55 protein-coding genes and 7 tRNA genes (1 of these 62 running past the window's edge) are annotated in these 56,909 nt (G+C 47.1%); 40 read left to right on the top strand and 22 right to left on the bottom strand.

The window, feature by feature from the left end; all coding sequences use genetic code 11:
- The 3 genes from ACTTK7_RS11265 to ACTTK7_RS11255 form a co-directional block, all read right to left on the bottom strand.
- Positions 1-84, bottom strand: partial view of an NAD(P)-dependent oxidoreductase gene (locus tag ACTTK7_RS11265; RefSeq protein ID WP_462868211.1) — the beginning only. Its footprint begins 558 nt before the window's first position; 84 of the gene's 642 nt are visible here — the first part of the coding sequence; its start codon is at positions 82-84; its stop codon lies off the left edge, out of view.
- A gap of 57 nt (positions 85-141) precedes the next feature.
- Positions 142-552: an Rrf2 family transcriptional regulator gene (locus tag ACTTK7_RS11260; protein WP_462868210.1), complete on the bottom strand. Its 411-nt coding sequence runs from the start codon at positions 550-552 to the stop codon at positions 142-144.
- 201 nt (positions 553-753) lie between these two features.
- Complete coding sequence (locus tag ACTTK7_RS11255) at positions 754-1,635, bottom strand: cation diffusion facilitator family transporter (RefSeq protein WP_462868209.1); 882 nt, start codon at positions 1,633-1,635, stop codon at positions 754-756.
- Between the two features lie 302 nt (positions 1,636-1,937).
- On the opposite strand from ACTTK7_RS11255, the gene ACTTK7_RS11250 reads away from it, so the two are divergent.
- Positions 1,938-2,192, top strand: coding sequence for a hypothetical protein (locus ACTTK7_RS11250; protein WP_022794243.1), 255 nt, complete (start codon positions 1,938-1,940; stop codon positions 2,190-2,192).
- Positions 2,193-2,388: 196 nt separating this feature from the next.
- Entirely contained in the window at positions 2,389-2,961 is a 573-nt protein-coding gene (locus ACTTK7_RS11245; protein WP_462868208.1) for a YdcF family protein, read from the top strand.
- A gap of 38 nt (positions 2,962-2,999) precedes the next feature.
- On the opposite strand, the gene fdhA is transcribed toward ACTTK7_RS11245, so the two are convergent.
- Positions 3,000-4,214, bottom strand: coding sequence for a formaldehyde dehydrogenase, glutathione-independent (fdhA, locus tag ACTTK7_RS11240; RefSeq protein WP_462868207.1), 1,215 nt, complete (start codon positions 4,212-4,214; stop codon positions 3,000-3,002).
- Positions 4,215-4,360: 146 nt separating this feature from the next.
- On the opposite strand from fdhA, the gene ACTTK7_RS11235 reads away from it, so the two are divergent.
- The 4 genes from ACTTK7_RS11235 to ACTTK7_RS11220 all read left to right on the top strand — a co-directional run bounded on the left by ACTTK7_RS11235 (position 4,361) and on the right by ACTTK7_RS11220 (position 7,721).
- Entirely contained in the window at positions 4,361-4,687 is a 327-nt protein-coding gene (locus tag ACTTK7_RS11235) for a winged helix-turn-helix transcriptional regulator (protein WP_462868206.1), read from the top strand.
- An 87-nt stretch (positions 4,688-4,774) separates the two neighbouring features.
- A complete protein-coding gene (locus ACTTK7_RS11230; RefSeq protein ID WP_462868205.1) occupies positions 4,775-5,701 on the top strand; it encodes a peptidoglycan recognition protein family protein in 927 nt (308 codons plus the stop codon).
- A gap of 181 nt (positions 5,702-5,882) precedes the next feature.
- On the top strand, positions 5,883-7,310 hold the full coding sequence (locus ACTTK7_RS11225; protein ID WP_462868204.1) for an SLC13 family permease: 1,428 nt from the start codon (positions 5,883-5,885) through the stop codon (positions 7,308-7,310).
- 123 nt (positions 7,311-7,433) lie between these two features.
- On the top strand, positions 7,434-7,721 hold the full coding sequence (locus ACTTK7_RS11220; RefSeq protein WP_462868203.1) for a hypothetical protein: 288 nt from the start codon (positions 7,434-7,436) through the stop codon (positions 7,719-7,721).
- An 84-nt stretch (positions 7,722-7,805) separates the two neighbouring features.
- On the opposite strand, the gene ACTTK7_RS11215 is transcribed toward ACTTK7_RS11220, so the two are convergent.
- Positions 7,806-8,696, bottom strand: a complete 891-nt coding sequence (locus ACTTK7_RS11215; RefSeq protein ID WP_462868202.1) for a C40 family peptidase — start codon at positions 8,694-8,696, stop codon at positions 7,806-7,808.
- Positions 8,697-8,957: 261 nt separating this feature from the next.
- Here ACTTK7_RS11215 and ACTTK7_RS11210 point away from each other — a divergent pair, with 261 nt between their 5' ends.
- The 7 genes from ACTTK7_RS11210 to ACTTK7_RS11180 all read left to right on the top strand — a co-directional run bounded on the left by ACTTK7_RS11210 (position 8,958) and on the right by ACTTK7_RS11180 (position 18,708).
- On the top strand, positions 8,958-10,190 hold the full coding sequence (locus ACTTK7_RS11210) for an Nramp family divalent metal transporter (protein ID WP_462868201.1): 1,233 nt from the start codon (positions 8,958-8,960) through the stop codon (positions 10,188-10,190).
- 154 nt (positions 10,191-10,344) lie between these two features.
- A complete protein-coding gene (locus ACTTK7_RS11205) occupies positions 10,345-12,768 on the top strand; it encodes a Lon protease family protein (RefSeq protein WP_462868200.1) in 2,424 nt (807 codons plus the stop codon).
- 136 nt (positions 12,769-12,904) lie between these two features.
- Positions 12,905-13,918 (top strand): LacI family DNA-binding transcriptional regulator, encoded by a 1,014-nt coding sequence (locus ACTTK7_RS11200; RefSeq protein WP_462868199.1) that lies wholly within the window; start codon positions 12,905-12,907, stop codon positions 13,916-13,918.
- Positions 13,919-13,981: 63 nt separating this feature from the next.
- Positions 13,982-15,409: an aldehyde dehydrogenase family protein gene (locus ACTTK7_RS11195; RefSeq protein ID WP_462868198.1), complete on the top strand. Its 1,428-nt coding sequence runs from the start codon at positions 13,982-13,984 to the stop codon at positions 15,407-15,409.
- 12 nt (positions 15,410-15,421) lie between these two features.
- The gene (locus ACTTK7_RS11190; protein WP_462868197.1) at positions 15,422-15,904 is read left to right on the top strand and encodes a hypothetical protein; all 483 of its coding nucleotides are present in this window, start codon (positions 15,422-15,424) and stop codon (positions 15,902-15,904) included.
- A gap of 109 nt (positions 15,905-16,013) precedes the next feature.
- A complete protein-coding gene (locus tag ACTTK7_RS11185) occupies positions 16,014-17,537 on the top strand; it encodes a sodium:solute symporter family protein (protein ID WP_462868196.1) in 1,524 nt (507 codons plus the stop codon).
- Positions 17,530-18,708, top strand: coding sequence for an iron-containing alcohol dehydrogenase (locus ACTTK7_RS11180; RefSeq protein WP_462868195.1), 1,179 nt, complete (start codon positions 17,530-17,532; stop codon positions 18,706-18,708). The genes ACTTK7_RS11185 and ACTTK7_RS11180 overlap by 8 nt, the downstream gene beginning before the upstream one ends.
- Positions 18,709-18,750: 42 nt before the next feature.
- Here ACTTK7_RS11180 and ACTTK7_RS11175 read toward each other — a convergent pair whose 3' ends face one another.
- Complete coding sequence (locus ACTTK7_RS11175; RefSeq protein ID WP_462868194.1) at positions 18,751-19,689, bottom strand: ABC transporter substrate-binding protein; 939 nt, start codon at positions 19,687-19,689, stop codon at positions 18,751-18,753.
- A gap of 205 nt (positions 19,690-19,894) precedes the next feature.
- Between ACTTK7_RS11175 and ACTTK7_RS11170 the strand changes: the two genes are divergently transcribed.
- Positions 19,895-21,070 (top strand): aminotransferase class I/II-fold pyridoxal phosphate-dependent enzyme, encoded by a 1,176-nt coding sequence (locus tag ACTTK7_RS11170; RefSeq protein ID WP_462868193.1) that lies wholly within the window; start codon positions 19,895-19,897, stop codon positions 21,068-21,070.
- Between the two features lie 22 nt (positions 21,071-21,092).
- Here the strand turns inward: ACTTK7_RS11170 and ACTTK7_RS11165 are convergent, their stop codons facing one another.
- Positions 21,093-21,539 (bottom strand): DUF4385 domain-containing protein, encoded by a 447-nt coding sequence (locus tag ACTTK7_RS11165; protein ID WP_462868192.1) that lies wholly within the window; start codon positions 21,537-21,539, stop codon positions 21,093-21,095.
- A 179-nt stretch (positions 21,540-21,718) separates the two neighbouring features.
- Here ACTTK7_RS11165 and ACTTK7_RS11160 point away from each other — a divergent pair, with 179 nt between their 5' ends.
- From ACTTK7_RS11160 to dhaM, 4 genes are read left to right on the top strand one after another with little or no spacing between them, the layout of a single operon-like run.
- Positions 21,719-22,201, top strand: a complete 483-nt coding sequence (locus ACTTK7_RS11160) for a DinB family protein (protein WP_462868191.1) — start codon at positions 21,719-21,721, stop codon at positions 22,199-22,201.
- 18 nt (positions 22,202-22,219) lie between these two features.
- Complete coding sequence (gene dhaK, locus ACTTK7_RS11155) at positions 22,220-23,188, top strand: dihydroxyacetone kinase subunit DhaK (protein ID WP_462868190.1); 969 nt, start codon at positions 22,220-22,222, stop codon at positions 23,186-23,188.
- 7 nt (positions 23,189-23,195) lie between these two features.
- A complete protein-coding gene (gene dhaL, locus ACTTK7_RS11150; protein ID WP_462868189.1) occupies positions 23,196-23,816 on the top strand; it encodes a dihydroxyacetone kinase subunit DhaL in 621 nt (206 codons plus the stop codon).
- The gene (gene dhaM, locus ACTTK7_RS11145; protein WP_091614182.1) at positions 23,816-24,217 is read left to right on the top strand and encodes a dihydroxyacetone kinase phosphoryl donor subunit DhaM; all 402 of its coding nucleotides are present in this window, start codon (positions 23,816-23,818) and stop codon (positions 24,215-24,217) included. Before dhaL ends, dhaM begins: the two co-directional genes overlap by 1 nt.
- A gap of 107 nt (positions 24,218-24,324) precedes the next feature.
- Here dhaM and ACTTK7_RS11140 read toward each other — a convergent pair whose 3' ends face one another.
- The 7 genes from ACTTK7_RS11140 to ACTTK7_RS11110 form a co-directional block, all read right to left on the bottom strand.
- Positions 24,325-25,596, bottom strand: a complete 1,272-nt coding sequence (locus ACTTK7_RS11140; RefSeq protein ID WP_462868188.1) for a multidrug effflux MFS transporter — start codon at positions 25,594-25,596, stop codon at positions 24,325-24,327.
- 108 nt (positions 25,597-25,704) lie between these two features.
- Complete coding sequence (locus ACTTK7_RS11135) at positions 25,705-26,010, bottom strand: hypothetical protein (protein WP_462868187.1); 306 nt, start codon at positions 26,008-26,010, stop codon at positions 25,705-25,707.
- 9 nt (positions 26,011-26,019) lie between these two features.
- Positions 26,020-26,997 (bottom strand): Gfo/Idh/MocA family protein, encoded by a 978-nt coding sequence (locus ACTTK7_RS11130; protein WP_462868186.1) that lies wholly within the window; start codon positions 26,995-26,997, stop codon positions 26,020-26,022.
- Positions 26,998-27,028: 31 nt separating this feature from the next.
- A complete protein-coding gene (locus tag ACTTK7_RS11125) occupies positions 27,029-27,391 on the bottom strand; it encodes a hypothetical protein (protein WP_462868185.1) in 363 nt (120 codons plus the stop codon).
- A gap of 160 nt (positions 27,392-27,551) precedes the next feature.
- Complete coding sequence (locus ACTTK7_RS11120) at positions 27,552-28,610, bottom strand: M20/M25/M40 family metallo-hydrolase (protein WP_462868184.1); 1,059 nt, start codon at positions 28,608-28,610, stop codon at positions 27,552-27,554.
- A gap of 86 nt (positions 28,611-28,696) precedes the next feature.
- The gene (locus ACTTK7_RS11115) at positions 28,697-29,929 is read right to left on the bottom strand and encodes a DNA polymerase IV (RefSeq protein WP_462868183.1); all 1,233 of its coding nucleotides are present in this window, start codon (positions 29,927-29,929) and stop codon (positions 28,697-28,699) included.
- A 131-nt stretch (positions 29,930-30,060) separates the two neighbouring features.
- A complete protein-coding gene (locus ACTTK7_RS11110) occupies positions 30,061-30,519 on the bottom strand; it encodes a MarR family winged helix-turn-helix transcriptional regulator (protein ID WP_322526611.1) in 459 nt (152 codons plus the stop codon).
- A 495-nt stretch (positions 30,520-31,014) separates the two neighbouring features.
- On the opposite strand from ACTTK7_RS11110, the gene ACTTK7_RS11105 reads away from it, so the two are divergent.
- Positions 31,015-31,830, top strand: coding sequence for an MBL fold metallo-hydrolase (locus ACTTK7_RS11105; RefSeq protein ID WP_462868182.1), 816 nt, complete (start codon positions 31,015-31,017; stop codon positions 31,828-31,830).
- A 48-nt stretch (positions 31,831-31,878) separates the two neighbouring features.
- On the opposite strand, the gene motB is transcribed toward ACTTK7_RS11105, so the two are convergent.
- Complete coding sequence (gene motB, locus ACTTK7_RS11100; protein WP_462868181.1) at positions 31,879-32,643, bottom strand: flagellar motor protein MotB; 765 nt, start codon at positions 32,641-32,643, stop codon at positions 31,879-31,881.
- On the bottom strand, positions 32,636-33,448 hold the full coding sequence (gene motA / locus ACTTK7_RS11095; RefSeq protein ID WP_462868180.1) for a flagellar motor stator protein MotA: 813 nt from the start codon (positions 33,446-33,448) through the stop codon (positions 32,636-32,638). Before motA ends, motB begins: the two co-directional genes overlap by 8 nt.
- A gap of 173 nt (positions 33,449-33,621) precedes the next feature.
- On the opposite strand from motA, the gene ACTTK7_RS11090 reads away from it, so the two are divergent.
- On the top strand, positions 33,622-34,479 hold the full coding sequence (locus tag ACTTK7_RS11090; RefSeq protein WP_462868179.1) for a M15 family metallopeptidase: 858 nt from the start codon (positions 33,622-33,624) through the stop codon (positions 34,477-34,479).
- A 31-nt stretch (positions 34,480-34,510) separates the two neighbouring features.
- Here the strand turns inward: ACTTK7_RS11090 and prpB are convergent, their stop codons facing one another.
- From prpB to ACTTK7_RS11065, 5 genes are all read right to left on the bottom strand, one after another.
- Entirely contained in the window at positions 34,511-35,428 is a 918-nt protein-coding gene (gene prpB / locus ACTTK7_RS11085; protein ID WP_462868178.1) for a methylisocitrate lyase, read from the bottom strand.
- Positions 35,429-35,442: 14 nt separating this feature from the next.
- Complete coding sequence (locus tag ACTTK7_RS11080) at positions 35,443-36,870, bottom strand: bifunctional 2-methylcitrate dehydratase/aconitate hydratase (protein ID WP_462868177.1); 1,428 nt, start codon at positions 36,868-36,870, stop codon at positions 35,443-35,445.
- A gap of 13 nt (positions 36,871-36,883) precedes the next feature.
- The gene (gene mmgD / locus ACTTK7_RS11075; RefSeq protein ID WP_462868176.1) at positions 36,884-38,002 is read right to left on the bottom strand and encodes a citrate synthase; all 1,119 of its coding nucleotides are present in this window, start codon (positions 38,000-38,002) and stop codon (positions 36,884-36,886) included.
- A gap of 114 nt (positions 38,003-38,116) precedes the next feature.
- On the bottom strand, positions 38,117-38,773 hold the full coding sequence (locus ACTTK7_RS11070) for a GntR family transcriptional regulator (protein ID WP_462868175.1): 657 nt from the start codon (positions 38,771-38,773) through the stop codon (positions 38,117-38,119).
- A gap of 70 nt (positions 38,774-38,843) precedes the next feature.
- Positions 38,844-40,235: an MFS transporter gene (locus ACTTK7_RS11065; RefSeq protein ID WP_462868174.1), complete on the bottom strand. Its 1,392-nt coding sequence runs from the start codon at positions 40,233-40,235 to the stop codon at positions 38,844-38,846.
- Positions 40,236-40,556: 321 nt separating this feature from the next.
- On the opposite strand from ACTTK7_RS11065, the gene ACTTK7_RS11060 reads away from it, so the two are divergent.
- The 10 genes from ACTTK7_RS11060 (at position 40,557) to ACTTK7_RS11015 (ending at position 45,026) form a co-directional block, all read left to right on the top strand.
- Positions 40,557-41,339, top strand: a complete 783-nt coding sequence (locus ACTTK7_RS11060) for an alpha/beta fold hydrolase (protein ID WP_462868173.1) — start codon at positions 40,557-40,559, stop codon at positions 41,337-41,339.
- The gene (locus tag ACTTK7_RS11055; RefSeq protein ID WP_462868172.1) at positions 41,332-42,924 is read left to right on the top strand and encodes a Mur ligase family protein; all 1,593 of its coding nucleotides are present in this window, start codon (positions 41,332-41,334) and stop codon (positions 42,922-42,924) included. Before ACTTK7_RS11060 ends, ACTTK7_RS11055 begins: the two co-directional genes overlap by 8 nt.
- Positions 42,925-42,945: 21 nt before the next feature.
- Positions 42,946-44,157 carry a D-alanine--D-alanine ligase family protein gene (locus tag ACTTK7_RS11050; RefSeq protein ID WP_462868171.1) on the top strand — a complete coding sequence of 404 codons (1,212 nt, stop codon included), beginning with the start codon at positions 42,946-42,948 and terminating at the stop codon, positions 44,155-44,157.
- Between the two features lie 163 nt (positions 44,158-44,320).
- A tRNA-Glu gene (locus tag ACTTK7_RS11045) sits at positions 44,321-44,395 on the top strand.
- A gap of 47 nt (positions 44,396-44,442) precedes the next feature.
- A tRNA-Thr gene (locus ACTTK7_RS11040) sits at positions 44,443-44,518 on the top strand.
- Between the two features lie 5 nt (positions 44,519-44,523).
- Positions 44,524-44,608 (top strand) — tRNA-Tyr (locus ACTTK7_RS11035).
- A gap of 7 nt (positions 44,609-44,615) precedes the next feature.
- A tRNA-Lys gene (locus tag ACTTK7_RS11030) sits at positions 44,616-44,691 on the top strand.
- 24 nt (positions 44,692-44,715) lie between these two features.
- Positions 44,716-44,790: transfer RNA gene (locus ACTTK7_RS11025), tRNA-Gly, on the top strand.
- A 61-nt stretch (positions 44,791-44,851) separates the two neighbouring features.
- Positions 44,852-44,925 (top strand) — tRNA-Gly (locus tag ACTTK7_RS11020).
- A gap of 25 nt (positions 44,926-44,950) precedes the next feature.
- Positions 44,951-45,026 (top strand) — tRNA-Ala (locus ACTTK7_RS11015).
- A gap of 129 nt (positions 45,027-45,155) precedes the next feature.
- Here the strand turns inward: ACTTK7_RS11015 and ACTTK7_RS11010 are convergent.
- Positions 45,156-45,362 (bottom strand): aspartyl-phosphate phosphatase Spo0E family protein, encoded by a 207-nt coding sequence (locus tag ACTTK7_RS11010; protein ID WP_462868217.1) that lies wholly within the window; start codon positions 45,360-45,362, stop codon positions 45,156-45,158.
- 250 nt (positions 45,363-45,612) lie between these two features.
- Here ACTTK7_RS11010 and sigW point away from each other — a divergent pair, with 250 nt between their 5' ends.
- From sigW to ACTTK7_RS10960, 10 genes are all read left to right on the top strand, one after another.
- Positions 45,613-46,179, top strand: coding sequence for an RNA polymerase sigma factor SigW (gene sigW / locus ACTTK7_RS11005; RefSeq protein WP_462868170.1), 567 nt, complete (start codon positions 45,613-45,615; stop codon positions 46,177-46,179).
- Between the two features lie 16 nt (positions 46,180-46,195).
- A complete protein-coding gene (locus tag ACTTK7_RS11000; protein ID WP_462868169.1) occupies positions 46,196-46,834 on the top strand; it encodes an anti-sigma factor in 639 nt (212 codons plus the stop codon).
- A gap of 185 nt (positions 46,835-47,019) precedes the next feature.
- Positions 47,020-47,838 (top strand): diadenylate cyclase CdaA, encoded by an 819-nt coding sequence (gene cdaA / locus ACTTK7_RS10995; protein ID WP_022794289.1) that lies wholly within the window; start codon positions 47,020-47,022, stop codon positions 47,836-47,838.
- On the top strand, positions 47,831-49,384 hold the full coding sequence (locus tag ACTTK7_RS10990; RefSeq protein WP_462868168.1) for a CdaR family protein: 1,554 nt from the start codon (positions 47,831-47,833) through the stop codon (positions 49,382-49,384). The genes cdaA and ACTTK7_RS10990 overlap by 8 nt, the downstream gene beginning before the upstream one ends.
- A gap of 43 nt (positions 49,385-49,427) precedes the next feature.
- A complete protein-coding gene (gene glmM, locus ACTTK7_RS10985) occupies positions 49,428-50,774 on the top strand; it encodes a phosphoglucosamine mutase (RefSeq protein ID WP_462868167.1) in 1,347 nt (448 codons plus the stop codon).
- A gap of 542 nt (positions 50,775-51,316) precedes the next feature.
- The gene (glmS, locus tag ACTTK7_RS10980; RefSeq protein ID WP_462868166.1) at positions 51,317-53,119 is read left to right on the top strand and encodes a glutamine--fructose-6-phosphate transaminase (isomerizing); all 1,803 of its coding nucleotides are present in this window, start codon (positions 51,317-51,319) and stop codon (positions 53,117-53,119) included.
- Positions 53,120-53,395: 276 nt separating this feature from the next.
- Entirely contained in the window at positions 53,396-54,151 is a 756-nt protein-coding gene (locus ACTTK7_RS10975) for a hypothetical protein (RefSeq protein ID WP_462868165.1), read from the top strand.
- A gap of 78 nt (positions 54,152-54,229) precedes the next feature.
- Positions 54,230-55,183 (top strand): calcium/sodium antiporter, encoded by a 954-nt coding sequence (locus ACTTK7_RS10970; RefSeq protein WP_462868164.1) that lies wholly within the window; start codon positions 54,230-54,232, stop codon positions 55,181-55,183.
- Positions 55,184-55,327: 144 nt separating this feature from the next.
- Positions 55,328-56,197 (top strand): SDR family oxidoreductase, encoded by an 870-nt coding sequence (locus ACTTK7_RS10965; protein ID WP_462868163.1) that lies wholly within the window; start codon positions 55,328-55,330, stop codon positions 56,195-56,197.
- A 19-nt stretch (positions 56,198-56,216) separates the two neighbouring features.
- Entirely contained in the window at positions 56,217-56,744 is a 528-nt protein-coding gene (locus ACTTK7_RS10960) for a D-lyxose/D-mannose family sugar isomerase (RefSeq protein ID WP_462868162.1), read from the top strand.
- Positions 56,745-56,909 lie beyond the last annotated feature (165 nt).

Below are 56,909 nucleotides of genomic sequence, written 5' to 3'. Positions count from 1 at the left end.
TGTCGCCTCTATGCCCCGGGCTTCTGCTTCTTTTAAAATGCGGCTGCCCGCTTTTCCGGAAGCGCCGATAATGCCTGCTTTCATACCTTAATCACACCTTTGTTTATAATTTTTACAGCTGCATAGATGAGTAGAAAAGCTTTATACAAAGAGATGGGCCGTTACGTCTGCCAGGCTCTGCTTCTCCAGCTCGGCTTCCATGGCATTCTGTGCCCGCTTAAAGGATTCGTCGAGGGTGCTTTGAATATTTCGGCCGACAGGACAGTCAGGGTTTGGGCTGCTGTGGGTGGAAAACAGCAGGTCATCCTGCTGAACCGCCCGGTAAATATCAAGGAGCGTAATATCCTCCGGCGCTTTGGTGATTAAAGCACCTGAGATGCCGGCCTTCGTCTGCAGCAGGCCTGCCTGCTTTAGCATACCTGAAATCCTGCGGATAACGACGGGGTTTGTATTGACACTCGCTGCCATGTAACTGGAGCTGAGTCTTCGCTCCGGCTCACTTGCAAGCAGCGAAAGAATATGAACAGCGACAGAGAATCGTGTATTTATCATTGTTGTTGATCACCACCTGTTACTTAATGGTTTCAAAACGATCATAGAATATCAGCTTATAAAAGTTCAGAACCATTTCTTATTTCGGCTCCTTGGCTTTGAAATTGAACGATGTCAGCCAAGTGCTTTTAACTATACCCATTTTCATCAATAATAGAACCAGAAATTGAGATGGGCCGGATCTCTTGAAAGGAGCAGGGTTCAGTGCTCGGCGTTTTCCGGTTCTACGTGCACGTGGACGTCATGTACACCGTGCTGCTCGATTAGAGCGTATTCGACTTTTGTAGCTGTATTGTGTGCTTCCTGGATATCAAGTGAAGGATCCACAAGAATGGTAATGTCCACCACGGTGTTGTTCCCGTAATTTCTTGCTTTAATATTCCGGACTTTCTGCACGTCGTACAGTTTGGAAATTGTTTCCCGGTAATCTTCAATTTTATTTTCATCGAATCCGTCGGTGAGCTGAAGGGCTGCGCCACGGAAAACATCCCAGCCTGTTTTAATAATTAATAAGCCCACAAGAGCAGCTGTCAGTGGATCGAGCCAGTACAGCTGAAACTGAGCACCAATAATGCCAATAACTGTGCCGATACTCACCATGGCATCGCTCCAATTATCCTTAGCTGCTGCCATAATAGAGGGACTGTTGATTTTCCTGGATAAATTTTTGTTATAGGTGTACACACCGAACATACAGACGGCGGCAAAAGCGCCGACAAATGCAGAAATTAAGCCGGGCGGCTCGGACGGTCCGGCCAGAATAGACTGTACCGCGCTCACAAATACCTGAAGACCGACAGCAAGCATAATAAAAGAGGTAAACAAAGAAGCCACCATTTCTGCCTTCCAGTGGCCGTAAGGATGGTCGGCGTCCGGCGGCTTCTGGGAATAGCGGAGGCCGAACAAAACAGCGATCGAAGCGATTGTGTCTGTTAAATTATTTAAACCATCGGCACGTAGAGCCGCAGAATTAGCCAGCTGGCCGACAGTGAGCTTTAAAGCAGAGAGAAATAAATAAGCGAAGATGCTGATGATAGCTCCCCGCTCTCCTCGTTTTAAGTTACGAATACGTTCATCATTCATATGGCCGGTCTCCTTGCGCAATTGATCGATCTATAGAGTAGCAGGAAAGCTGCCATTGAGTCTACAGCAACGTTTTTCTACAAAGGTATAAAAATAACTAAAGGGAAAAAAAGTTGCTCGGTGGCAAAATACGTAATAATGTATAAAGTATAAGCTTTTTGTTCCCAATAGTCTGTAATATTTGTTATACTAAACCCATCAACCAGTTATATAACAATGAACCATTCGTTATGCTTGGGTGAACCAGGTGAAGAACCTATTAGCAGTAACGGGTGGCATCAGCTATCAAGGAGGCCAATAGAATGGTTGAAAGAAATGCAGACGTAGAAGAATTTTTAAATTCGCTCCCGGAACAGCAGAGTTCGATATTCCGCTACATGCGAGATGAGTATGAAGCATTGGCAGAGCGGGGTGAGCGGTTCGATGAAGCTAAGAATGACGAACATGTAGAAATTCTGGCCAGTAAAAAATTCGATGTCTCTCCTTTAGAAGCTGGAAATATTTACGCGACGGTAGAATCGCGTATTAATGCTTTTGAAGCCCTGCGTTCTTCGTAAAAAACTCTAAAAGACCAACGACGAAAAAAACCTGCTGCGCCAGCAGGTTTTTTGTGTAGAGAAACTGGAAAAAGAGTGGTTTTGCTTAACTAATTCTTTGAACTGATAGGTCCACCGTCCAGAAATAGCTGTTAAGAAGAGTGATCTTTCTGATACAATATATCCGTAGCTTTCATTAGAGGCGGAGGAACAAGGCATGAAAACGATCTTTTACAGTCTGCTTTTTGTTATAGGGGCAGCTTTGCTAATCAATGCATCATTTTTTGCACTTCCGCAAAAAACCGTAGCATCCCTATTGACTCACCAGGATGAACCGAAAAACGCAGACGTTATCATTGCTCTCAGCGGTGATTTTGAACGTTTATATACAGTAGCCGATTTAATAGAAAAAGGCTATGCGGATAAAGTGATCTTAACCAATGGAGAAGATGGCAGCTTTAATGAAAACCTGGCTGTGCGGGCAGGAATACCTGAAGAAGCGATTATTATGGAAAATCAGGCAGTCAGCACTCACGAAAATGCTGTTTATTCGAAAGAGCTTATGCAGAATCGGAATTTTGATTCTGCCCTGGTAGTAACGAGTGATTACCATATGAAACGGACCAAAATTCAATTTGATGATGTGATGGCAAATACAGGTATTACTCTGGATTACGTGCCTCATGTGCATGCGGAGGAAGCCTGGGGGCCAAAGCACGTCCAGCTTTGGAAAGAATTTTATAAACTGACCGGTACTATAGGGATTGAATCGTGGGACCGTATGTCATAAAAAAAACGAGCAGAAAGTATCTGCTCGTTTTTATTTGCTTAAGAGCGGACAGAGCCGTGAGGATCAATAACGAATTTCTTCGCCGCCCCTTTGTCAAAGTCCTGATAGCCTTTAGGTGCGTCATCCAGCGAGATCAGCGTGGCATTTACTGCTTTTGCAATCTGCGCTTTATCGCTTAGAATCAATTTTAACAGATTACGGTGATATTTCATGACCGGTGTCTGGCCGGTAACGAACGTGTGGGCCTTTGCCCAGCCTAAGCCGATACGGATTTTCAGGGACCCCTGCTGGGCGTCGCTGTCAGAAGCACCCGGATCCTCTGTAACATACAGGCCCGGGATACCAAGCTGTCCGCCGGCTTCTGTGACTGTCATGATCGAGTTCAGTACGGTAGCAGGCGCTTCCTTCGCGTCGGGCCCGTGACCGGAGGCTTCAAAACCGACGGCGTCAACGGCGCAGTCTACTTCTGGTATACCGAGAATCTGCTCAATCTGTTCACCTAGACTATCGTGCTTTGTTAAGTTTACAGTTTCGCAGCCGAAGCTTTCTGCCTGCTTCAGGCGTTGTTCATTAAGGTCACCCACAATAACAACGGAGGCGCCGAGAAGCTGTGCGGAGTGAGCGGCTGCAAGACCTACAGGGCCTGCACCGGCTACGTATACAGTAGAGCCGGGACGTACAGCTGCAGAAGCGGCCCCGTGGAAACCGGTTGGGAAAATGTCCGAGAGCATGGTCAGGTCCATGATTTTTTCCATCGCCTGCTCTTTATCCGGGAAGGCAAGCAGCTGAAAGTCTGCATAAGGGACCATAACATATTCAGACTGACCGCCTACCCAGCCGCCCATGTCTACATAACCATAAGCGCCGCCCGGTCGCTCAGGGTTTACGTTCAAGCATATATGAGTTTTCTGTTCCTTACACAATTTACATCTGCCGCACGCTACGTTAAATGGTACAGAGACAAGATCGCCTTTTTTAATAAATTCTACGTCGCGTCCTACTTCCACTACTTCCCCTGTAATCTCATGTCCAAGAGCCAGTCCTTTAGGTGCAGTTGTACGGCCGCGCACCATATGCTGGTCGCTTCCGCAAATATTTGTCGTCACAATCTTAAGAATAACACCGTGTTCACATTTCCGTCCTGCGTTGGACGGCGGGACTCCGGGGCCTTCGTGAAGTACTAAATCAGGATAGCCAATGTCTTGAATTTCAACGTTACCAGCACCTTGATAAACCACTGCTTTGTTGCTCATCCTTTGATTCCTCCTCATAGTAGTGAAGTAGGAGCGCTTACGCCCTTTCCCCAGTGTGTTTGATAAAACGTTTTCAAAAAAGTAGGCACTTTCTTGTTTGTTGCTTTCCACTATGATAGTATGTATAAAAAAGGGAGCGCTTTCATATGATGGATCCATTCCAGGCACATTGCGAGATGGAAGTGACGCTGGCTGTAATAAGTGGTAAATGGAAAGCAGATATTGTCCGGATACTCTCCGACGGTACTCCCCGAAGATACGGTTTTTTTCAGAAAAACCTCCCTGAAGTTACCCCGAAAATATTGACGAATCAGCTGCGTGAGCTTGAAAATGCGGGTATTTTGACACGTGCCATTTATCCAGAGGTGCCGGTGCGGGTAGAGTACCAGCTTACGGAAGCCGGGACGGGTCTTCTCCCGATTTTAGAAGCGATGGAAAAATGGGCTCAAAGCTATACAAAAAAATTTCAGTAAAGTGGTTGTAAAATACAGCCTGGCATCCCCTTTTATGTATAGAAGCCGCAATATACCGGCTGACTATATGAAAAAGGGGATGTTTTAATGTTTCAACAACTGCCTCAGCTCGTCGACGTCAGGGGAAGCGTGAAAAGAAATGGTTCCTACCAGAAGCGGTCGCTATCAAAGATTACAGGAATCGCAAGACACCATTCGGCAACAACGAGTGGAGATGCTTTTTCCTTTGCCAATTATCATGTGGATTCCCTCGGCTGGCCAAGCGTTGGTTACCATTTTATAATTACCAGAGACGGGACAATTCAATGGGCCAATGGAATCGATCGGATCTCATATCATGTGGGTAACAACAATACGCCGTTAATAGGTATCTGCCTGGTGGGAAGCGGTTCGTTTACCGAAGCACAGGAACGTTCGTTTTTTGATCTTCAGGCAGCACTTCGGGGGACAGAAGGAGTCGGTGTTTCCATCAGTAATGTGAAAGGACACCGGGAATATCCCGGCCACTCCTCAAACACGTGCCCGGGCATTGATATGGATAGTGTAAGGGAGGCGGTACGTGAGGGCCATCCAGTAGGGGAAGACTTAACTCCAACGCTTCGTCCCGGTGACAACGGTCCGGCAGTGGCCCGGATGCAGCAGCTGCTGCTGGATGCGGGAGAACAACTGCCGCTGTACGGTACAGATGGAGATTTTGGGGATGAAACGGAAAATGCGGTCCGTTCCTTCCAGAAGTCGCAACGCTTAACAGTGGACGGCATCGTCGGTCCGAACACGTGGGAAGCTCTCGAAAACTCTGCAATTAAAGGGAAACTCGCGGTAGTCCTTGCTGAGGTGCTGAATGTACGCTCCCGTCCTTCTTTTGATGCTGATGCCGTAGCGGGAACGGTCAGTCAGGGAGAAGCATTCACCATTATGGAAAAAGTGAATGTGAACGGAAGCAGTACTGAAATGTTCCGGTTAAAATCAGGCTTGTATATCACTGCTCATCCAAGCTATGTACAGGTCAAATAAAAACGTTTGGGAGGTGGGTGCCATAGAGCATCCACCTTTTTTCCTGTTTTTTTCTTTTTTATAATATTTATCCAAACAAATAGCTTTTATCTATATAATAGACATTATGAGGCGGTAAAAAACAGAATATTCCGATCGAATTTTAACGCTGCTTACATACTTATTTGAAAGGAGCGCCACTATGCCAAGAAGAAAAAAAATCGGACTGATGCTGGGACCGGCCTTATTTGCTTTATTATTTTTCGTCCCCTCGCTTACGGGTCTTGAAAGCGAACCGAGAGCAGTACTTGCCGTTACGGCCTGGGTAGCTTCCTGGTGGATTACGGAAGCCCTGCCCATACCAGCTACGTCGCTGCTTCCTATCTTTCTATTGCCCATTACAGGAGGGGCAGATGAAGAAACGGCAACAATGGCTTATGCCGATCCCATTGTCTTTATGTATATGGGGGGGTTCACGATTGCTCTTGCGATTGAAAAATGGAACTTACATAAACGGATTGCGATGACAATTATTTCGTTTGTCGGTACCGGGAGTCAGCGCATTGTGCTGGGCGTTATATTGGCGACCGCCCTGCTTTCCATGTGGATTTCAAATGCAGCCACGGCGTTATTGATGCTGCCGATTGCGCTGGCGTTAATTAAAGAGGTGAAGGATAAAGGTTTCTTTGATGAAGTCTCCTTGAACCGTTTTGCTAAGGGGCTGCTTCTGTCAGTGGCTTATGCAGCCTCTATCGGCGGGCTGGCCACATTAATAGGGTCAGTGCCCAATGCTGCTTTTGCCGCCGTAGCTTCTTCCAATCTGGACCGTACAGTTACCTTTGCCGAATGGTTTTTATTTGGTTTTCCTTTAACAGTTATTCTATTGACCGGTCTTTATTTTTATTTAACGAAAATTCAGTTTCGCGTGACAGCGCAAAAGGATATTTCAACCGATTTTGCAAGAAACCAGTTGAAAGATCTGGGACCGATGTCTTTTGAAGAAAAATCAGTGCTGACCATCTTTACAATTGTCGGTTTCCTTTGGATTACAAGCGGATTCATTCCGGAGGCCTATCGTCTCTCCGACACTTCCATCTCAATTATTGGAGCTACTTCGATGTTTTTGCTCCCAGCCAAACAGGAGAAAGGCGGGCTCATGGTATGGCAGGATATGAAAGAGCTTCCGTGGGGCCTGCTTCTGCTTTTCGGAGGCGGCTTGTCTCTTGCCGCTGCGTTTGAATCTTCGAATTTAACAGGGTGGTTTGGGGAGCTCCTGGGGGGACTTGAAGTGCTTCCTTTTGTCTTAATTTTAATAGTACTTGCTGCCATTGTATTGTTTATGACAGAGATTATGTCCAATACGGCAGTATCGAATATGCTGATGCCGATAAGCATCGGCCTCGCAATGGGAATTGGGGTAGATCCTTACGCCATCATGGGGATAGTGGCTCTAACTGCCAGCTGTGCCTTCATGCTGCCGATATCGACTCCGCCCAACGCTGCGGTTTTCAGCTCAGATTATTTAACCATCGATGATATGGTCAAAGCCGGATTTTGGATGAACATTGTAGCTATTTTCGTCATCGTGGCATTTGTTTATTTCTGGCAGCCGGTCGTATTGAATTATTAATCGGCTTGGAAAGGTTATTTTATGTACACATATGATAAGAGTACTATAGAATTGCTGTTTCCGTTTGTACTTATATTGATTGTTTGGTTCATACTCGATGGGCTGCTGCGGAGGAGAACAAAATTGTCCTATAAAAACAAACCGAAGCGCCGGAGAAGTAAATCAGTAACCATAGCAGAGAAGCTTTTGGAGTGGACAGGAACGGCGTTTGTATTATTTTTTACCATCAGCTCCGGAGATTTTCTAATATGGCACTTGCTTTTTCTCGGGATGCCTTTAGCTTTAGTTCAACTAATTCAGGGAATGGAGCAACGGGAGAACGTACCGGAATCGAAAGCCCACTGGCATTCATTTTTGGGAGCAATATGTACTGCAGCTCTGATTTCCCGGGCGCTTGTTTTCCTTTACTAACATCTAATAGGCCAATATGCAGTTCAATGAAAAAACCGCCCTCTGCAAACAGGCAGAGAGGCGGTTACTTAAAATATGAGGGTATTAATCGATCGATTTTGCACCGATGTAGTGTTCTTCCCAGTAGTCGCTGGTGGTATCCGCAGTTTCCACACCACCTGAACCGGAATGAATCATTTGGTCGTCTCCAATATATATGCCGCTGTGTGAAGCGCCTTCTGTATCATACGTACCTTCATAAAAGACAACGTCGCCCACGTTTGGCTCTTCTACGAATTCACCGTTGTTCTGCCAGATGCCTTCATGGGTTCTTGAAACGTCTGTACCATTTTCTTCAAAAACGTAGTTGATAAAACCACTGCTGTCCAGACCACTTGCGGTAGTTCCGCCCCATTCATAAGGAGTGCCCAGTACGCTTTCCGCGGAATCGACAAGCCCGGAATCAGATGTATTGGCTGATGTGCTTTCAGTGGAAGACTCCGAAGATTCTTCAGATGATGCAGAAGCAACTTCTTCGCTTTCATCATTACCTTCGCTGTTCTCGCTGCTGCTTTCTTCTGTTTCGCTGTCGGCCTCGGAGGAGCTGTCTGTTTCATCTAATGCTCCCATTGTCTCAGGGCCTGCGATGCCATCTATGCTTAAGTTGTTTTCCGTTTGAAACGCTTCTACAGCCTGTACAGTTTCATCATCGTAAGTGCCATCAGCTTCGGAGTTATAGTAATCAAGATCGCTTAAAGTCGACTGAAGAGATTCTACACTGCTGCCGGTATCGCCGAGATAAAGCAGGCTGTCATCAGCAGATTCAGTTTCGTTTTCTTTATCGGAAGAGTCGCTTTGGCTGGAACTGCTGCTTTCGTCTGAATCAGGATCAGCGAATGCATCGGCGTTTCCGCTTAAAGCCGGTGTTAGAGCTAAAGCCGTTACGACGGCAGAGGATAATATATATTTTGGTGCTTGTCTGTTGGATTTAAACATTCTGGTTCCTCCTCGTGGTGTAAATCAATTTATCGAACCACGAGTAAGTATAACAAACAGAAAAATACGGGAGGTTTCAGCCAGATTACGTTTTAATAACGTTAATTTTAAAATAGGACATAATTAATGATTACTTCCTCGTTAATGTAGATGTGAATGGCGGCAGGAAAGAAAAGAATCACTTTCAGCCTCTGTAATATTTTTAATAAAATGAATATTGCGATTATTTACATGGCTAAAATTTTAAAAGGGGGTCGAACAATGGAAAAAGCAGAAAAGAGGCCATTGAGAGAGAGAGTAAGGGTTCTGGGCCCGGGAGTAATTGTAGCAGCATCGTTTATAGGTCCGGGAACAGTAACGACGGCCACAGGTGCAGGAGCCTCTTTTGGTTTCGCCCTGCTCTGGGCAGTGGTTTTTTCAATTATTACAACCATCATACTTCAGGAGATGTGCTCGCGGCTCGGGATTATTACAGGAAAGGGCCTGGGAGCGGCAATAAGAGACCAGTTCACCAACCCGCTGCTGAAATACGGATCCATGTGGCTGATGATTATCGCTATTGTATTCGGCTGTGCTGCCTACATCGCGGGTGACTTGCTTGGCACTTCGTTAGGACTAACGACGCTGACGGGCGTTTCTGAAAATACGATCGGTCCTGTCGTAGGCATCGTTATTTTGTTGATCGGACTGAGTGGAAGCTACAAGCTCATTGAACGAGTCATGATAGTACTAATTGCGGTTATGAGTATAACGTTTGTAACCACCATGGTCACGGCACAGCCTGATCCTGGAGATCTGTTTCGGGGTGCCTTTGTTCCATCGATTCCGCCGGGAGCTATTATTACCGTGATTGCAATTGTTGGTACCACGGTTGTTCCTTATAATCTGTTTCTTCATTCCGAAAATGTAAAAGAACGCTGGAGTGAGCCGGGGCATTTAAAAGAAGCACGTCTGGATGTGTTTTTGTCAATTGGTTTGGGCGGTTTAATTACAGCCGCGATTTTAATCACATCTGGGGCGACGATCCGCGGACTGGAAGTGGAGTCCGTGGCAGACCTTGCTTTACAGCTTGAACCGCTGCTTGGCAGCTGGGCTACCGCTTTTATCAGTATAGGCTTGTTCGCCGCTGGTTTTTCTTCCGCGCTTGCATCCCCGCTTGGGGCGGCAGTTACCGTCAGCAGCGTATTGAAGTGGGAGCGCGGGATGAAGAACATCCGCTTCAAACTGGTGTTTTTGTCTGTGATGGCCATTGGAATTATTTCCTCCGGACTTGGCTTCGAGCCGCTCGATGTTTTACTTTTTGCTCAGGCATTAAACGGTCTTATTCTGCCTTTTGTCTCCATTATGCTTCTAGTTATTATGAATAACAAAAACCGCCTTGGCCATTACGTGAATCATTGGAAGATGAATCTGGTAGGTGGAATTATTGTTTTAGTCTGCATATTTCTCGGCGTTTACAGTATTGTAGATGCGATTATGAGCTTTAATTCGTAAGCTGCCTGTTTTTTCTCAGGAAAATATAAAGAATACAGCATAGGAGTGACGAGAACGGGAATAGATAGTACTAATCGATACGGAGTTCTCGTCTGAGCGAAAGCGTCGAAAATGTAGCAGAAGAATAGGATGACGGTGAAGGGAGGGGCGTTTTATGAATCATCATGATTATGAAAAAAGGCTTGATCTGCATGAACTGTCTCCGGCAGAGCTCCGCCTGGAATTCAATGCTGAAGTCTTTTCATTTGAAACGACAGAGGACATGAGGGACTTTCCGTATGAAATGATTGGCCAGGAAAGGGCCGAGCGGGCCATGGAGTTTGGTCTTTCAGTAAGCCAGGCGGGGTACAATTTGTTTGTAGTTGGTCCAACGGGGACGGGGAGAATGACGTATACCCAGCACAGCGTGGAAAACCTGGCCCGGAAACAGAGGCAGCCGGATGATTGGTGCTACGTGCACAATTTTGATAATCCGGACCGTCCGGAAGTGCTTTCGTTTCCGGCCGGGGAAGGCCAGCGCTTCCGGCGCGGAATCGAACAGCTTTTGATAAACATCGAGAGGGAACTAAAGACAGCATTCTCAAGCGACAGTCATGAAAGACAGAAACGGGAAATGTTTGAACGACTGCGTACAGAAATGGACGAGTTGTGGAAAGAAACCGACCAGTTCGCGGTACAGCACCATTTTAAACTCGAACGTATGCAGAATGGCATTAATAAAATTCCCCTTCAACGCGGTCAGCCAATGAACCGGGAGACGTACCAGCACCTGCTTGAAGCAGAAAAGGAGCAGCTGAGGGCGAACGAAAAACTCGTAGAAGAAAAAGTGCAGGATGCTCTCCGGCGCATCGCCAAAATGGAGGAAACCTTCCGCAAAGATGTGCAGTTATTTATGACAGACACAGCTTCAGCCGCGGTACAAAAATTATTTGAGCCGCTCCGCAGACAGTACGGGCATTTGCCGAAGGCTGAGGCGTATTTAACCGCATACGAACGGGACGTTGTGGAGCATTTTTACTTTTTTGCCGAAAGCCAGGGGCAGGAGGGTTCAGCAGGGGCACTTGAGGGCATGAAGGAAAAACAGTATCAGCGGTACGTGGTGAATCTGCTCGTAAACAATAAGCATTTAGACGGGGCACCAGTAATTTACGAATCCAATCCGACGTATCACAATCTGTTTGGCAAGGTGGAATATCAGGGACAGATTGGCAGCCTGGTGACGAATTTTACTTTCATTAAACCAGGAGCGGTGCATCTGGCGAACGGCGGCTATTTGATTCTTCAGGCCGCGGATTTGCTGCAGCACCCAGGTGCCTGGCCGGGATTAAAACGGATGCTTCAGACCGGGCACGTGCATATCGAAAACTCCTATGAAGAGCGGGGGCTGCTGCCAACCAGTGCACTTAAACCGGAACCCATTCCCTTTCGGACAAAGGTTATCATCATCGGTTCCTATTACGTTTATGACCTGCTGTCGAGACTTGATGAAGAGTTTGATAAGCTGTTTAAAGTAAAAGTAGAATTCGATACCGTCATGACTAAAAATGATGAAAACAGCTGGAAAATGGCGGGATTCGTGAAAAATTATGTTCAGGAAGAAGGCCTGCTGCCATTTCACCGGGAAGCTGTAGCCAGAGTGATTGACTACAGCTCCCGGTTAATAGATGAACAGGAGAAAATGACCACGAGGTTTCAGGATATTACAAAGCTGCTCGTAGAATCCAGCCACTACGCGCTGCAGGAGGGAAAAGCTTACGTCAGAGCAGAGCATATTTTCCGGGCACTCGAGGAAAAATACAGACGTTCAAGTCACATCCCTGAACAATACCGGGAGAAAATTCACGATGAAACGATTATGATTCAAACAGAAGGCTACAGGGTCGGGCAGATTGACGGATTGGCCGTTATGGGCACAAGAGACTCCATGTTTGGCATTCCAACGAAAATTACGGCTCAGACGTACGTTGGGAAAAGCGGGTTGATGAACATTGAGCGGGAAACGTCTCTCAGCGGTCAGATTCATCACAAGGGCATGATGATTTTGACCGGGTTTCTTTCCGGCCAGTTTGCTAAAAATCGTCCTATTCCTTTATCGGCGAGCATCACTTTTGAACAGACCTATAATCTGATCGATGGCGACAGCGCTTCAAGCACAGAACTGTATGTACTGCTTTCCTCTTTGGCGGAAGTGCCTATCTATCAGGGCATAGCAGTAACCGGATCGGTCAATCAGTGGGGAGAGATTCAGCCGATTGGCGGTGTGAATGAAAAGATCGAGGGTTTTTATCATATTTGCCGGGAAAAAGGGCTGACCGGCAGACAGGGTGTAATTATCCCGAAGCAGAATGCCCGCAATTTGATGCTCGATCCAGAGGTGGTGGAAGCGGCGGAAGCAGGAAGCTTCCATGTATGGGCAGTCGGCCATATTTCTGAAGGTATGGAAATCCTGACCGGTGAACGGGCGGGAGCTGTACGCCGCGAGGACGGTATCTATCCGGAAGGCTCGGTATTTGCCCGCACAGAAGCCCGTTTTAACCGGATGTATGAGATGGAGTTCAGGCAGCAGGGCATGGAATAATAAGCGGAGAGCACAGCCTGGAAGCATGGCTGTGTTTTTTATAGAAATGAAGAAAATTATCCTTGACTTTTTATGTATACGGTTTCATAATGAAAAACAAGTTGCTTATGAATACGTATTCACCAGGAGTTAAAAAATGATTTCTTCCAAAGAAGTTGCCAGAGAAGCAGGAGTATCCCAATCGACAGTGTCCAGGGTGCTGAATAATTCAAACAAAGTGAGTAAGGAAAACGTAGCAAAAGTAACAGAAGCAATGAGAAAGTTAAACTACAGGCCGAACGCCATAGCCAGGTCTTTAGTCAGTAAGCGTTCCAAAACAATAGCGCTTATATCGGGCCCTTTGCATAACCCCTTTTTTGTGGAAACTACTTCATCTATTGTGAACTACGCGAAAGAGAAGGGGTATAACACAAACGTCTTTTTTGAAAACAATGGAGACAATATGGCTGTATATGAAACGGTTCTTTCCATGCAGGTGGACGGCATTATTTTATCTTCGGTTTTCATGGATGATCCGATTCTTCAAGAACTGCAGACGTCTCAAATACCTTATGTAATGTTTAACCGTAAGCATAACGAAGGTGGGAATTTTGTTGAATTAAATAATTATCAGGCTGGAAAGATGGCTGCGGATCATTTATATCAGCTCGGGCACAAGTATATAGGCTTCATTGGAGGGCCAATGTATACATCCACTTTTTACGGCAGGTATTTAGGGTTTACAGAGGGAATAGCAGAACAAACCATGGAGACTGGTAAAGTTTTTTTAAACGAAACGGACACCAGTGAAGAAGCAATAGCAGATGCCATTTTTAAAATGATGGGGCGCAAAGAACGTCCTACAGCAGTGTTTGCTGCTACTGATGCTATAGCTATTACTGCCATGGATACACTCATGGAGCTCGGTTACCGGATCCCTGAAGATATTAGTATTTGCGGCGTGGACAATGTACGCATGGCCCGGCATCACGGATTTGAATTAACCACTATCGGCGCCCAGTCCAATAAAAATTTAGGAAGGCTTGGAATTGAACACCTTATTAATTCCATTGAAGCCGGAAAAGAAAATATGTCCCCAATACAGGTTACCCTGGAGCCTGCTCTGTATCAAAGAAAGACGACGGGACCTTTTAAACCAGGCTCAGTATAAACTGAGCGGTTTAATTTCGCTTCCGAGAATACGTATTCACAAATATTGTTAGGAGGATGAAGCATGAAAAAGGGTTTATTTTTATTAGGACAGGATAAGGCGGCTGCAAATTACTATCCGGTTTTTAATCCCCACACGGAAGATCTGATTGGAGAAGCAGCGGACGGCATGCCCTCCGAGATGAATGAAGCAATAGAAAAAGCAGATGAAGCTTACAAAAAAATGAAAGCGTTAACATCAATCGAAAAAGCCGGAATTTTATTCCGTGCTGCAACGATTCTGCAGGGTAGAAAGGAAGAAGCTGCACGGATTATTTCTCAGGAAGCGTGTAAACCGGTCACTGCTGCCCGCACAGAAGTCCAGCGGACCGTGCAGACTCTGCAATTTTCAGGCGAAGAGACCAAGAGAATGAACGGGGAATACTTACAGTTAGACGCTGCAGAAGGTGGTGAAGGGCGGGATGCCTATACACTCCATGAATCAATCGGAGTGGTCGGAGCAATTACTCCTTTTAATTTTCCATTAAATCTTGTTACTCATAAGGTGGGCCCGGCAATAGCGGCAGGAAACACGATCGTAGTTAAACCAGCGGAGCAAACTCCTTTTTCAAGCATGCTTTTGGCCGAAATATTAAGCGAAGCAGGTCTTCCCTCAGGGGCAATAGCAGTAGTTCCCGGAGATGGAAAAACGCTGGGAGAGGTAATGCTTCAGGATGAACGGATTAAAAAGATATCTTTTACCGGCAGCCCGGAAATAGGAAAGCTGCTGAAAGCAGAAGCCGGCCTGAAAAAAATGACTCTTGAATTAGGAAGTAACTCGCCGATGTATGTGGATCAATCATGCCGTGGGGAAATCAGTGAAGTGGCTGAGAAATCAGTAAAGGGAGCATTCGCTTATAATGGACAGGTTTGTTTAAGCACTCAGCGTATTTATGTGCATGAAGAAATTTTTGATGAGTTTATACAGGAGTGCTCAGCAAAAACTGCTCTGCTTCAATTCGGAGACCCTTTGGAAGAAGGTACGGAGGTCTCAAGCCTGATCAATAAAAAATCACAGCAGCGTCTGTATGAATGGGTAAAAGAAGCGGAAGCGGAGGGAGCAGAGGTTCTGACAGGAGGAGAAAAAATTGGTAATGGCTTAGAGCCAACGATTTTATTCAATGTTTCTTCTGCATCCTCTATATCCTGCAAAGAAGCTTTTGGCCCGGTGGTGATCATCAACAAAGTAAAAAATTCTGAAGAAGCTCTGGAGCAAATGAATAACAGCCGATTTGGCTTGAATGCGGGAGTGTTTACAAATGATCTGAAACAGGCTGTTGATATGGCGCACCGCATAGAAGCCGGACAGGTTCTCATTAACGATGTACCCACTCTCCGTTTCGACCATATGCCTTACGGGGGAGTGAAGGATTCCGGCTACGGAAGGGAAGGGGTAAAATATGCTGTCGAAGAAATGACGGAATTAAAAATGATAAGTATAAAATACCGTTAAGGAGAGAGTAGTATGCAAATACAGACAATGAGAGGAACGAAAAAAGAGTATTTGTTTACTTGTTATTATCCTAAGTACGCAGCCGAATGGATTGTAACGTTTCAGACCCTTTTCGGCGAACGAACAGAAAAAATTGTTACCGCGGGAGATGGAATAACAAATCAGCAGGGAATTATAGATGGCCTGCCGGTCTGTGAAACCATCGATGTGCGAAACGAAGAAGTTATTCCTTATGAAATCGAAAAGCAAAAATTTCAGGAGCAGGGAGCAGAGACGTTAAGAAAATACTTTTTATATCAACGCCGTTCCTGGAAAGTGCCTGTAGTAAAGCGGGAGAAGACGTATGTTTTTTATGCCCCTTACCAAATTGAAAATGCAAAAAAACTTAACAGCGATAAGGTCAAAGTAATGTTATACGAAGTAAGTTCAGAATCTTACGATAAATTAGAAAAATTCCCTATTATTCAGCAATTTTATCAAGAAAGGAGAGAATAAAATGAACTTCCTGATAATTATGGCCATTTGTATAGTTGGCACCTGGGTCGGGATGGCACTGACACTTTGGAAAACAAATATTCTAAAAGAAAAAGAATAGGGGGATTCTATGAATACACAAATTGTAACCTATTCCTGGATTTTTATGGCCATATTTATTCTAATGATGCTTTATTTCGGCTGGGTTGGAATGAAAAGAACAAAAACATCAGAGGATTTTGCTACCGCAAGGTCAAGCTATAGTCCATTAGTAATCGCCTTAGTAATTGCAGCAGGTATATCCAGCGGCTCCACATTTATGGGGATGCCGGGACTTGCTTACAGTATCGGAACCCCGAGTCTCTGGTATCCGCTTCTTTACCCTATAGCTACTGTCATTGGCATGCTTTTTGTAGCTAAGGTTATAAAGAAATACGGCGATGAATTCGGTACAAGAACGATTCCGGAATTTATTGGCGAAAGATATAAAAGTGATTTTTTGAGAATAGCACTGACGATTATTTCCATTCTGCTTATTTTTTACGTCGTTTCTCAATTTGTTGCTGCTGCGACAATGTTTCAGACTATGATGGGTGTTGATTACGGGGTTGGTTTAATTATCACAGCAGCAGTACTTGCTGTGTATGTATTTATGGGAGGCTCCCACTCAGATATTATTACCGATGCCGTACAGGGATTCCTGATGCTGATAGTAGCTATTACAGTATTTGTTTGCTTTATGACGAGCGTAGGAGTCAATGGTGGCTTTACTGATATGCTGAACACAGTGAGTAATGAAAATCCCCAGGGCGGCTTTAATCAATTGTTTCTTCCCGGTGATAACACGTACGGAGCCTTTTGGCTGGTAGCCTTACTATTTGTAGCTCACTTGCCTTTTTCCGTGCAGCCGCACCTTGGTAACAAATTTATGGCTGTGAAAGGCAGTAAAGATATTAGAAAGCTGATTATGTATTGTACTATTTTTGCTACAATCCTCCCTTTAATGGCGTTGGGCGGCATGCTTGGGGTGGCCGTAGTCGGTGCAGACGCAGGTATTAGTCCCGACCAGATAATCCCGGTGCTTTTCAGTGAAATATTCCCGCCAATAATTGCAGCATTTCTGGCAATTGCTGTGCTGTCTGCTGTAATGTCGACTTCGGACGGTCTGATAGTATCACTGACCCAGCTGCTCGCTAACGACTTGTATCGTAAAACGATTGTACCCAGAATTAATATTTCAAAAGCAAAAGCGGAACGGTATGAATTAATCATCAGTCGCTACAGTACATTTTTAGTGATAATTGCAGCAATATTTTTCGCCTGGTCTCCACCGGAGTTCCTCGCAGTATTCATGTGGATCGGTATCGGCGGAATCATGGCAGCTACGGCGGGACCTATCGTCGTTGGCGGTATATGGGACCGCGCAAATAAAACAGCGGCTATTTCATCTTTAATAGCAGCAACAGTTGTATACTGGTTTGTGTATCTGCCAATTGGCCTTAACTTCTCTAATCCATTTGGAGCTGCTGGTATTGGAGTTATTGTCGGCATGCTCACGATGTTTATTGTAACTATAGCAACTACCGAATCCCCGAAGGAACGTGGTTTAGATATAAAACAAAAACCAAATACAAGGAGTGGGAAAAATGTATAAATCGTTTGTTTCACCAATCAGAATTGTTTCAGGTAAAGGAGCAGTAAATGAAATACCAGCTTTACTGAAGTCCCACCAGGCAGAGCGGGTGATGGTATTTGCCGACCCGGGGGTGGTGGAGGGCGGCATTACAGCTCCTTTAGAAGCCCAGTTGAAAGAGGCCGGGGTAAAATATGAAATATATTCCGATCTAAAGCCGGAGCCGCCTGTAGAAATTGGAAAGAATGCCCTGCAGGCATTAAAATCATTTGATGCAGATTTTGTTATCGGAATCGGAGGAGGAAGCTCCCTTGATATCGCAAAGGCAGTTTCTGTACTGCATGGTAACGAAGGGTCCATTGAGAATTATTTAAACCTTTCAGGAGATAAAACTCTTACAAGCCGAGGGCTGCCAAAGCTTTTAATACCAACAACTGCCGGTACGGGGGCAGAAGTAACAGATATAAGCGTATTTTCGCTCGAAGGTACTAAAGACGTTATCACCCATGAATTTTTACTGGCAGATGTTGCTGTGGTAGATCCGGATCTAACGATGACGGTGCCGCCTAAGATTACTGCTGCTACAGGAGTGGACGCTCTTACTCATGCGGTGGAAGCATATATTTCTGTTAACAGCACCCCGCTGACAGATGCTCTCGCTTTGGATGCAATGGAAAGAATAGCGAAAAACATTCGTACAGCTGTATGGAACGGCAGTAATGAAGAGGCGCGTGCACAAATGAGCTGGGGAAGTATGACTGCAGGATTAAGCTTTTATAACGCAGGTGTTGCTGGTGTACATGCTTTAGCTTATCCATTAGGGGGGTTATTTAAAATACCTCACGGTGAATCGAATGCTGTACTTCTTCCCTACATCTTTGATTACATCTGGCCTTCCTGCATGGAAAAAATGGGAGTAATAGCAGAGCGGATAGGGGCGAATACTGAAGGATTATCAAAAAGGGAAGCCGCAATAGCGGGTGTGCGGGAGTTGAAAAGTATTGTTGAAGATGTAGGAATTCCTTCTACATTGGAGAAATTCGGGATTAAAGAAGGTGACCTTGTGAAGCTGGCAGAAAGTGGAGAAAAGCAGACAAGACTTTTAGCAAGAAGTCCGAAGCCGTATTCTTATCAGGATATTTTAGAAAGATATGAAGCGGCTTATGAAGGTACTTTAGAAATTAACAAATAAGTAAAAAAGGCCCTGTTCTTATTAAAAGAACGGGCCTCTGTTTTATTCGCCGGTGATTTTTTCTACTGAATCGTTGAGCTGATATTCTCGGCCAAGCAGCGTGAAGTCACTCCATTTTGTATTATTTACATAATAAAATTGGTCGTTTTGAACGGCTTCGGTATCAGCAAGCAGATCATCCACAAGCTCCTCGGACTGTTCTGTCGGCTCTCCCTGATCGGTTAGGACGAACAGATAGTCTGCGCCTTCCACATAGTCAGGCACTGTTTCAAGAGAGATAGCCTGCGTTTCCGTATTTTCTTCGACACCTGCTGTTGGTTCAAGCCCGGCGCCTTCATACAAACCGGCAAAGACGGATTGGTCGTGCACGTATACTTCCTTACCGATAAATTGGACGACGGCTGCAGTTGCATCCTCCGGCACGTCATTGTCTGCAAGTGTCTGTTTGGCTTCCTCGGCCTGTTGTTCATATTGGGTCAGCCATTCTTCGCTTGCGTCTTCTTCATTTAATGCATCAGCAGTATTCTGAAGCTGCTCTTCCGGTGTATCATCAAAGGAAGTCATATATACCGGAGCAATTTGTTCGAGCTGGTCGAGAGAGTCAGACTGATAGTCCGATAAAAGAATCATGTCCGGGTCAAGCTCGTTGATCTGTTCTACGTTTGGCGTATCGCCGCCAACGCTTTCCACTCCTTCGAGCTGATCGCCGTACGTATCGAGATAATATTCAGAAGTGCCTATTGGCTGTTCATCAAGAATCAGCATGTCTGCCACATTCTGCAGGGCTACGACGTTCTGCGGATCTGCCGGAATCTCTACTTCCCGGCCGGTCGGATCAGTGACTGTTCTTGTTTCTGCTTCCGCATTTTCCCCGCTGTCTTCATTTTCTCCGGAGCCTCCGGATGAACCATTGCCGCAGGCGGCAAGCACAAATAAAAAGGCGAATCCAACTGCAAATAAAGAAATCCACTTTTTAACCAATATGTATATCCCCCCCCTAGTTGATAATAATAATCATTTGCATGACTATTATATGGTATTCATTTTATAATTACAATGTAAACCTCTGGAACTAAACAAAAAATAGAAGGGATGTGCTTTTATTTATTTAACGTTACACTGAGGGTACTTTGTTTTTACGATTGTAAAATATACGAGGGAGACTCTGCGTACAGGAGGAAATTTTATGCGATTTGAACCGTCTGAACAAATCGACCGACTGCCGGAACAGTTTTTTGCTTCGCTTTCAAGAAAAGTCCAGGCACTGAAAGAAGAAGGCAGGGATTTAATCAATCTGGGACAGGGAAATCCTGATCAGCCGACGCCGGCACCTATCGTGGAAAAAATGAGGAGTGCCGCTGAAAAGCCGGAATATCATAAATATTCCCCATTTCGGGGCTATGATTTTTTGAAGCAGTCCGCGGCTGATTTTTATCAGCGGGAATACGGTGTGACGCTGGATCCAAAAACGGAAGTGGCGGTTTTATTCGGTGCAAAAACAGGGCTTGTGGAGATCAGTCAGTGTCTCCTTAACCCGGGGGATACTGCTTTACTGCCGGATCCGGGTTATCCTGATTATCTTTCGGGAACAGCTCTTGCCAATGCAGAAACGGCTTTTATGCCGCTAAAAAAAGAAAATAGTTTTCGCCCTGATTTTCGGCAGATTGAAGCAGATGTGCTGAACCGGGCAAAAATGATGTTTTTAAATTATCCTAACAATCCGACTGCCGGTACCGCTACGGCGGAATTTTTTGAAGAAACGCTCCGGACTGCTGTGCAGCACCATATTTGTGTCGTTCACGATTTTGCCTATGGGTCGCTCGGCTACGACAGCGAAAAACCGCCCAGCTTTCTTCAGACCCCCGGAGCCAAGGAAGTGGGGGTGGAAATGTACACCCTTTCGAAAACGTTTAATATGGCCGGATGGCGTGCAGCTGTGGCGGTGGGAAATGCTTCGGTTATAGAGATGATCAATAAAATTCAGGATCATTTGTATGTAAGTTTGTTTGGCGCAGTTCAGGAAACAGCAGCGTATGCGCTTGATCACGGAGCAGAGATGGCTGAAGATATACTGAAGGTTTATGAAAGCAGGAGAAATGTATTTATTCAGGCGCTTCATGATCACGGCGTAGCGGTGCAGGCGCCACGGGGTTCTTTTTTTGTATGGATGGAGGTGCCAGGAGGCTACACCTCCGCTTCGTTTACCGAAGAACTGCTCGAAGAAGCGGGTGTAGTAGTTGCGCCGGGCCACGGCTTTGGCAGCATGGGAGAAGGGTACGTCCGCATTGGTCTGCTCGAAGAGGAAGAGCGCTTAAAAGAAGCAGCTGAGCGGATAGCGGGCGTGGCCGCAAAGGTGAAATAAAGAAGCTGTTTAACTTTTTAAGTCATCCATATTTTTGCTGATGGTCTTTTTTCCATGATAAATAGGTTTCGTCCTCCCGTGCCTTAATCCATTTTTCCTCAAAAATCCGGGCGGATTCAGCTTTTTCTTCATTGATCTGACGTTCATTCACGTTACCGTTCTTGTCGTATTTTTTGCCTCCTTTATAGTTGGCGTACCGTCGTGAGCGCGTATAGCCCATCTGCAGAAATTTTCTTGCCATATCCATTCCGACGAAATCCTTTTGTTTTTTATACTCCAAAAACAATTCGTAAATCTGCCGGGAAGATTCCTCGGCAATGTCCGGGGTCTTAAACCTCCAGTACGGCAGAATTTCGCTTTTGTACGGTTCCACCATTAAAACGCCCTGTTCCCCGCGTCCTACCCGGTACTTTTCTGGCTTCTCACGAAAATTAACACGGTCAAAATCTTCTTCATAGTTAAAACTCATAAGCATTCTCTCCTTTTTGCCTTTGTTCTCTTTGCCCGAAAATGAGGAGATTTATGTGTGAAATTGCACCCTTGTTTAGGATTTATTTTTCTTGAAAAAGGGAACAAACAGTATGCAAGGAAGAAAGAAGGATTATCGAACATACACATCGAATCCTTGTGTTAGATGGAGGTTTTGAGATGGAATATACTGAAAATGTACGCAGCCAGCTTCTGGAGGAAATCGAACCAGTGCCGGAAGCAGATTGGAACATAAAAACAGACGCCACTGATTGGAGCGTGGCCCAGGTGGTCGAGCACCTCCGGTTGTTTGAAGCCTTTGTAGGAAGAAGTATGAAAAGCGCCCTGGAAACAGAACCTACCACGAGGGCGGAAGAAAAGCCGATTCAAATGATGAAATACCGGCGCCGCCCGGCAGAAGCCCCGCAGGAGCTCCAGCCGGAGGACATGGAATATGGGAAGCAGGGCCTGCTTGAAGAACTGAAGGAAACAAGAGACTATATCCGTCACCTGGAGGAAAAACATACCAGTGAGGAATTAGCAGCACGTTCCATTTCGCATCCCAATTTTGGGCCTATGCCTCTTCATCAGTGGCTCGAAATGATCGGTCTCCACGAAGAGCGTCATATTGCTCAAATCCAAGATATAAAAGCAAGATTATAGACTGAGGGAGGAAAAGAAATGAAGAAGCTCATTAATGGTGTGGATCAGATTGTTTCTGAAATGGTGGAAGGATTGGTGGCCGCTCATCCTGATAAGCTACGGGCGATTGAAAACACAAATGTCATCGTGCGGGCAGACGCTCCGGTCAAGGGTAAGGTGGCGCTGATCAGCGGCGGGGGCAGCGGACACGAGCCTGCTCACGCCGGATACGTCGGGGAAGGGCTCCTCGATGCGGCAGTGAGCGGGGAAGTATTCACCTCTCCGACACCCGACCAGGTGCTTGAAGCCATTAAAGCTGTCGACAGCGGCTCCGGGGTTCTTTTGATCGTCAAGAACTACAGCGGGGATGTCATGAACTTTGATATGGCTGCCGATCTCGCAGAAGCAGAAGACATTACAGTTAAACAGGTCGTTGTACGGGATGATGTAGCGATTTCCAATCCGGAGGACCGCCGCGGTGTAGCAGGAACGACCCTTGTGCATATGATTGCAGGGGCAGCAGCGGCTGAGGGAAAAAGCCTGGACGAGGTGGAAGCAATTGCCCAGGGCGTGGCTGACAACGTGCGTTCGATGGGAGTCTCCCTTTCTCCGTGTACCGTTCCGGCCTCCGGCAAACCCGGCTTCACTCTCGATGAGAACGAGATGGAAATTGGAACCGGCATTCACGGCGAGCAGGGCGTAGAGCGGCGCGAGCTGATGCAGGCAGACGCCGTGACGGAAGAACTGGTTCAGCACGTGCTCGATGATATGCACCTAAATGATGGCAGCGAAGTAGCGTTAATGATCAACGGCCAGGGAGCGACCCCTTTAATGGAGCTTTACATTGTGGCACGAAAGGCTATTCAGCTGTTGAAGGACCGTGGTATTCACGTAAAGAAAACCTTTGTAGGAGAATATATGACGTCGCTTGAAATGACAGGATGCTCGGTAACGATTTTAAACCTCGATGAAGAACGGAAACAACTGTTACTATCCGGCAGGGAGTGAAGCTTTCATGGAACTAAGCGCAGCAGTAATGAAGCAATGGGCACTACGAATCAATGCAAAAATGCAGGAGCATAAGGACAGGCTTTCCGAGCTGGATCAGGCCATCGGAGACGGAGATCACGGGCATAATATGGCCCGCGGCTTTCAGGAAGTAGCCAACAAAGTGGAAGAAGCTTCCTACGATGACATTGGCGCCATGTATAAAGATGTGGCTTCTACACTCATTTCGAAAGTGGGAGGAGCTTCGGGGCCATTATACGGTACGGCATTTCTTAAAGCCGCCAATGTATGGAAGGGTAAAGACGTGCTTGACAGCGAAGCATTGACCGAAGGCATCGAGGCCGCCGTCGGCGGTATCGAAACGAGAGGCAAGGCTTCCCTCGGGGACAAGACAATGCTCGACGTATGGATTCCTGTACGGGATGAAATGAAAGAGCACGGCGCAGACGCAGAGAAGGCTGCCAAAACGGCAGCAAGCGAAGCAGAAGCTACCATCGACCGAATTGCCAAAAAAGGAAGAGCTTCCTATTTAGGCGAGCGTTCAAAGGGACATATGGACCCTGGAGCCTTTTCATCGCAGCTCGTTTTTGAAGCGTTGGCAGAAGTGTACAAAGAGGGGGCCTCTTAATGGCTAAAGTCAGCATCATCGTTATTTCTCATAGCAAAGAGCTCGCCGACGGCATCGTGGATCTCGTATCTCAGACGAAGCAGGAGGATGTTGCCATCGCTGCAGCAGGCGGAACTGAAGACGGAGAAATCGGCACTAGTGTAGACCGGATCACCGGCGCTGTGGAATCGGTTACGACGGAAGAGGGCGTGCTGCTTTTGTTTGACATTGGCAGTGCATTAATGAATGCGGAAATGGCTCTTGAAATGCTGCCGGAGCTCGAAGGCCGTATTACAATAGCTGATGCCCCGCTTGTGGAAGGAGCGTACATCGCTGCGGTCGAAGCAGGGATGGGGAAAACGCTTGAAGAAGTAAAAAAAGCAGCAGAATCGGCAAAGGAATGGAAAAAAATCGAGGATTAATGAATAAACCCTGCAGCCAGGCTTACAGCTGCGGGGTTTTCGTTGATATAGGGTTTTATACAAAAATTTGAAATGCCCGGAGGCTTCAGCACTCCGGGCATTTCAGGCTATGAGCTTGTTTTTGGTTTTGCATTTTTATAATAGGAGTCCCGAGAGGTTTTTTCTTTTTCGGCAGAAGGAGTTTTCGAAGCACGCGCTAGTAACACGTAGCTGAGTACTGCTGCAGCGTCTGCTCCAAAAATCACAATTCCCATCGGTACCGCTGTATGCTCTCCGGCGATGCCAACCAACGGGGCAGAGGCCGCGCCGAATAAAAATGGAAGCAGCCCGATTAACGCAGCAGCGCTGCCAGCCCGGTGGCCCTGTTCTTCCATCGCAAGAGAGAAAGAAGCTGTATTTACAAGCCCGAGGCTTGAAACGACGAAAAACATTGGAATGACGATAGCGGCAAGCGGTGCCTGAATCACGGTCATTGTTAATAGAACGGAGCTCGAAATGAGGGTCAGCCCGAGCCCGAAGGTGAGTATTTTTCGTTCCGGTACAATGCCGGCGAGCCGGCCGGTGGTCTGCGATCCGATAATGATGCCAATACCGTTAAGCGCGAATAAAAAGCCGAAGGTTTGCGGGGAAGCTCCGTAAATGCCTTGATAGACAAACGGCGTGCCGGAAACATAAGCAAAGATGCCGGCCATTTTTAATCCCTGGGCAAGGGCGAAGCCCATAAACAAACGGTCCTTTAATAAACTGCCAAAGGTGCGTACAGTTTCTTTTATATCGCTGTCGGAACGGTTCGTTTCCGGGAGGGTTTCCGGAAGCAGGGATAAAACAATAATAAAGATAATAATTCCTATTGCGCTTAGTACGGCAAAGACGCCGTTCCATGTCGTGAAGTTAAGAATGGCTCCGCCAAGCACTGGAGCAAGTATTGGAGCAAGGCCGTTTACAAGCATCAACAGGGAAAAGAATTTTGTCAGTTCTTTCCCGGAATACATGTCCCGGACAATTGCCCGGGAAATAACGATGCCGGCCGAAGCTGAAAACCCCTGCAGGAAACGGCAGGCAATCAGGATCCAGATTGTTGGGGCGAATATACATAAAATAGAAGCGGCAATATAGATAAATAAGAAAATAGATAGCGGTTTTTTTCTTCCATTCACATCACTCATAGGGCCGACGATTAATTGGCCAAAGGCGAGGCCGAGCAGGCAGGCTGTTAAACTGAGCTGGACAAGCGATGCACTCGTATCAAGGTCCTGGGCTATAGAAGGGAAGCTGGGTAAATACATGTCGATAGTCAAAGCGCCGAATGCAGCCAGCGAGCCCAACAGAATAGCCAGGCCGATCCGTTTTTTGGACGATACTGCCTGTGTGGAACTCATGGTAGAATCTACTTCCTTGTTAAATGATTTATGTATTATGGGACACGTCTGTTTTTTGCACACAAGAGAGGATTCTAACATAGGGCATATAAAAAGAAAAGCCCGTTTTTAAGACGAACTTTTCCCGGATTTTGTTTCCATAGCAGCAAACAGCAGATGCCAGCACTCCGCAGCAAGAGCGAAAAAAATAATAATAAGCGCTCCGGCCCATTCCTGAAAAAAGGCTACAGCAATAATTCCGTACCACGAGCATCGAAGCAGGTGCTGAAGCGGAGGCATCCATAAAAAGCACAGCGGCCGGAAGAGAAGAAAAAAGGCAAAGCTGAACAGGAAAAATACATATTCCTGAGTCAGGTCTACGGCAAATACAGCACTTAACCCTTCATTTATTAAGGAAAAAAAGGAAAGATTCATCACCTTCCGCTACTCCTCGGTATCTGCAGGAAAGCGGACGCCGATCTGTGCACGTATTTCATCAAGCACCTGCAGTACTTGAATAGAGCGTTCGATAGGAATGTGCGGCACATCTTCACCGGCGCACAGCTGAATAAAGGCCTGTATTTCGTGAGCCATGGAATCCTCCTGATTGTTTTCCCAGAGGACAGTCGTTTCATCTTTTTTTGTAAGGGTAACCCGGTGCATATGGTTAATATGGTCAATGGTGATCGTGCCGTCTTCACCCTGCAGCTCCACTGGCTGGGTGGAAGCAGAAATTTTTGAATAGCTGACAACAGCCTGGGCTTCGGGATAGCCTAAAAGAGCAGCGGCCTGGCCGTCGGCTCCGGTTTCAAGCAGATAGCCATGCGCCTGTACTGTATGCGGCATGCCGAGGAGTTCAAGGGCGGGGTGGAGGCAGTAGATGCCAATATCCATCGAGGCCCCGTTGGAAAGCTCGGGCTTAAAAGCGTTGAGCACGGTCCCCTCGCGGTAGGCGTCGTAGCGGCTCGAATACTGGCAATAGGAAATCGATGCCCGGCGGAGCTTTCCGATTTCTTCCAGGTGGTTCGAAACAGTCTCCCAGGCCGGGAAATACATATTTTTGATCGCTTCCATAATGGTGACGCCGTATTCTGAAGCAGCGGCAAGAAGCCGCTTTGCCTCTTCCGCATTAGAGCACATCGGCTTTTCACAGATGATGTGCTTGCCGTGCTGGATACCGGCCATAGCTATGGAAAAGTGATGTCTCGTAGGGCTTGCAATATACAGCGCTTCAACGTTTGTGTCCCGGCAAAGCTGCTCTAAATCATCGTAAGCCGAAGGCGCATCGTACTGATCCGCAAGCGTTTGGGCACGTTCAATATTCCGTGAATATACCGCCTGCAGCTGAAAGTCTTCAAGCGAACTGCCAGCCTGAATGAACGCTTCGGTGATCCAGTTTGTTCCCACAGTGGCAAAATTCATTATGTAAAACCTCCTTAAATGTCAGCTGATCCTAAGAGCTTCCTTTTCTTTTCCGGTTCGTCCGTGTTTTTGCTTCCGCCTTTGGGATGGAAGCCCGCCGTTTTCGTTCCTCAAAAAAGAGAAAAAACTGGTCGTATGCCTCCACAGCAGCTGCAAAGCCAAGAATGAAGAAAATGGATCCGGCCTCCTGCAGCAGAACATAACCGAGGGCTGCGTACCACAGCATTTTTAACAGCCGGGCCGCTGCCGGTTTCCATAAAAAAAAGATAGGACGCAGTAAAAGATACAATAAAATAGCGAGAACAAATACAGCGATATTTTCGCCGAAGGTCCCCGGCACCCGGGAAATAATTTGATCGATGATTTGTCCGAATTCTGCTAAGCGTTCTTCCATTGGCTGCAGCTCCTTTAAGTGATGTAGATACAAATATTCATAACTGTATCGTAGCGGTTTTAGCTTCAAATGAACAGCCTTGAATCAAAAAAGTACAAATGATAAAAGCTCTCTTCCGGAAAAAGAAGAGAGCGTGAAATAAAAGATACACAAAAGTAAATTACGGACGGAGAGGCCGCAGGTCTTCATTTTCCTGCAGGGAACAAATGTATTCGACCAGCAGCTCGATAACATTTTCGATATCGTCCATGCTGGCTGTCTCCACCGGGGCGTGCATATACCGGAGAGGAAGAGATACATTGACGCTTGGAATACCGTTGCCAGCGAGACGAAGCCGGTCGGCGTCAGTACCGGTCACCCGCGGAGTGAGCTCGTATTGCACGGAGAGACCGGCTTTTTTGGCCGCCTGCTCCAGCCCTTCATTAGCGGTCGGGTGAATCGGAGCTCCTTTGGCAAGGACAGGACCGCCGCCTAGTGCTACTTCTGTTTCCTGATTCGGATTGGACCCGGGGTAATCATACGCAAATGTAACGTCGAGGGCAATTGCTAAATCCGGACGGAGACCGGCGCCGGCAAAATGAGCCCCTCCCATGTTTGTTTCTTCGTTGACCGTGCTCACGCCATAGACGCCCACCGCCGGGCGTTTGTTGTGCAGACGGCGCAGAACTTCTGCAGTAATAAAGGCCCCTGTCCGGTTGTCGAGCCCCCGTCCGCTGAAACGGTTGTTTAACAACTTTTCGGGCGTGCGCTCATAAACGCCTGCATCGCCGACGGAAAGATATTTTTCCATTTCTTCTTTGCTATTAGCTCCAAAGTCTATGTATAGATCGGAAAAGGCGAAATCTTTTTTACTACCGCCCTTGTGTTCCGCATTGACGCCCGTAACGCCGGTGATAGGTCCCTGCCTGCCCTGAAAGGTCACTTTCATTCCCAGTGCAGGTGCCTGGCTGATGCCGCCAAGCTTTTCCACCCGTACGAAGCCGCTGCTGTCGATAGACTTTACAAGAAAGCCGATTTCGTCACAGTGACCGGCTAAAAGTACGTGAAACGGGGCTTCCGGATTGATGACGCCCCAGGCATTGCCTATCGTGTCTGTGTGAACTTCATCCGCATACGGAGAGACGTACTGAAGCCACTTACGCTGAATAGCCATTTCGTGGCCGGATGGAGAGGGAGTTTGGAGCAGATCGTATAGAAACTGTTCAGATGATTCCTTCATAAGTTTTCCTCCTTGGATGTACAATTTATTACAGCATCCCGTTTTTCGGCTTTGCCGTCAACTCCTGTTCCTGAAGGAGACGGGATCTACTTGTAGTGACCACCGATTTTTTCTGCGCGGGCAAGGGCCTGGCCGCCGGGTAGAAGTGATGAGGCCTGGAGCACAGCTGCCGGTCCGTACCGGTCTTTGAGGGCATCGATCGTTTTGTTTAAATCTTCCCGTTGCTCTTTTTCGGAAAACAAATCCAACTGCATAAATTGATTGCTTTCAAGCTGCTGCAGGCTGACGCTCAGTCCCCGGACCGGGTAGTATGTCCAATGTTTACGAAACAGGGAGGCGGCGGCTTCGTAGATAGCTTTGCCGTCATTAATCGGTTCGGCCTGGGAGGCCTGCCGCTGAAAATGAAGAGAATTGCCTTTATCATGGCCTTCGGCTCCTACGGCGACTGTCCAGCCGATGCAGCCCTCCGCCCGGGCCCGGCGCCCCGCCTCTTCGCTCAGTTCGCGAAGCACGATGCTGATATCATCCCAGCTCGAGTAATCACGGGGGAGGGTCATATGGTGGCCGACAGCCTTTCGGCGCGTATGAGTGCCGGGAGAGACAGGGGAAGGGTCAACGCCGTGCGCTGTCTGCCATAGAAGCTCTCCGTTCAGGCCAAAGCGGTGCCGCAGCTCTTCCACAGGGTAGGCAGCAAGGTGGCCGGCTTTTCGAATCCCCATCTGCCGCAGGTGTTTTTCCATCCGGCGCCCGACTCCGAACAGATGATTCACAGGCAGAGGCCAAAGTGTGGAAGCCAGCTGTTCCTGCTTCAGGGTGAAAATCCCATCGGCCGATTTTTTGGCAAAATGGTCACAGGCCATTTTGGCGAGAACCTTGGTTGCTCCGATGCCGGTCCGGGGATAGACGCCGAACGCCCGAAGAAGATGCCGGTTGATGAACAGAGCTGCCTGCTCCGGCGTGGAAGCGGTATGTTTGTATGTATGTGTCATATCTGCAAACAGCTCGTCCACGCTGTAGGGTTCTATTTTATCAGTGTAGGCTTCAAGCGCTGTGGCAATTTGTACAGAAATTTTTAAATACAGCTCCATGCGCGGAGGGATAATAGCGAGCCCTGGACACTTTTGCTGTGCTTCTCCAAGTGTTTCGGCTGTTTTCACTCCTTCGCGTTTGGCAATAGGGCAGGCAGCCAAAATCACCCCGCTACGGATGGACGGATCTCCGGCTACAGCTGTTGGTTTATGCTGCAGATTGGAATAATACAGCTTTTCAACGTTGGCGTAGAACGACTGCATGTCAATAAGGAAAATAACCCGCTCCACGGCCCATCCCTCCTTTGATGAAACAATTGTTTCTTTCTATAGAGTATACCTCAAAATAAACATTTTAAACGAACAAACGTTCTTGTTTTTGGTAAAAAAACCAGGCCCTGCTCGAGGGCCCGGCATGTGAATTATGAAGAAGGAAGACCCCTTTTTTGTACGAGGGTGTTATTAAATCGCTCGAGCAGCTGGGCAAATTGGTCACGCTCTTCCTTATCCCAGTCAGCTAACAGACTGTCATACATATGAATCCGTTCCTGCTTCAGCGTATTGATTGCCTCGATTCCTTCGTTCGTAATAAAAATCTGGTTGACCCGTTTGTCGTGATGATCCGGGCGGCGGGAAACAAAACCTTTTTTCTCCAGCGAGTGAATCTGGCGACTGAGTGTCGAAATATCGAGGAGGAAGTGATCAGCTAATTCACGTGCAGAACGGGGGCTCTGCTGGTGCAGCACCTGAAGAATCAAATATGCGGAACGATCCAGGCTGCTTGCCTGACTGTCAAGCGTCCGCTTAAAATCTGCCCGGCGCATTAACGTTACCACGCCAGTTTCAATTAGTTCGAGCATTTCCTTATCATGTTCGTTCATCGGGGCCCCTCCAATTCCAATCGGTCTTTTTCTCTATTGTAATATAGATCAGGACCGAAAAAAGAGATAAGCGTAAAACGATATATATAAAACGAAAATGACGTACGTTTTTTCCTAGTCGGCTCGCTGCATAGCCCTTCTTTCAGCGTATTCGAGGCATTTTTCGCAGACAAATACTTTTTCATCCTGTTTTGTGAAGTAGGGGCGCATATAAGGAGTTTTTGATCTGCAGTAGTAGCAGCGTTTTGAGAAAGAGAGGCTTTTTATCCATTGCTTCAGCAACAAAATTCCCTCCTTTTGTATTAGGATGTATGTGTACGATAAGAGAAAGGGAGGGTGAATGCGAACGATTTGCTTATGAAAAACAAAAGTGGCCGCTCTGCTTTTATATGAATTTATATAATTATTCAATAAAATAATACTTCAATTCATGAATGAAACCTTTCATTTTCGGGAAAGAAACTGTAAATGAAGACTAATAAGAAGGTGATCAGTGTGGCAAAAAGATTAGACCGTGAACAATGGAGCGTATTCCAAAGCGAGCTCTATCAGACAAATACGACTGTCGTAGTGACAGATGATTTAATTTTAATCACAGATCCTACATGGCTTCCAGCCGAAATTGAAGAAATAAGGAATTTTGTTGAAGAACGAAAAAAGGGCCAGCCGGTATATTTGCTGCTGACTCATTCGGATTTTGATCACATTATTGGAGCCGGCGCTTTCCCCGAAGCAACTATCATTGCTTCCCGTGGATTTAATGCGAGGTCGGATAAAGAAGAGATTGTGCAGGAAATGAAAGAGTTTGACGGTGCATACTATATTCACCGCAGCTATGAAGCCATGTATCCGAAGCCGGATATCATTGTTGACTCGGATGAGCAGGTGCTTACAGAAGGAGAAACTAAAATTACGTTCTATCTGGCGCCGGGTCATACCGTGGATGGACTGGCGGCTATCGTAGAGCCGCTCGGTCTTTGTATCGCCGGGGACTATTTAAGCAATGTAGAGATCCCGATTATTGAATATCACAGCGAGTCCTACCAGTTTACGTTAAAGAAGCTGGATGAACTCTGGAAAGACGGCAAATACAATACCGTGGTTCCGGGACATGGTCTGGTTGCTTCGAAGCCGGAAGAAATAGAGAAACGCCTCCGGGATTCAGAATGGTATATTGAAAATACGAAAAAATCGTTGGAAGATCCATACGTGGAGAGCGCCATTTTTGCATTTATTGACCGTCATAAATTTGAAGCACCGTTAAAGCATGTCCATGAAAAGAATAAAGAACAATTGAAAACGGAAAGATAGAAAACTGGCTGCTCTGTAAAGGGCAGCCAGTTTTTGGTTTGATATTTCTTATTCGGAGGATTCGGTTTGGTTACGCGGAAGAATTAATACCTCCACGCGTCTATTCTGGGCACGGCCTTCTTCGGTATCATTAGAAGCAACCGGCTCAAACTCGCCGAACCCCTTGGCACTGAAGTCTCTTGGATCGAGGTCAGGGTTTTCGAGCACAATTTCCATAAAATGCACCGCCCGCATGACGCTGAGTTCCCAGTTTGTGCTGAAGTCCGCATTCGCGATAGGGGTGTCATCCGTATGGCCGCTGATAATAATGTTGCGCGGGGGATTTAGTACAAGCAGCTCGGACATATCCTCGGCCGTTTCCAGAGCTTCTTCGCGTATTTCTGCTTCCCCAACATTGAACAGGATGTTGTCTTTAATGGAAAGGAGCAGGCCGTCATCGGAGAGGCGGGTCGTAAACTGGCCCTCAAGTCCCCGTTCATCAATAAATCCTTCGACTCTCTCCTGAAGCTCGGCAAGTTCGTTTCGATCCTCAGCTTCTTCGGTGACTGTGGCTGTCGGAGGGCTTTCATCGATGTTGTCTTCGGCATTCAGCTCTTCGACAGAGCTTCCGGATTCGTTGATGCCGCTTCCGCCAGTGAAAACCGAGTTAAAGGAATCGGAAATCTGATCAAATTTCCGGGCGTCCACCTCGCTTGATGCAAATAACACAATAAACAGCGCAAGCAGCAGGGTCAAGAGGTCTGCGTAGGGAAGAAGCCACGCTTCACTGACGTGCTCCTCCTCTTCCTTTTTCCGCTGCCGCCGTCTAGCCATTTTCGGTCCCTTCCTTCCATTCGGTTTCCTGGGCCGCTTCCATAATCTTTTCACGATCCTTCGCCGGAACGTACATTAGAAGCTTTTGTTCAATCGTTTTTGGGGGCTGGCCCTCCTGAACCGATAATACACCTTCAATCATGACACTGCGGACATGGATTTCGTGCTTGGATTTGCGCTTGAGTTTATTGGCAAAAGGGTGCCAGAGCACGTAGCCGGTGAAAATACCGAGGAGGGTGGCTACGAAGGCAGCACTGATTGCTTCTCCAAGTTTATCAATGTCAGACATGTCGGCAAGCGCCGCAATAAGACCGACCACAGCGCCCAGTATACCAAGTGTAGGGGCGTAGGTTCCTGCCTGGGTAAAAATAGAAACGCCTGTTTGATGACGGGATTCAATGGCTTCGAGCTCTTCGCTCATAATGTCACGGATGAAGTCCGAATTCTGTCCGTCCACCGCCATCGTCATACCGTTGCGGAGAAAGGGGTCCTGGATATCCTGGACGTCCCCTTCGAGAGCCAGAAGGCCTTCCTTTCTTGCTGTCTGTGCCCAGCTGGAGAACATGGGCACAAGCTGGGCGACGCTCCATTCGTTTTGGTTTTTAAATAAAACACCGAAAAGCTTCGGCACGTTTTTTAATTCATTACCAGGGAAAGCAATTACTACAGTGGCAATCGTGCCTCCAAAAATAATTAATAGAGCGGCCGGATTCAGTAGAGAGATGAGCTCCATCCCTTTTATGGCGATACCGCTCATGATAGCTGCGAATGCTATTATAATACCGATGATTGATGCCTTATCCATACGTATCAATCCTTTTATGTTTGATTCTACTGTTTATATCGGCGCTTGAGATGCTAACATAAAGACGGATGGAAAAATTCTTGAGGAAGTAAGGAATAATTAACTAGGCAGACGGTTTCGTAAACACGAAAAGCATGAAGACCGCCTTGAATGGCAGAGAGAGGATGCCCATGATGAAAAAATGGATAATCGTTGCAGGAATGTCAGGGCTTTTGGTCAGCGCCGGCTGTGCAAATAGCGGGAACGGAGACAGCGGGACTGATGAAGCTGAAGAAGCCTCTTCGGACGCTTCAGAGGAAAATAACGAAGAAAGTCAGGGAGAAACAGAGAGCGATGCAGAAGAGGAGACAGAGGAAACAGAGAATGACGAACAGTCAGATGCAGGAGAGGGGCCACCTGAGAGAGGAGAAGACGGGGATTTGGAGAATCCCTCGGCTACAGATGCTTTAATTAACCGGGAATACCACCTGCCGTCAGATTACGAACCGGAAAACTTAGTAATACCGGATGTGGCTTTCCCGTTTGAGGGAGAACCCCAGAAAAAGTATATGAGAGAGGAAGCAGCAGCTCAGCTGGAAACCATGTTCGCGGAGGCTGAAGAAGAGGAAATTGAGCTTTCGGCTGTGTCGGGATACCGTTCGTATGACCGCCAGGAAAGTATATTCGCAGCCAATGCGGAAGAAGACGGGGAGGAAGAAGCGAACAAATATAGTGCAAGGGCCGGAGAAAGTGAGCATCAAAGCGGTCTGGCTATGGACGTGAGTACTTCCTCTGTCGGCTATTCGTTAACGACAGATCTCGGCGATACGGAAGAAGGGGAGTGGCTTGAAGAAAATGCGCATGAATATGGCTTTGTAATCCGCTATCCTGAGGATAAAACGGATATTACCGGCTATCAGTATGAACCCTGGCACGTGCGGTACGTGGGAGAAGATTTGGCCGGAACGCTTCACGAAAATGACTGGGTGCTCGAAGAGTATTATGGAGAAGAGCTTGAAGAAGAGTCATCAAACAGCGAAGATGACAAATAAAGCCGGGGGCGGCGCCCCCGGCTTTATTTTTTTAATCTTCATCGATTGTCGGCAGCTCAGTTTTTGCGATTTTTTCATCCAACGCTTCGTAATCGTAGTACGAAATAGTACGGTACAGCTCTTCGCGTGTCTGCATATCCTCAAGCATATCCTTTTGGGTACCTTTGTCGTGAATTTCCTGAAAAACCCGTTCGACGGCTTTGGCTGCGGCCCGCAGTGAAGTAACCGGATAGATGATCATATTAAATCCCCATGATTCAAACTGATCCGCATGATAATACGGCGTGCGGCCAAACTCGGTCATGTTAGCAAGGAGCGGCGTGCCACTGAGGCTGTCCCCGGCACGTCGGAAATCCTCCTCGGCGGAGAGAGCTTCCGGGAAGATGCCGTCTGCTCCGGCTTCCCGGTAGAGAGCCGCCCGCTCCATAGCTGCGTCTATACCCTCCACGCCCTTGGCGTCGGTGCGGGCAATAACGGCAAGTGTCGGGGCAACTTCTTTGATAACTTTAATCTTTTGAACCATTTCTTCAGCCGATACCAGCTTTTTGCCATTTAAATGCCCGCATTTTTTGGGGAGGTCCTGGTCTTCAATCTGTACGGCAGCCACCCCGGCCTCGGTCATTTCCCGGGCGGTGCGTGCCACATCAAGCACCCCGCCAAAGCCGGTATCAATATCAACGAGCAGAGGGAGCTTTGCTGCGCGAACAATATCCCGGGCCCGTTCAGCAACTTCATGGGAATGAATGATGCCAAGATCCGGCAGGCCCCGGCTCGCGGTATAGGCAGCGCCGGATAGATATAAAATATCAAAGCCGGTGTCTCTGGCGATCAGTGCAGACATGCTGTCATGAACACCGGGAATCTTCACCGCCGGCTTCTGCTTAATACGGTCACGAAATAATTGGGCGAGTTCTTTTTGGGAAACAGGTTCTTCGGTTAACCAACTCAATGTATTTCCTCCTTTTAGTAAACCCAGTCTGACATAAAGTGATGAACAGGAGTTTCTGCCAGCCGGTCATGGTCGAGCATTTGTTCCAGAAGCAGGGAGGCCTGTTTCGGCGGGTAGTGGGCATTCAGATTCTGCCGGCATTTTTCGATAATCTGCGGCTTGGCCTCTTCCCGGCGGCGTTGGTGGCCGAGCGGGTATTCCACTTCTGCTGGAGCGGTGCTCGTGCCGTCCATAAAATGAACCTGCACCTGGTTGGGAATGGAACGCTTAGACGGATCCAGATAATCTTCAGTGTACTGTTTGTTTTCTTTCACGATCATTTTGTTCCGGAGCTGGTCAATCACGGGGTTTGCGGCAGCGGAATCCTCATAGTGATCAGCGTCAAGCCGGCCGAAGATCAAGCCGACGGCTGTCATATACTGCAGGCAGTGGTCCCGGTCCGCCGGATTTTGGAGTGGGCCGGTTTTATCGATAATACGGATAGCAGCTTCATGAGTAACGATATCGATACGTTCAATATCCTGCAGCCGTTCTTTTACATCCTGGTGCAGTTCAATAGCGGCTTCCACAGCGGTTTGAGCGTGGAATTCAGCCGGGAAGGAGACTTTGAACAGAACGTGTTCCATCACGTAGGCATCCATTTTTGGCACAGACAGCTCTTCTCCATTCATCATGACATCCTGAAAGCCCCAGCCTTTGGCAGAAAGAGCTGTAGCGTAGCCCATTTCCCCTTTGACCGCCATTAAGGCGAGGCGGACTCCGCGGCTGGTGGCATCGCCAGCGGCCCAGGATTTACGGGAGCCGGCGTTAGGATAGTGGCGATAAGTACGAAGGCTGGAGTTATCCACCCAGGCGTTGGATAAGGCGTTGATCATCTCCTGTTTGCTGCCGCCGAGCATATGGGTGACCACTGCTGTCGTAGCTACTTTAACGAGAAGCACATGGTCAAGCCCGACCCGGTTGAAGCTGTGATTTAAAGCGATGGATCCCTGAATTTCATGGGCTTTCACCATGGCGGTTAAAACATCGTTCATCGTCAGAGGCTCCCTGCCTTCTGCCACCCGCTTTCGGCTTAAATAGTCGGCAGTGGCAAGAATGCCCCCGAGGTTATCGGACGGGTGGCCCCATTCTTTAGCAAGCCAGGTATCGTTATAATCGAGCCAGCGGATCGCGCAGCCAATATTAAAAGCAGCATGTACCGGGTCAAGTTCGAACTGGGTGCCCGGCATACGGGCGCCGTTTGGGACGATCGTGCCCGGAACAATAGGACCCAGGTGCTTCGTGCACTCCGGATATCGTAATGCCAGGATCCCTGCCCCTAACGTATCCATTAATACATAGCGGGCGGTATCATACGCCTCGCTGCTTGAGATTTCCTGATCATATACATAGTCGGCAATGTCGGTCAGTAAAGCATCCGTCTGCTGCATCGTCTGGTTCATTTTATTTCCTCCTTTAGGTTAACGTGATGCCCCGTGGGCCAGTGTAGTTGACTCTCGGGCGGAACAAGCGGTTATTGCTGTGCTGCTCAATCACGTGAGCTCCGAGTCCCGCAGCCCGGGATGCAAAAAAGATAGGCGTATACTGATCGATCGGGAGGCCGAGCAGATAATACACAGGCGCTGCGTAGTAGTCGAGGTTTGGATGCAGTCCTTTTTCTTCTGCAATCAGCTCTTCACCGCGTACGCACATATCATACAGGTCCATGCGATCCTGCTTTTCCGCGAGTCGGTGCAGTGATTTTTTCATCAGTTGGGCACGCGGGTCCATTTTTTTCATATACACCCGGTGGCCAAATCCCATAATTCGTTCTTTGTTGGCCAATTTTTCACGGAAGAGATGCTCAACTCCGTCCGGGGTGCCGGCCTCGAGCAGCAGATGCATAACGGCTTCATTGGCTCCCCCATGCAAAGGCCCTTTCAGAGAAGCTACCGCCCCCGTGAAGGCACCATACATATCGGCCTGGGTGGAGGCAATCACCCGGGCTGCAAAGGTGGAGTTCGGCATTTCATGCTCAATGTAGGCCACAAGAGACTGGTCAAACACGTCGGTTTCCAATGCTGTGGGTGTTTTCCCGGTGAGCATGTGAAGCATATTGGCACTAAAAGACATGGAAGGGTCTGGAGAAATTAACGGTTCCTGCTGCTGCGTACGATAGCTGCCCGCCATAATGGCAGGTATAGCACCGAGCAGTTTAACCGCTTTTTCCTGATTGGCTTCTGTGGAATGGTCATGCATATGCCTTTCTGATCCGGCAAGCAGGGAAATGCCTGTACGGAGCATATCCATCGCACTCATCGAGGCCGGAAATAATGAAAAGGATGAAGTCAGGGGTTCCGGCAGCTCGAGCTGTTGATAAAGGCGGTCCTGGAATGACTCCTTCTCCGCTGCGTTTGGAAGAGAGCCGTAGAGAAGTAAATGAGCAACATCCAAAAAATGACGGTTTTCTGCTAATTCAATTAGGTCGTATCCGCGTATAACAATTTGTTCCTCCTCAACATCAAGATAGGAAATTGACGTCTCGGCAGCAATAACCCCTTCAAGGCCGGGGCTGTACTCGTTTTCTGCAGACATAGTGGTCCTCCTTTATTTTAAAGCGTTTTCAAAAACGGTTAAAAACATAAGCTGCTTCTTTGTATAATTGTATACAATTATTTGGAAAAAGGCAAAACCCTTTTCGTCGGGACTCTAGAAAGAAGAAATATGGAATTCAAGCGTTTCTTTCGTAGAAGCAAGGCTTCTACGGATATGGGCACGCATGTAATGCTCGGCTGCCGGGCCGTCTTTTTGTTCGATAGCAGCCAGGATTTTTTCATGTTCAGATACTGGAGTGTCGATTGTATAATCAGGATGCCGGTAGCCGCTGAGCCGTCGGTATCTTTCAAGGCGGCTGTTCAGCTGGTTTAAAAACTGGACCGCCGTAGGCGAAGCGTGTTCATATAATAAATGATGGAAGCGGCTGCCATACGTAATGGAAGTGAATCGTTCATCTGCTTCAGCCATATGCAGAAGCGCTTCTTTCATAGCTGCTACAGCCTCAGAGGATGCCCTCATGGCAGCTTCTTTAGCCACAAGTCCTTCGAGCGCTTCCCGGACGGCAAAAATATCGACGGCTTCTTCAATGCTGAGCGCCTGGACTTCCATACGCCCATTCGCTTTTTTTACAATTAATCCTTCGAGCTCTAGACGGTAGAGCGCCTGACGGAGCGGCGTACGGCTTACTGCGATTTCTTCAGTTAACTGTTCCTCGCGAAGCGCCTGCCCCGGGGAATAATGAAATTCAATAATGTTTTGCTTTAAAGCTTCATAGGCTAAATCGCTTACGGATACACGGCGTCTCTGCACAGGCAGTCGCTCCTTTCAGTTTGATTTTATCTATTATAGCAAAAAAGAGACCGGCACCGGGCCGGACTCTTTATTCGGGGTTCTTCTCCGACCGGGGTTCGACCCGGAAGGCGCGGAAGGTGTACGTAAACATGGCAAGGGCGAACAGGGAAATCAGGGTCAGGGCCAGATAAACGTTGGAATAAATGGCGCTGCTGCCTCCGGAAGCAAACGGGTTCAACGAAGTGGTCACGCCCTGAATTCCGAGCACAGCTCCAAAGATGGCACTGCTGAAAGCTCCGGCCATGAAGTTCATCAGGTTGAACATACCGATGCCAACCCCTGTTTCATTGTCTTCAAGAACAGAAGACACAATGTTGGCGGTCGAGCTCTGAATGAGTGGGAATCCTATATAAGCAATAATCAGGACAACAGAAACAGCGACTGCAGAAACGCCGGCAAATCCGGAAAGCAGCATTGTTCCAAAAGCAATAAAAACCAGGGCGGCGATAACGACTACCTTTGGGCCGTGGCGGTCCGCAAGGTCGCCCCCGGTGCGTCCGAGAAAGCCGGCAAGGATTGCTCCCGGAAAGATAACAAGGCCGATCTGCGTAGTGGAAAGTTCATACAGCTCTCTGGTCATCAGCGGAATGATAAACAAAAGGCCGAACATGCTGCAGACGCCGAGAAAGCTCGTCAAAATAGTAACCGTGTAGTATTTGTTTCTCAAAAGGGATGGACGGATAAATGGATCGTCTGCTTTTGCCGTCCGGACAGCGAAAACAGCCATAAAAACGATAAACAGAAGAAGAAAGATCCATTGAAGAGTAGTAACAAACAGTAAAATTCCGGCTATTGCCACCCCGAAAAGAGCGGCGCCTAAATAATCAATAAACCCGGAACGTTTTTCTTCATCCGGCAGCCATTTTCTAAGAAAGGGCAGTGCTAAAAGCGATAGTATAGAAAATAAAAACAGATAACGCCAGCTGAGCCATCCTCCGAGAAGTCCGCCAACAATGGGCCCGACGCCGGAAGCAAAGGCTACTGTGGAAGAAATCAGGCCAAAGACGCGGCCTTTATCCTCCGGGAAAAAGCGGGCTGGTATCACAAACCCGAGTGCGGGAATGGTTGCTCCGCCTGCCGCCTGAAGCACCCGGGCGACGAGAAGCATGGCAAAGCTCTGAGAAAAAAGGCCGAGCGTTGCACCAGCAGCAAAAAGGATAATGCCAAAGGTAAGCAGAGCTTTAATGGAATAAAAGTCTGCCAATTTTCCATACATCAGGGCTCCGATAGCGTAGACCATAATGTACGAGGTAAGTACCCAGCTGACCTGGGAGGAAGAGATGCCGAAGTACGACTGGATATCCGGGATGGCCACGTTAAACATAGTGCCGTTCATAACCGCAATGGTTAAAATCAGAGCCACCAGAAAAATAAGCTTCTTTTTCTGAGCTGGGCCGACGTGTAAAGACTCATTCGTCATAAAATTTCACGCTTTCTATTGTTAGTTTCAGGGAATTTGGTTTTGTGCGGAACTATCATATACTAACTGAAACAAAACCTGGAAACAAATATAATGAATGAGGGTGTCCATACGCTTCGAGGAATCATAAAGTCGTCATTCTCGTCTTTAAGATTATGTGATAATATAAAGTGGTGGATTTGTGTATACGAAAAATTACTGGGAAGTGCATCTCAGCTGACTTTTTACTGTATTATAAAGACTTATTACATAGAGTACGGCTATAAATGGCAGGTCTGCCTCATGCAGACTATAGAAAAATTAGAATAGGAGAGTCTCACTGTGTATATAGATATAGATGGGGTTAACGTGAACTACCATGTGTCCGGCGAAGGGGAGGATGTCGTCTTATTACATGGATGGGGCGCAAACATTCAGGCATTTGCCCCTGTGCATCAATCGCTGGAAAAAAACTTCCGGGTCTGGTCGATTGATTTTCCGGGTTTTGGTCAGAGCGGGGAGCCGCCTGAAGCCTGGACGGTCGGCGATTACACCGAAATGCTGAAAAAATGGCTGCAGAAAACCGGTATAGACAACCCGATTCTTATCGGCCACTCCTTTGGGGGCCGGGTTTCGATCAAGTACGCAGCAGACAACCCGGTGAAAAAAATTATTCTTGTGGACAGCGCGGGCGTAAAGCCAAAACGAAAGCTGAAATATTACGTGAAGGTATATACGTACAAAACCTTTAAAAAGCTGCTGAAGCTGCCTGGATTAAAAAGCCGGGAGCAGGAAATTCTTGATAAAGTTAAAGGCCGGGTGGGATCGGCGGATTATCAAAATGTTTCCGGGGTGATGCAGCAGACGATGGTGAAGGTAGTCAATGAAGACCTGCAGCACCATTTTGAGCATGTTACGCCTCCGGTGCTGCTCGTATGGGGAGAAAATGACGAGGCCACTCCTGTATCGGATGCCCGGATTATGGAAGAGAAGATGCCAAATGCGGGCCTCGTCGTACTGCGCGGGGCCGGCCATTATTCGTACATTGACAATTTAAATGAGTTTTTAATTATTATCGATCACTTTTTAAGAAACGAAGATCAGGAGGCCGCACAGCATGATTAACACTATATTAGCGATTTTATACATGGCGGCTTGGGCATTTTACACTGTGCGCTTTACGAAACGAAGCACCCATATGCTCCAGCAGAATTCTTACAAGAATGAGCGCTTCTGGGGATGGATTAAAGGTCATGCTTCGAGGGCATTCCCGGTCCGTAATACGATCGGCCTTGCAGCTGTTGTGCCGTTTCTTTTCGGGGCAGAAGCACTAGGTTTGATTATTGGTTTTCTTTACTTTTTGTTTATGGCCCTGACTATGCCGCAGCTGAAGGAGAAGAAGGCGCTGGTAGTCACGGCGCGGGTGAAGCGGTTGTTTATCACGATCGGTGTTCTCTTCGCACTGTTTACTGCAGCAGGGCTTCTGCTCGGTAACACGGCTTTATTTTATACGTATGGATGGCTCGTATTTTTAACAGTCATTGCGACGATTCTTACGTATTTTATTACAATGGGTGCGAACTATATTAACTATCCAATGGAACGAAAAATCAGCCAGCATTACGTCAATGATGCAGAGCGAATTATCAAATCGATGCCGGATCTTGAAGTTATAGGCATCACGGGCAGTTACGGAAAGACAAGCACAAAGCATATGCTTGAAACCGTCCTTTCCTCTGAATTTAATACGCTTATGACACCGGAAAGCTACAATACGCCGATGGGTGTGACGAAAACGATTCGTACAATGCTCAAGCCCTACCATGAAATCTTTATTGCTGAGATGGGCGCGAAAAGGCCGGGAGACATTGAAGAAATCTGTGACATTGTGCACCAGCGGTACGGTGTTTTAACTGCGGTAGGCGAACAGCACCTCGAAACATTTAAAACACTCGATAATATTAAAAAAACCAAATTTGAAATTGTCGAAACGCTGCCGCAGGAGGGTACTGCTTTTGTGAATAAAGACGATGAAAACATTATGAGCTACGAGCAGCAGAACCAGTGCCGGACGATTTACTACGGCATCGATGCCGAAGACCTGCACTACCGGGCTAAAAATATTGGATACTCTTCCAAAGGGACGTCATTTACCGTGGTGAAATATGACGGCACCACCGCAGAGATTCAGACCAAACTGCTCGGACGCCATAATATTTATAATATTTTAGCTGCCGTGGCTATCGGCTCTGAAAAGGGTATCTCGTTTGAAAAAATAGCGAGAGCACTGCGGAAAGCACAGCCGGTGGAGCACCGTCTGGAGCTGAAAAAAACGAACGGAAACATTACGATTGTTGATGACAGCTTTAATTCCAATCCGGTTGGCTCCAGGATGGCTATGGAAGTATTGAGTCATATGCCGGAATACAAAATTGCCATAACACCAGGTATGGTTGAGCTTGGGGAAAAAGAGTATGAATTAAATAAAGCGCTCGGTACTTACATGGCAGATGCGTGTGATTTCATTATTCTGGTCGGGAAGAAACAGACTGTGCCGCTTCAGGACGGATTAAAGGAAAAAAATTATCCGGAAGAGCAGCTGTACGTTGCCTCAGACCTTCAGGACGCTTTGGCAAAAATGAACGAAATTGCCACCCGGCCATCCGTGGTACTGCTTGAAAATGACCTTCCGGATTCATTCAACGAGTAAAGACATAGGGAGTGGAATAATATGAAAACTAGAATAGGAGTATTTTTCGGCGGCATTTCTGTCGAACACGAGGTTTCTGTCATTTCAGCTGTACAGGCTATGGAATCCATGGATGAAGACCGGTACGAAATTGTTCCGATTTATATCAGTAAAGAACGCAAATGGTATACCGGCGATATTTTAAGGGACATTGAAGCCTACAAAGACATGTCGAAATTATTGAACGAGGCTCAGCAGGTGCTGATTACGTACGGAGAAGAAGACAATGTTGTCCTTCAGAAAAAGCCCGCACCTAAATTTGGTAAAAAAGAAGTGGCAGCCATTGATGTTGCTTTCCCAATTGTTCACGGAACATTCGGAGAAGACGGAGCGCTTCAGGGTCTGTTTGAGCTTTACGGCCTGCCTTACGTCGGCTGCGACGTAGCTTCCTCGGCCGTAGGCATGGATAAAGTGATGATGAAACAGATTTTGAGAGACTCCCGTCTGCCGGTATTAAATGATGTCTGGTTCTACAGCAACCACTGGGCAGAGGATACCGAAAGTGTCATTGCCATGATTGAAGAAAGTGTTCCTTATCCGGTAATTGTAAAGCCGGCTAACCTTGGTTCAAGCGTCGGTATCGGCACAGCAAAAAACAGGGAAGAGCTGGAGCAGGCGGTGGAAGAAGCCACTGAATTCGCAGGGAAAATTCTCGTGGAAAAAATGCTTGAAGGTATGACAGAGGTGAACTGCTCTGTGGTTGGCGACTACGAAGACGTAGAGGCTTCGGTAATCGAAAAGGTGCTCAAAACAGATGAAATATTGAGCTATAAGGACAAATATCAGGGCGGCAAAAACGGTAGTTCTTCCAAGGGGATGGAAGCGACAGACCGGGAAATCCCGGCGCCCATCACAGAGGAAAAAGCAGGCGAAGTACGTGAGCTGGCCAAGGATACGTTCCAAATTCTCGGCTGCAGTGGTGTCTCCCGAATTGATTTCCTGATTGAGGACAGCACCGAAACAGTATTTGTGAATGAAATCAATACGATCCCGGGCTCGCTTTCCTTTTATCTATGGGATCCGGCTGGGAAAAGCTACAGCGAATTGATTCACCAGTTGATTCAACTGGCATTAAAGCGGAAACGCGAAAGAGAAAGACTGACGTTTTCGATTGACTCCAACCTGTTTTCTCTTCAAAGCGGCCAGGGAAGTAAAGGCGGCACAAAAACAGGCTCTGCATCCAATCGCCAATAATTGTTCAGCCGGCCTGGTAACACAGGTCGGCTTTTTATATGCTGACAAAACAAAATAGAAAAATATCAAACTTTTTTGAATATAGTAATTCGGTTGCAAGAGAGAAAAAAATGCTTTAGAATACTTTATTGTAGCAATGAAAGAAAACTTTAATTCAGCTTACGGCCCGTTGGTCAAGTGGTTAAGACACCGCCCTTTCACGGCGGTAACACGGGTTCGAATCCCGTACGGGTCACCATACATAAAGCTGTTTTTGCCGAAAGGTATGCAGGGAGTTTTCCACACGCCGGTCTAGCTCAATTGGTAGAGCAACTGACTTGTAATCAGTAGGTTGGGGGTTCAAGTCCTCTGGCCGGCACCATATGTGGAGGGGTAGCGAAGTTGGCCAAACGCGGCGGACTGTAAATCCGCTCCTTCGGGTTCGGCGGTTCGAATCCGTCCCCCTCCACCATTAATACGAGCCATTAGCTCAGTTGGTAGAGCATCTGACTTTTAATCAGAGGGTCGGAGGTTCGAATCCTCCATGGCTCACCATTGTAATTATCCATGCTTTGAACTGCGGAAGTAGTTCAGTGGTAGAACACCACCTTGCCAAGGTGGGGGTCGCGGGTTCGAATCCCGTCTTCCGCTCCATTATTTGACGGGCAGGATAAGCAGTGATAGTATGAACAGTATTCATTTGTATATAGATTGTGCGGGTGTAGTTTAGTGGTAAAACCTCAGCCTTCCAAGCTGATGTCGTGGGTTCGATTCCCATCACCCGCTCCATTTTTGTTAAATCAAATATGCTCAGGGGGCCTTAGCTCAGCTGGGAGAGCGCCTGCCTTGCACGCAGGAGGTCAGCGGTTCGATCCCGCTAGGCTCCACCAAACAACATGAACGCATTCAGCCTGAAGGGCTGATTTTTTTATGTCAATTTTAAGGCTTTTAACCCTCCGGGGATGAATGTCTGAAAGAATCATGGTAGAATACGCGGGCATAGAAAAACTCTTATGCATCTACGAAGAGTGCATAAGAGTTTTACGGGACATAAGCTCATATTTATTTAAAAGAACATCGAGTTCCTTACTTAAAGCCAGGACATCATCCGAAATCAGAGAAGCCGTATGAGTGGAAGTCAGTTGATGGAGTCTGTCTCTTGTTTGTTCTATTTCCTGCCGTAAATATTGTTGAGACAAACGTTCTTCACCTCCTATTTGGTTCATGTTTACATTATTACCCATTTTAACTCATTTTCAAAGGTATTTATGCCATATTTTCCAAAATGTGACTATGGTTCTAGAGGGTGCATAAATAGTAATATGGATAAGGATAGGGGATGAAAACCGTGTTACAATTGGATGAATTGAAAAAATTACCATAGTAAAGATGGGTAAGCAGCCGAAGGCTGTTGAATAAATGAAACGGATAGACTTATTGAACGTATGTATAGTCCCACGAGGTGGAGGTCGCCAAATGGATGCAACAGTGAAACGGCTAGTGAAAGAAGTGAAAAAAGACGGGGATCAGGACGCTTTCCGGGAATTGGTTGATTTGTACAAAGACAAGGTATATCAAATCGCCTACCGTATGGTGGGCAATGCCTATGAAGCTCAGGATATGGCCCAGGAAGCTTTTTTGAGAGCATATGCCAATATTGAGAGCTATGATGAAAAAAGAAAATTCTCCACCTGGCTTTTCCGTATTACGACAAACCTTTGCATCGATCGTCTCCGTAAGAAAAAGCCGGACTATTCCCTGGACGCAGAAATACCTGGGGCGGAAGGACTCGATGGATATTCGCAGCTTTCTTCGCCGGACAAGCTGCCGGATGAACAGGTCGTGACCATGGAAATGCAGGAGTGGGTGCAGGAAGGAATATTGAAGCTGCCGCCGAAATACCGGACAGCTATCGTCCTTCGCTACATTGAAGATCTTTCCATTCAGGAAATCAGTGACATACTGGATCTTCCCGAAAATACGGTGAAAACGCATGTGCACAGGGGGCGCGAAGCTTTAAGAAAACATTTGGGAAACACGTGAATGAGGGGGTGGGACCATGGCTTTAAACGAGCGGGAGGAAGAGTATATCCAGCGCTACATTGACGGCGATATGGATGAACGTGAAAAAGAAAAGTTCCATACGTACATCAAGGAAAATCCGGAGTGCGCGCAGCGTCTCCAGGAGTTGAAGCGGACAGTGACAATAGTGCAGGGAGCTTCGCACGTTTGGGCTCCGGAGACTTTTACTGACAGTATCATGAAAGAGCTGCCTAAGAAAAGAAAACGGACAGCCTGGAAATCATGGTCCAGGCAGCATCCTGTGCTGGTCGCAGTTTCCATGTTTATTGTGCTGATGGCTTCAAGTGTGCTGTTTGCCTGGAATGATCAGGCGGGAGCTGAAATGACGGTTACTGGCGACCGGGAGAACGTAAATATTGATTACGACAACAACGCAGTCATCATACCGGAGGATGAAACAGTGCAGGGGGATTTAACCGTTCGAAACGGGGAAGTTGATGTGCATGGAAATGTAAATGGGGATCTTACGGTGATCAACGGGGAACCTTACATGGCTTCGGCGGGCAGCGTTTCCGGCAATATTGAGGAAGTGGATCAGGTGCTTGAGTGGATCTGGTACCATACGAAGCGAATAAGTCAGGAAGCCTGGCATATGGATGATGAAGAAGCGGCATAATACAGGCATCTATAAACAGCAGCAGGCTTTCAGCAGAGCGTGCTGCTGTTTGCATATTATTCCGGTGCCAAACTGTATAATAAATTTGCCGAAAATCCGAATAAAGCACGCAGAGAATAGAAGTGATTGTGATATAATATAACCGTTACTTTGCTTACGCGATAGAATCAATTGGAGGAAGTGCCATGTTTGCTGGACAAGATTTCGATTTACTTAACATCATACGAATTGTCGTAGACATATCGCTGGTGGCGTATGTCATTTACAAAGCGATCACGATTATCCGGGGCACTCGGGCCGTCCAGCTGGTAAAAGGCATTGCTGTTATTTTAGCTGTTTGGTTTATAAGCAGTTTTTTTGGTCTGCGGACGCTTCAATGGATTATGGGGAACTCGGTTACATACGGACTGCTTGCAATTATTATCATATTTCAGCCGGAACTCCGGCGTGCCCTTGAACAGCTCGGCAGAGGAAGGCTCTTTGGAAGAGCTTCTTATGTAGAAGAAGACGAAACGTTAAAAACGATTGATGCCATTATGAAATCAACAAAGTATATGGCGAAAAGGCGCATCGGGGCACTGATTTCCATCGAACGTGAAACAGGAATGAATGATTATATTGAAACCGGCATTTCCATGGATGCAAACATTACATCAGAACTGCTGATTAATACTTTTATCCCGAATACTCCGCTTCATGACGGGGCGGTAGTGATGAGAGAAAATAAAATAGCTGCCGCTGCCTGCTATCTTCCCCTATCAGAAAATCCTTTTATTTCAAAGGAGCTGGGCACAAGGCACCGCGCCGCTCTCGGAGTGAGTGAAGTAACGGACGCGCTCACCCTGGCTGTGTCAGAGGAAACCGGCAGCATTTCGATTACCAAAAACGGGGATCTTCACCGTGATGTTGATGAGGAAACCCTCCGTAAAATGCTTGAAAAGGATTTGATGGCAGAAAACAATTCATCCAGTATCTGGCAGTGGGGAGGGAAAAAGGATGGATAAGCTTTTTGCAAACAAGTGGTTTGTCCGCTTTATCTCTCTTGCTTTTGCTGTGATGCTTTACTTAATTGTGAATATGGATCCTACGGTAAATAATGCCGGGGTCGTGCCGGACGGAGAAGATCAAACATATACAATCGAAGATGTGAACATTACCCCGGAATACAATGAAGAAGAATATGCTGTTACAAATATGACTGAGAACGCAGATGTTACGCTCGCCGGTTCACAGACGGCTATTATGCTGTTTCGTCTGTCCCGGTCGGACAGCTATGAATTATATTTAGATATGCAGAATCTGGGCGCCGGAACACATAACGTTCAGGTAAGCCACCGTGATTTTCCGACAGACCTGGAAGTGACTCCGTCACCGGAGTACGCGACGGTGACGCTTGAGGAAAAGCAGGAAACGACCTTTCCGCTTGAAACACAAATTTTGAATGAAGAGCAGAATCAAGAGTTTTCTTTTGGAAACCCGACCGTCAGCCCCGAGGAAGTGACGGTGAGCGGGTCCGGCACTATTATCGAACAAATTGACCGGGTGGTTGCCCAGGTGGATGTATCTGAAGCAGATGGGGACATCAATGGAAACTTTCCGATAGTGGCGCTCGATACGGAAGGCAATGAACTGGACGTCAATATAGAACCGCAGGAAGCATCAGTGGAGTTGTCTGCTGATGCTCCTTCAAAAGAAGTGCCGGTAAATGTCGAACGAACGGGCAGTTTGAGTGCGGGTACAGCAATTAGTGAAGTCACGGTTTCCGATGAAGCAGTAACTATTTACGGCAGCGAGGAAGCAGTACAGAATACAGAAAGCATTAATGCGGCTCTCGACTTGAATGAAATCAGTGAAAGCGGCACGTATGAACTGGATGTGCAGCTTCCGGATGGCATCCAGCGGACAAATCCTGAAAATTTAAGTGCATCTGTGACGATAGAGGGGGAAGAACAGGCTACGCTTGAAGATGTGCCTATTTCTATTGTGAATTTGCCTTCAGGGGCGTCAACGAGCTGGGTGAACCCTTCGTCAGGCCAAATGGATGTACAAATATATGGAGACGCTGGGGCACTTGAAGGCGTAAGCGCCGAAGATATTACGCTGGAGGCACTTTGGAGCGGCAGCGGCTCCTCCAGTGAAGAATCCTATGTTCTTCCTGTGGAAGCGGGCGGACCGCAAGGGGTGCAGATTTCTCCAGCAAGGGAGAATGTGGAAGTAACCCTTCAGCAGGAAGAAAATGGAGAAGAAACGGAAGAAGAAACAGAGCCGGAAAATGAGACGCCGGAAGAGCAGCAAAATGAAAATACAGATGAGCCTGAAGAGTCCGGTCAAAATAACGGGGAGGGCGATTCCTCCGGCGAGGATGGCTCGACAGAGGATGCAGAAAACGGCAGCGGGTCAAACGAACAGGATACAGAAACAGAAGATCCGCAAACAGACACTGGGGACACAGAAGAAGACGGAGCCGGAGATACAGAAGAACCTCCTGCAGAAAATGAAGAGGAGGTTCCTGCGGAAGAAAATAATGAGACAGACGCAGAACAGCAGTAAACACCAGCAGGGAATTGTGTAAGAATAAAGGAGAGATTTAACCATGGGGAAATATTTTGGTACAGATGGAGTCAGGGGTGTTGCCAATACAGAGCTTACACCGGAGTTTGCTTTCCGACTTGGACGTGCGGGCGGCTATTTGTTAACGAAAGATCATGAACATCCAAAAGTATTAATAGGCAAGGATACACGGATCAGCGGGGAAATGCTTGAAGGAGCAATGGTTGCCGGGCTTCTTTCCATAGGAGTGGAAGTGATGCGCCTTGGAACCATCACCACTCCCGGAGTAGCTTATTTAACCAAGGCAGTCAGTGCTCAGGCGGGGATTATGATTTCCGCTTCGCATAACCCGGTGGCAGATAACGGCATCAAGTTTTTCGGAGCAGACGGGTTCAAGCTTAACGACGACCAGGAAGCGGAAATCGAGCGCCATCTTGAAGGGGAGGACCAGATGCCACGCCCGGTAGGGGGGCAGCTTGGAAGCGTTAATGATTATTTTGAAGGCCGTCAGAAGTATCTCCAGTTTTTGAAAAATACAGTCAGTGAGGATTTCTCGAGTCTGCATATTGCTCTCGACTGTGCAAACGGGGCAGCCTCTTCTTTAGCCCCGCATTTAATGGCAGACCTTGAGGCTGATATTTCTACCATTGGGAACAATCCGAACGGAATCAATATTAACGAGGGTGTCGGCTCCACGCATCCGGAAGCTCTGGCTGCTTTTGTCGTTGAAAAAGGGGCGGACCTCGGTCTTGCCTTTGACGGCGACGCGGACCGGCTGATTGCTGTAGATGAGACCGGCAATATTGTTGATGGGGATCAGATTATGTATATCTGCGGCAAGCACCTGAAGCAGGAGCTGATGCTGAATAAAAACACGGTAGTAACGACGATTATGAGCAATATTGGCCTTCATAAAGCCCTGCAGGAGATTGACGTTGAAACGGTGCAGACAAAAGTGGGCGACCGTCATGTCATGGAAGAAATGCGGGCAAACGGATACAGCCTGGGCGGAGAACAATCCGGGCACCTGATTTTCCTTGATTTAACCACCACAGGAGATGGAATGCTGAGCGCGCTGCAGCTCGTGGATATGGTAAAGAAATCAGGCAAAAAATTATCGGAGCTTGCCGCTGAAATGCCGAGATTTCCACAAAAGCTGGTTAATGTCCGCGTAACGGATAAATACGAGGTGGAAAATAATCCAAGGGTTAAAGAAGTGATAGACCGGATTGAAGCGGAAACAGGGGATAAAGGAAGAATTCTAGTGCGTCCTTCCGGCACCGAGTCGCTCGTTCGGGTGATGGCGGAGGCTGAAACAGAAGAGCTGTGCAACAATTACGTAAAAGAAATTGCTGACGTAGTTCAGACAGAAATGGGCCTGGATAAATAATTATAATGCGCCGGGGGCGAGCCCCCGGTGTTTTTTACGTTTAAAGTAAATTAATTCCGGCAACCCAAATACGGGGGCGTAACTTTTTTATGCAGATTGCGACTAATATTAAGTGTTTCTTAAAAATAGGAAATATACATATTTGCATGAAAAAATTTCACAATTTCACAATTGATTACAGCAAGCAGTTAGCGTATTATTATGTATAAATCTAGTGAAGAAAGGAGCAGGATGAAAGTTTCATTATCGAAAGCGCTTGGACTGTTTTGGATCGAATAACAAAACAGTTGACGAGGTGGAGGTTAATCGAGTAATCGGCGGATGCCTCCCGGCTGCATGTCTCAGCTGAAAGTGCTGGCTTAAATCATGAAGGCGACTTCGTGGCTAAAGGCCAGGACATAGGCATAAAACTGGTAAATAGAATTGTGAATGAGCACCCGTGAAGGTCACATCAATAAAAAATTAAACGAGACGAGTGGGGCATCAGTAAATGTCCCGCGACATATGCTTATGCCCCGCCGATTATAGGAGGGTATCCACGTATGTGTGGAATTGTAGGATATATTGGAAACGAGCAGGCGTCGGACATTTTGTTAAAGGGACTTCATAAGCTCGAATACCGGGGATATGATTCTGCTGGTATAGCGGTAGTGGACAACGACGGAGTTAGTGTATACAAGGAAAAAGGACGTATTGCCGCTCTTGAAGAAACAGTAAACGGCCAGGCTTCCGGAACGATAGGCATCGGCCACACGCGCTGGGCGACACATGGAGCACCTAGCCGGGACAATGCGCACCCGCATCAAAGCATCAGCGGCCGCTTTACGCTAGTACACAACGGTGTCATTGAGAACTATCAGCAGCTTCAGCAGCATTACCTTGACAGAGTGTCTCTTCGCAGCCAGACTGATACGGAAATTATCGTTCAGCTTGTAGAGAAGTTCAGCCAGGAAGGGCTAAAAACAGAAGCTGCCTTCCGGCGTACTCTGGCTCTTCTAAAAGGATCCTACGCTTTGGCATTAATCGACAACGATGATGAAGAAACTATCTATGTCGGAAAAAATAAGAGCCCACTCCTCGTTGGTTTGGGAGAAGGAAAAAACGTTATTGCTTCGGATGCGATGGCAATGCTTCACACGACGAAGCAGTTTATTGAAATTATGGATGAAGAAGTCGTTATTGTGACACGTGACTCTGTACAGGTAAAAGACCTGGAAGGGACCGTTCAGACCCGCGAGCCTTTTGTGACAGACATTGATGAGTCTGATACAGAAAAGGGCACTTATGAGCACTTTATGCTTAAGGAGATCGATGAACAGCCATTTGTTATTCGCAACATCATCCAGAAATACCAGGATGAAGATGGAGACATTAAGCTTGAAGAAGATATTCGTGCGGCGATCAATCAGTCCGACCGTATTTATATTCTGGCAGCTGGTACAAGCTATCACGCTGGGCTTGTAGGTAAGGAAATGATCGAGAAAATTGGGCAGAAGCCGGTGGAAGTACACATTGCGAGCGAGTTTTTGTATAATCAGCCGCTTCTTTCTGAAAAGCCGTTATTTATCTTTATTTCCCAGAGTGGAGAAACCGCGGACAGCCGCGGCGTGCTTGTCAATGTGAAAAAACAGGGGCACCCTTCGATCACGATTACGAACGTTCCTGGATCGACGCTCTCCCGGGAGGCAGATTTCACTCTGCATACGTACGCCGGGCCTGAAATTGCAGTTGCTTCGACGAAAGCATACACTGCACAGATGGCTGTAATGTCGATTCTTGCTATGGACATTGCCCGTGCCCGTGGCATCGAATCTGATTTTAACGCTATTCAACAGCTGGGGCTCGCGGCCAACGCCATGGAGACTCTTTGTGACCAAAAGGATGTTATGGAAGGCATTGCGAAGGAATATTTGAGTGAAACGCGCAACTGCTTCTTCATCGGCCGCGCGCTCGACTATCACGTTGTGCTTGAAGGTGCATTAAAACTGAAAGAAATTTCATATATTCAGGCTGAAGGCTTTGCCGGCGGCGAGCTGAAGCACGGCACCATTGCCTTGATTGAAGAAGGCACGCCGGTCATTGCCGTAACGACGCAGAACCACGTGAACCTAAATACGCGTGGCAACCTGCAGGAAGTGGTGGCACGTGGAGCCAATCCATGCGTGATCGCCTCCGAAACAAACCACCAGGAAGGCGATAACATCGTACTTCCGGATCTGCACGAAGTAATGACACCTATTGTTTCGGTCATTCCACTGCAGCTTATTTCTTACTATGCAGCTATGCACCGCGGCTGCGATGTAGACAAACCGCGCAACCTGGCAAAAAGCGTAACTGTGGAATAGTTAAAAGTTTAGCAGGACTACAAATATACACTAAGAGCCCATTGGACGACATCCAATGGGTCTTTTTTTAAGGAAATGGTGAGTAAAACAGAAAAATAAATGGTAATGTGAGTCTGAATCAACTTAAGCTGAAATAACTATAATTTATAGGAAATTTTAACGGTATTAGGTATAATAAGAGAAAAGTAGCAGCCTTAACCGCTGTCATTGAAGTAATATGCAAAAATGGGAAAGCAATATACTGCTGTGAAAATATCATACTCAGGGGGAAAAGCCGTGGAACTGGCTTCGATACTGCCGATTGTGGGTGCCGCTGTCGGCTTTATATTCGTTGCATTTGGAATTATTTTACTGATCGCAGTAAAAAGAAAAATCGTCGGTGCTGTAATGGCAGCGGGTCTCCTGATAGGCGGACCCAGTATGTACTACTTAATTCAGCAGGACAGTAAGGCGCGTCCCGAAGAAGGCTCCTCCTCAGTCTCTGAGGAGGAAACGGCTGGTTCAGAAGCTGCAGATCTTCGTCAAAAAAGAAGTGAAAAAGAAAACGTTAAAACTGCTGCTGTAGAATCGGTGGCTTTGAATAAATCCGAGGTGAATGAAGCCTACGAACAGGAAATTTTAAAGGAAATGGAACAAATCAGCCTCCAGCTTTCTTCAACTATGGAAGCGCTGAGAGCGTTAAATCAAAATAAAAATTCAGATTATTGGCACCGGGTGAATGAGGAATTATTATCCCTCGACGAAGCTTTAAACAAAGCACAAGAGATCGTTTACGAGCCTCAGGGCTATGAAGCATTTCAGGCGGCCTATCAGTATACGTTGACAGAGCTGTTGGACTATTCGGATCAGCTGAGTTTTGCAGCTGAAGAGTATTATTACGACCAGGATGCAGATCTGCTTGAGTACTACATGTTAAACTGGGGGCTCCCCGGCAATGTGACAGAGGCCCTTGATATGATGGAGGATGAAGAAGAGGTTTTTCAGCATGAGAATTTGAATGAAGAAATAGACACTCTTTTTCCCGAAAGATAAAAGCGGCTGGTGAAGCTAAAAGTCTTTGCGGGCAATATAGTAAATTTTATCAAGTATATCGAGATGAGGGTGAAGCGGTTGTCGTATTTGTTTTTACTTATTGGTTTTGCGCTTTTGATTAAAGGAGCCGACTTTTTTGTAGACGGTGCCTCGAAGATTGCCGGTAATTTAAAGGTGTCCCCGCTTTTAATCGGGCTGACGATTGTTGCCTTTGGCACAAGCTCTCCGGAGGCGACGGTGAGTGTCCTGGCTGCTTTGGACGGTAATGCCGGTGTCGCCCTTGGTAACGTAATCGGAAGTAACATTTTCAACATTACGCTGGTGATTGGCGTTACTGCTTTAATTGCCCCGCTCGCTGTCGAAAACGAAACAGTGAGAAAAGAAATTCCTTTCACACTGCTTGCAGGGGTTGCGCTTCTTATTCTAATGAGTGACACTGTCCTTCAGGCGCTTAGTGAAAATGTCATTACACGCAGTGATGGCTTTGTCTTTCTGCTGTTTTTTACCGTGTTTTTATATTATATATTTGAAGTGGCCAGAAGAAACCGGGCTGCTCAGACAAATGACCAGAGTGCCCCGTCCGCTCCGTGGACAAAAAATATACTGCTGACAGTCGGCGGACTTGCAGCCATCATTTTTGGCGGGGATCTGGTGGTCGACAGCGCAACTGAAATTGCGCTTACGTTTGGTATGAGTGAAACATTGGTCGGTCTGACGATCGTTGCCATTGGGACTTCTTTGCCGGAGCTGATTACATCGATTACAGCGGCGATTAAAAAAGAAACAGATATAGCGATTGGCAATATTGTCGGAAGCAATATTTTTAACATTTTCTTTGTTCTCGGCGCTGCTTCCGTGATCTCCCCGCTCGCAGTAGAAAGCAAAATTTTTATGGATATTTCGCTCATGATCATTCTGACAGTGGTGCTGCTCGTTTTTTCGAGAACCAATTTCAGAATCGGCCGCCGGGAGGGCGCTGTTCTTGCGGCTGCGTATATTATTTACCTGATTTATATTATTCTCCGGAACTAAATATAATTGTTAAACTGCCTGGAAGTTCCGGGCAGTTTTTTGATGTTATTTTCAGGTGCATCTGGTTACATATGTTTACTATGCTCTGTTAGCAGGTAACTAAAAGATGTATTACCTTAATAATAAAAAGGAGCACTGATATAGATGGATATTAATAAACAGCAGCTGGGTGGGCAGCCGAAGCAGAGCCAGCCGGAGCAGCCGGGCATTGAATCAGAGATGAACCCATTGCCGATCCAGCCGCTCGATTACAAAGGAAGCGGAAAGCTTACAGACCGGGTAGCGTTGATTACCGGTGGTGACAGCGGTATCGGACGCGCAGTGGCGATTGCCTATGCAAAGGAAGGCGCCCATGTAGTCATTAATTATCTGGAGGAAGAGCAGAGTGACGCCGATGAAACGAAAAAACTGATTGAAAACGAAGGCGTGCAGGCTTTGCTTCTGCCCGGCGATGTTTCAGAGGAAGATACATGCAAATCTTTGATTGAAAAGACAGTGGACAAATTTGGTAAACTCGATATTCTTGTAAATAACTCTGCGATCCAATTTCCAACGAGCGACCTGCAGGATATTTCGTTGGAACAATGGGACAAAACGTTTAAAACGAATTTATATTCCGTCTTTCATATGACCAAATTTGCGATTCCGCATTTAAAAGAAGGAAGTTCCATTATAAATACTACCTCCATTAATCCGTACACTGGCAACCCGAACCTGATTGATTACACCTCCACCAAAGGAGCGATTAACGGATTTACCCGCAGTATGGCAGCCAACCTTGTCGGAAAAGGTATCCGGGTGAATATGGTAGCGCCGGGACCAATCTGGACGCCTCTGATCCCATCTACGTTCGACGAAGATTCAGTCGCGGAATTCGGAACCTCAGCTCCGATGGGACGTCCTGGACAGCCTTCGGAACTGATGGGTCCTTACGTACTGCTTGCGTCGGACGAAGGCTCCTATATGACCGGCCAGTGCATTCATGTGAACGGCGGAATGTACACATCATCTTAAAAGAACCTGGAGGAACTGTATGAAGCTGAATGATTTAACGGAAATCGAAGTGCAAAGAAAGGTAAATGAATACTTCCGGTTGGCAGATATTACATTGAAAGACGAAGAAATCCGGAAAATCCAGGTTAATGATTTTGGTCTTGGCCGTTTGGAGGAACTGGGGCTGCAGTTGTTTGTATATATTAATACGGACCGGTACTGTGCTAAGGAATGGGTGCTCTTTCCGCGCCAGACATGCCCCGAGCATCTCCATCCACCAGTGGAATCAGGAGACCCGGGAAAGCAGGAAACATTTCGCTGCAAATTTGGCACCGTTTATTTGTATGTAGAAGGAGAAGCGACTTCAAATCCAAAGGTGCATCCCCCGGAACAGGACAGGGAGCAGTTTACAGCGGCCCGCGAAGTTATATTAACGGCAGGGGATCAATACACGATCCCTCCGAATACAAAGCATTGGTTCCAGGCAGGAGAAGAAGGGGCCGTGACCGCGGAGTATTCTTCGACGAGCACTGATGACCATGATATTTTCACGCATAAAGATATTTAATCGAATTCCTCATTCTCCACCCTTTTCAGCCGTATTGGCTGGAGGGGGTTTTTATTATATCCATAAAAATCCATTTCTTCCTATAAACTGGCTCTTCACCAAAATATGGACTTGACGAGTTGTCGTCGATGGTTTCCGGTTTCCAGGCGAATCCGCAGGCTGAGA

The organism is Marinococcus tarijensis (assembly GCF_054971385.1).
This window is presented reverse-complemented; position numbering and strand designations above follow the sequence as displayed.

Excerpts from the sequence above, each read along its gene's own strand:
- glmS (WP_462868166.1), top strand. The coding sequence starts at position 51,317 with ATGTGTGGAATTGTAGGATATATTGGAAACGAGCAGGCGTCGGACATT.
- ACTTK7_RS11090 (WP_462868179.1), top strand. The coding sequence starts at position 33,622 with ATGAAAAAATGGATAATCGTTGCAGGAATGTCAGGGCTTTTGGTCAGC.
- ACTTK7_RS11010 (WP_462868217.1), bottom strand. The coding sequence starts at position 45,362 with ATGAACCAAATAGGAGGTGAAGAACGTTTGTCTCAACAATATTTACGG.
- sigW (WP_462868170.1), top strand. The coding sequence starts at position 45,613 with ATGGATGCAACAGTGAAACGGCTAGTGAAAGAAGTGAAAAAAGACGGG.
- ACTTK7_RS11205 (WP_462868200.1), top strand. The coding sequence starts at position 10,345 with ATGAATCATCATGATTATGAAAAAAGGCTTGATCTGCATGAACTGTCT.
- ACTTK7_RS11135 (WP_462868187.1), bottom strand. The coding sequence starts at position 26,010 with ATGAATCTTTCCTTTTTTTCCTTAATAAATGAAGGGTTAAGTGCTGTA.
- ACTTK7_RS11185 (WP_462868196.1), top strand. The coding sequence starts at position 16,014 with ATGAATACACAAATTGTAACCTATTCCTGGATTTTTATGGCCATATTT.
- ACTTK7_RS11230 (WP_462868205.1), top strand. The coding sequence starts at position 4,775 with ATGTTTCAACAACTGCCTCAGCTCGTCGACGTCAGGGGAAGCGTGAAA.
- ACTTK7_RS11110 (WP_322526611.1), bottom strand. The coding sequence starts at position 30,519 with ATGAACGAACATGATAAGGAAATGCTCGAACTAATTGAAACTGGCGTG.
- ACTTK7_RS11250 (WP_022794243.1), top strand. The coding sequence starts at position 1,938 with ATGGTTGAAAGAAATGCAGACGTAGAAGAATTTTTAAATTCGCTCCCG.
- ACTTK7_RS11080 (WP_462868177.1), bottom strand. The coding sequence starts at position 36,870 with ATGAACCAGACGATGCAGCAGACGGATGCTTTACTGACCGACATTGCC.
- ACTTK7_RS11065 (WP_462868174.1), bottom strand. The coding sequence starts at position 40,235 with ATGACGAATGAGTCTTTACACGTCGGCCCAGCTCAGAAAAAGAAGCTT.
- dhaK (WP_462868190.1), top strand. The coding sequence starts at position 22,220 with ATGAAGAAGCTCATTAATGGTGTGGATCAGATTGTTTCTGAAATGGTG.
- ACTTK7_RS11210 (WP_462868201.1), top strand. The coding sequence starts at position 8,958 with ATGGAAAAAGCAGAAAAGAGGCCATTGAGAGAGAGAGTAAGGGTTCTG.
- motA (WP_462868180.1), bottom strand. The coding sequence starts at position 33,448 with ATGGATAAGGCATCAATCATCGGTATTATAATAGCATTCGCAGCTATC.
- glmM (WP_462868167.1), top strand. The coding sequence starts at position 49,428 with ATGGGGAAATATTTTGGTACAGATGGAGTCAGGGGTGTTGCCAATACA.
- ACTTK7_RS11195 (WP_462868198.1), top strand. The coding sequence starts at position 13,982 with ATGAAAAAGGGTTTATTTTTATTAGGACAGGATAAGGCGGCTGCAAAT.
- ACTTK7_RS11235 (WP_462868206.1), top strand. The coding sequence starts at position 4,361 with ATGATGGATCCATTCCAGGCACATTGCGAGATGGAAGTGACGCTGGCT.
- ACTTK7_RS11190 (WP_462868197.1), top strand. The coding sequence starts at position 15,422 with ATGCAAATACAGACAATGAGAGGAACGAAAAAAGAGTATTTGTTTACT.
- mmgD (WP_462868176.1), bottom strand. The coding sequence starts at position 38,002 with ATGTCTGCAGAAAACGAGTACAGCCCCGGCCTTGAAGGGGTTATTGCT.
- ACTTK7_RS11255 (WP_462868209.1), bottom strand. The coding sequence starts at position 1,635 with ATGAATGATGAACGTATTCGTAACTTAAAACGAGGAGAGCGGGGAGCT.
- ACTTK7_RS11170 (WP_462868193.1), top strand. The coding sequence starts at position 19,895 with ATGCGATTTGAACCGTCTGAACAAATCGACCGACTGCCGGAACAGTTT.
- ACTTK7_RS11225 (WP_462868204.1), top strand. The coding sequence starts at position 5,883 with ATGCCAAGAAGAAAAAAAATCGGACTGATGCTGGGACCGGCCTTATTT.
- ACTTK7_RS11125 (WP_462868185.1), bottom strand. The coding sequence starts at position 27,391 with ATGGAAGAACGCTTAGCAGAATTCGGACAAATCATCGATCAAATTATT.
- cdaA (WP_022794289.1), top strand. The coding sequence starts at position 47,020 with ATGTTTGCTGGACAAGATTTCGATTTACTTAACATCATACGAATTGTC.
- ACTTK7_RS11165 (WP_462868192.1), bottom strand. The coding sequence starts at position 21,539 with ATGAGTTTTAACTATGAAGAAGATTTTGACCGTGTTAATTTTCGTGAG.
- ACTTK7_RS11260 (WP_462868210.1), bottom strand. The coding sequence starts at position 552 with ATGATAAATACACGATTCTCTGTCGCTGTTCATATTCTTTCGCTGCTT.
- dhaL (WP_462868189.1), top strand. The coding sequence starts at position 23,196 with ATGGAACTAAGCGCAGCAGTAATGAAGCAATGGGCACTACGAATCAAT.
- ACTTK7_RS11050 (WP_462868171.1), top strand. The coding sequence starts at position 42,946 with ATGAAAACTAGAATAGGAGTATTTTTCGGCGGCATTTCTGTCGAACAC.
- ACTTK7_RS11180 (WP_462868195.1), top strand. The coding sequence starts at position 17,530 with ATGTATAAATCGTTTGTTTCACCAATCAGAATTGTTTCAGGTAAAGGA.
- ACTTK7_RS10960 (WP_462868162.1), top strand. The coding sequence starts at position 56,217 with ATGAAGCTGAATGATTTAACGGAAATCGAAGTGCAAAGAAAGGTAAAT.
- ACTTK7_RS11140 (WP_462868188.1), bottom strand. The coding sequence starts at position 25,596 with ATGAGTTCCACACAGGCAGTATCGTCCAAAAAACGGATCGGCCTGGCT.
- ACTTK7_RS11245 (WP_462868208.1), top strand. The coding sequence starts at position 2,389 with ATGAAAACGATCTTTTACAGTCTGCTTTTTGTTATAGGGGCAGCTTTG.
- fdhA (WP_462868207.1), bottom strand. The coding sequence starts at position 4,214 with ATGAGCAACAAAGCAGTGGTTTATCAAGGTGCTGGTAACGTTGAAATT.
- ACTTK7_RS10965 (WP_462868163.1), top strand. The coding sequence starts at position 55,328 with ATGGATATTAATAAACAGCAGCTGGGTGGGCAGCCGAAGCAGAGCCAG.
- ACTTK7_RS11215 (WP_462868202.1), bottom strand. The coding sequence starts at position 8,696 with ATGTTTAAATCCAACAGACAAGCACCAAAATATATATTATCCTCTGCC.
- ACTTK7_RS11000 (WP_462868169.1), top strand. The coding sequence starts at position 46,196 with ATGGCTTTAAACGAGCGGGAGGAAGAGTATATCCAGCGCTACATTGAC.
- ACTTK7_RS11200 (WP_462868199.1), top strand. The coding sequence starts at position 12,905 with ATGATTTCTTCCAAAGAAGTTGCCAGAGAAGCAGGAGTATCCCAATCG.
- ACTTK7_RS11160 (WP_462868191.1), top strand. The coding sequence starts at position 21,719 with ATGGAATATACTGAAAATGTACGCAGCCAGCTTCTGGAGGAAATCGAA.
- ACTTK7_RS11055 (WP_462868172.1), top strand. The coding sequence starts at position 41,332 with ATGATTAACACTATATTAGCGATTTTATACATGGCGGCTTGGGCATTT.
- motB (WP_462868181.1), bottom strand. The coding sequence starts at position 32,643 with ATGGCTAGACGGCGGCAGCGGAAAAAGGAAGAGGAGGAGCACGTCAGT.
- ACTTK7_RS11130 (WP_462868186.1), bottom strand. The coding sequence starts at position 26,997 with ATGAATTTTGCCACTGTGGGAACAAACTGGATCACCGAAGCGTTCATT.
- dhaM (WP_091614182.1), top strand. The coding sequence starts at position 23,816 with ATGGCTAAAGTCAGCATCATCGTTATTTCTCATAGCAAAGAGCTCGCC.
- ACTTK7_RS11120 (WP_462868184.1), bottom strand. The coding sequence starts at position 28,610 with ATGAAGGAATCATCTGAACAGTTTCTATACGATCTGCTCCAAACTCCC.
- ACTTK7_RS10990 (WP_462868168.1), top strand. The coding sequence starts at position 47,831 with ATGGATAAGCTTTTTGCAAACAAGTGGTTTGTCCGCTTTATCTCTCTT.